Below are 57,671 nucleotides of genomic sequence, written 5' to 3'. Positions count from 1 at the left end.
GGCGGATTCTAGAGCAGTAATGTGGCGACGAATAGCCGCGGTAGTAAGCCGGAGGATTTTCGCCAGGTGGGCGGCGGTAACGGGGCCTTTTTCGACTATCAAATCTAGAACTGTTTGCCGAGTCGGTTCCGTGTCGCTCACGTTTCCCCTCCTTAAAAATAGACCTTAGCTATTTTAACGCATTTTAGAAACAGGTTACTTGCAAAAATGTCTACTAAAGGGAAGTGTGGCGGGTACAACACACAAATGAAGTTGAATTCGCCCTCAACAAACCGGTTGGTTTAACAAAAACCCCAATGGAGACGGCTAGCTGACGCGCGTTTTAACGCTCAAGCAGAAGCGGATCAGCTATGAAGGGCGCAGAGGGGCTACGCAAAGAACGCCAACCATTTCTCAAGGACTCAATACTCGCCAATACCGCAGCCAGAGCCGATGGATTATGTAGACTGCCGCTGAGTAGGGCATCTCTTGCTTGGTCTAGAGGAAACCAGGCAAGGCACATATCTCGTTCTTCTTCACGCCTATCGAAAGGCTGACCGCTCACAGCAGAGATTCCGCGCGCTAAAAATATCCGTAAATGTTCACTGCTACCACCGGGAGAAGTGAAGAAATCTACCAGCACTTTCCAATTTGCTGCCTGAAGATTAGCTTCCTCCCAAAGCTCTCGGCGGGCAGCGCTCAAACGATCTTCGCCCGGTTTATCCAATAAACCCGCCGGAATCTCCCACAGGAAAGCACGCACCGGATGACGATATTGACGGAGCAAAAGAATCTCCCAATCAGCAAGTTCCTTTGAAGATTCATCAGCTCCCTGAACCGGGCGCACCGCTGCAATCGCGACTGCTCCGGGGTGAGAAAGATAATCTCGACGCACCACAGGCTCATCTTTATGCAGACGCACTTGGTCACTTTGAAAATCAAACACCTGTCCGTGGTAAATCAGTTCTTGTTTTTCTACCGGATACTTATAGGTTTCATCACGCAGTTGCATAGTTTCACTTTCAGTTTCTATCAAGCTATTCGATTACTGTTCAGATTTATCATCTAGGTAGGGTTCGACCATTACCGCGCCCACTTCCTAACCTATCCCCCCTTGGTTATTTCTGCACCTAGCTGCCTATTTATTGCCGGAAGTAGATAAATCATTTTTACGCTCGCGCAACTGGCGCACTAGCAGCGGGCTCATAATAGCCACGGTCACAATCCCCGCAAGGGCGGCCGCAAAAAAAGTACCAAATATATTCACCCATAACTCCATCAAATAACCAGAAATAAACCAACCAGACACCCCTGCCCCTAACGCTAGAAAAAAGCCATAACCAGCAGCCGGGGCAACGCCCCTTAAGGCTGGTTTTCCCGCAATCTGCCGCAGACCGATTAGCAGTCCCAGCGCCCCCACGCTCATACCTACCGATTGCGCCAACCCCAAGGCAAGCAAAATAGCATTAGCGCGATTAGCGCAAATACTAGATAAACAGGCACTCAACCCCCAGGAAAGAGCCGCTACCGTCAGCCACCCAGCAGAGGCTGCTATCACCGCCTGTTTCGCTCCTCCTAAAGCGTAGAGAACCCGTGAAAGATGATAGACCAATCCGTAGCCCACCACGGCAGGTGCCATTGCCACCAGTGCCCATAACATTCCTGGAACGGGATTAATTCGCGCAAAAATATCAGTTACCGGACGAGCCACCGACACCAGCAGCGCCGACCCGAAAAGACCGATTCCGGTTACAAATCGCGTTGAAGATGCACATTCCAGGTTGAATGCCCCCTTATCGCCTCGATGGATAAGCCAAGATAACCTGGGAAACATCGCAGTAGCAATCGGAACCGCCAATACCGCATAGGGCAACATATATACCGATTGCGAGTACTGGTAGATAGGCAAAGAGCCTTCCACGCCATAGCTGCGGGTAACCAAAATGATTACCAGCACTGAGAACTGTTGCGCAATTAGAGACCCCACCCCTGCCCCCGCTAGCTGCATAGCTTTCCGTCCTCGCCCTTGTCCCAAACGTAAAGTGGGACGCCAACGAATCCCCAGACGGTAAATCGGAATAAATAGCGGTAGACTCATGGCCGCTACCCCAGCGGTAGTCCCCCAGCCCAAAATCAAAATAGCGTTATGAGCCACCTGCTCAGGATCAGAAACCGAGGGAGTAAGGTAACCAAAAATCGCGTAAGTGCTGATTACCACCAGGGAGTTAAGCAATGGACCTAAAGCGGGCAGTAAAAATTTTTCATGGGCTTGCAAAATACCGGTGCCGACTACACACAATCCATAAAGGGGCACTTGCAGCGCAAACATTTGCAAAAAGACGCTAATTAAATGGGCTTGCAGCTGCGGGTCAGCCCCTTGGGGACAAGGCATTACCTGACCTATCCAAGGTGCTAGAAAATAAACCATCACCCCTATCGGCGTGAGCAGTAACAACGCCCAGGAAATGAGAGCCGAAGATATACGTTGCACCTCGGCTCTTAACTCATCGGCAATCGGACCGGCAAGAATCGGAATAGTTACTCCCGCGAGCGCTCCCCCGGCGACCACCTCAAATAGAACTGTTGGCAGCTGATTAGCGGTAGCGTAGGCGTTCGCGAAGGCTCCCGTGCCTACCCAAGCAGATTGGGTCAGCCAACGCCCAAAACCAAAAAATCTCGAGAGTAAAGTGAGGACAGAAATTAGCCCGACAGCCGACGCTAATGCGGGCAGCCGGTTGCCTAATCCCGGTTTTTTCAACACCTGCGCCCTAGGTTATCTATAGCCCGCAATACCGCATTACCCGAGATTACCTGGGAAAAGGATATTTTCTCGCTGGCGGCGTTTAAGGTAACTACCGCCAGGACAGCCAATAGTTTCCCAGGTAGCTTAGTTTTTTGCGCTAACGCTACCCCCAGTAGCGCCCCGAGGGCGTTAGCACCGGTATCCCCCAGCATTTCCTTTTCTCCTAGGTCTTTAGGTAGTTCTAGGAGGCAAACCGTCAGCGCCCCGCTTCCTAAGATTTTGGCAGCACCTTTATTGCCCCTAAGTAGCAGGCTAATCAGAGTCCCTAGTTTTAAGCAACGCCCTGGACGCAGGTCAAATAGGTTAGCCAGATTCGCACTACCGGCAATTAGCACTGTATCTAGCGCCCAGGAGGGCAAACCGCTACCTCGGGAACGACCAATTCCAACCGCGCCTATACCGGCTCCGATTCCGATACCGGCAATCTTCAAAGCACCGGTAGTAACTTTTCCCTGAGCTAAGGCTCGCAAATGCCCGTGAAATCCCTTCGCAGCAGTATTAACGCCAGTTTTCTGTCCCGGATTAGCCTCAGCGTTATTGATGGTTACTTCTTGGGAATCAGCGTTTTCTGGTCGCGTATCAAAAGGCGTTTGCGCCTGGGTGTCATCAATATATCCCAGGGCTGCTCCTGCTGCCACCGGCACTATTGCCCCAAATTTTGCGGCCATATTGCCAGAAAGTGCCAGGGCGCTGGTCAAACAGCCAGTTGCAACTTTGATTCCCCCGCTAAGGTTTACGGTTTTGCCATGAAAATTCTGGCGTTCATAGCGGCGAAGTTGCTCGGGAGAAAGGTGCTGCACCAGATACTTCCTGGCTAGGAAAAACCCGGCACTTGCCAGTAATACCCCCTGGGCTGCCCGTGTCATTTATTTTCCTCCTTTTCTGCATCGGGAAAGGGCGGAATAAGCTGGCTAGCATAATGCTCATTGCCATAGGCTTGGTTATTTCCAGATTCATCTGCTAAAAGCGCAAAGGGAATCGAAGTATTACTCATAACCGAACCAATACCATCTACGGTGGTAACTTCTAGTTTTTCTGCGCGAATCTTCGTTAAATAATCTGTCTCATTCTTAGCGCTCCCAACAATCACTGTTCCTTTGGGAAGGGCTCCATCAATACCTTTAACGAAGTCTAAATCGATTTGACTGCCCCCAGCCTTTGTATCCTTTTCGCTAGAAATGGGGCTTAACACTAAAATCATCTGCGCCGGGTCAGTTACCGTTTCCTTAGAAATCAAAGGAGTATCTCCAGCCGAAAGGTTACTTACTAGCGCTTGTATCTCTTTGTCGGCGCTAGTTAGCCCCATACCCAAAGCAGTTGCCAATACCTGCTGGCTAGAAACTTTAGCATCAACTTTATCTGCGAGTTTACCGGCTAAAGTTGAGGCTAAAGTGTCCCGATAAGATAGCAATTCTTCGCTGAACCAACTGTCTTTTATGGTCACAGAGTTCACAATCGTACCGGTAGCTATTTTCAATTGCTCATTTATTCCATTAATTGCTTCGTCACTTACCCCCGGCATTCTCACTACTGCGACTTTCTTGCCCGCCAGCTGATTGGGAGTAACTTTACGTCCTAATACCCCAATATATTCGCTAGCGCTATTTGCCTGTTTCACCAAATCTTCATTGACCTGACGCAGTTCAGCTTGCTGCTTTGAAAGCGCTTCCACCCGCCCCGACAAGGTATCGGAAATTTTACCTTGTAAGGGTCCGGCTCCCAGTACCACCCCCATAGTGAGGGCTACCAGCACAGCCATGAGTGACACTAAGTGATAGCGAAAATCAATCATTTTTCTCCTACCTTGGTTAGCCCTTTAGTGAGGGAGCAATTCCGAAAAGCTGACGGAAAAAGTCAATCAAATCATTAAAATAGATAGCGACAATGCCGTAAAAAGTCTGTCCTACCGGAGTAACTGCCAAAGAAATTGCCACAGCCCCCACCCCTACTAGGGCGAGTAGCAAAGTTTGCCAAGTAGACACCCGTGGTTGATATAACTGAGATACTCCCTTGGCATCGACCAGTTTTGACTCCACCCGAAGGCGCGTTAGGAAGGTAGATGCCATTCCGGAGCGCCCCTTATCCAGGAACTCTACCAAGCTCGCATGGGTTCCCAACGCCACAATCATTTCCGCATCTTTATCATCGGCAAGCAGCATAGCTACGTCCTCGGAAGTTCCGGTAGCCGGAAAAACCACATGGGGGATTCCTTCTCTTTTTAACCGTTCCGTACCGGGAGCTTTACCATTCCGGTAGGCATGCACCACGATTTCCGCACCGCAACGTAGCGCCTGGTCAGATACAGAATCCATATCGCCAATAATCATATCGGGGGTGTATCCCTGTTCCAAGATGGCATCGGCTCCCCCATCTACCCCCACAAGCACCGGTTTATATTCACGAATATAGGGTCGCAAAGAACGCAAATCTTCTTGATAATGGTATCCCCGCACTACGATTAGGGCGTGTTTACCGGCAAACTTGGTTTTTACCTCGGGAACCCCCACCCCGTCTAGTAGTAAATCTCGTTCTCGGCGTAGATGTTCCATCGTATTAGCTGCGAACGCCTCTATCTGAGTGGATACTCCTTTTCGAGCTTCTTCTAAATCGGCGGCAATAGTGCCGGGAGTTTGTTGAACCCCCTCGGCAACTAACTGTCCGTTTTGGAATACCGAATTGCCCTCGATAGTTACCTTGGTTCCTTCCTTAAGATTCATAATTCTGGAACCTAAATCATCAATTAGGGTTATTCCTGCATCAACGATGATGGAAGGACCCATATTGGGGTAGCGCCCAGTAGTGGACTTGGCAGCATTAAGCACTGCACTAGGAGCCGCTGCTACCAGGGTTTCCGCAGCTATCCGGTCAATATCCGCATGGTCAATAACCGCGATTTCACCGGCTTGGAGTCGCTGAGTTAGATGCTTTGTTTTCTTATCAACTCGCACCCGCGAACTAGAGGCTAATGTTGCCTCTCGCAATTTGCGTCGCTTAAAAATACCCACGCAATAACACTACCCCAGGCGACAGCTACTAATCAGTTCCCGTGCATGGTCAAGGGCAGATTTAGACTGAGCTTTCCCGGCAAGCATCCTCGCAATTTCTGCTTCCCGTTCCTCGCCGGTTACTTCCCTCACCCCGGCCTGGTTGCCTGTTTTCGTAACTACCAGCTGTTTATCAGCCCAAGCTGCCACTTGCGGCAGATGAGTTACCACTATTACCTGGGTATGCTGCGCTAGGCGAGCCAGGCGTTCTCCAACAGCCAGCGCGGTTTGCCCTCCGATACCGGCATCGACCTCATCAAAAATAAAAGTTGGAGTGTCTTGGGATAGACAACGCGTAGCTAAACTTACTTCTAAGGCAAGCATAATTCGCGATAGCTCTCCCCCGGAAGCTCCTTGGGATACCGGTCTAACCGGCGCTCCTTTAGCTTGTCGAAGCCCAAATACCACCTGGTCATAGCCATTTATGCTGGGATTTGGAGAGCTTTCAACCACGATTTCAAAACCGGCATTTTGCATTTGCAATCCGCCCAGTTCCTTTGCAACTTTCTTTTGTAGCTCTTTTGCCAGTCTCTGGCGATTTCTGGTAAGTTCACTGCCTAATGTTTGCAGCTCGCTGCCAGTTTTTTCCAACTCTTCTCGCAAACGCGTGCCCTGATTATTTGGACCGGATAATTCAGTCAGTTTCTGACGCGCCATTTCAGCCCAGCTAAGCCAACTATCTAAATCTTTAGCGTAAGGACGATAGGCATTACGCAACTGAGAGAGTCGAGATTGGGAGCTATCTAATTCACTAGGATCTGCCTCTAAATCACTCAGATACGCGCCTACCTCGGCAGATATATCCATAATAATGGCGGAAACATCGCGAAGTCCTTGCGCGAACTGTAATAGTTCTTCATCGCTTTGACCGCCACGCTCTAGAGCCTGAACTGCCGCCCCTACCAGGCTGGCAGCATCTTTTCCATCGCCATCAGAGCCGGAAAGATAACTGTAGGCACGACTGGCAGCTTCTCGTAAATCCTCTATGTTGCCTAGCCGTTCAATTTTTCGTAACAGTTCATCTTCTTCACCAAGATAGGGCTGCAGCTTTTCTTGCAGACCAAGCCCCTCTCGCAGCCTAGACACTTCCATTTCTCGTGCCTGCTGCTGATTTTCCCACTGCTCAAGGTCTGCTTTCAGTTGTTGCCATGAGTGATACTTTTCCCGGAACTGTTTTAACAGTTCCCGATGACCGTCTTGACCATAAGAGTCCAGCAGAGCTAATTGCCTAGAGCCTGTCCGTAAGTTGAGCTGCTCGGCTTGCCCATGGATAGTAACCAGCTCTCCTCCGATTTTGCTCAGTATTGCGCTGGGAACCGTGCGTCCGCCTGCGTGAGAGCGAGAACGCCCTTTAGCTCGCACCGTACGCGCTAAAATAATCTCGTCCTCTTCAACGATTCCGCCCGCCTCGATTACCGTCTGTGCCGGTGCAGACGCTAGGGCTGAGGTAAAAATCCCCTCTACCGCTAACTCGGTTTCCCCATAGCGAACCAGGTTAGAGTTAGATTTTTGTCCTAACAATAGTTCAATTGAGGAAAGTACCATAGTCTTCCCCGCCCCTGTTTCTCCGGTTAGCGCCGTAAAACCAGGTGAAAACCGTAACTCGGCCTGGGATATTACCCCTAAATTAGTGATAGATAGCTGGTCAATCATGGCTTACCCCAGTGAACGCCAGCCTTTAACTGGAAGTTGGAATTTATGCACCAAACGCCCGGAAAATGGGGTATCAAGAATCCGGGCTAACAACACCGGAGCTTTGCCTTTAGTGGCGTGCACTATTGAAGCAGGAGGTACTTTGTGACAGTGGAGACCATCGAGCCACAGCTCCATGGAACTACGCTGATCGGGTAGTACCGATATTTCCAGAGTGGAATCAGGAGAAACCACCAAAGGACGAGTAAATAGACCGTGCGCCCCCAAGGGAGAAACCACCATCGCATCTACATCGGGCCAGACAATGGGACCGCCAGCAGAAAAGTTATAGGCGGTTGAACCGGTAGGGGTGGCAACAATAAGACCATCAGCCCCATAGGTGGTTATACCGCGCTGATCAATTCCTAATCCTAAGTGCGAAGGATGGGCACGGTCAGTAGACATAATCGCAGCTTCATTAAGCGCCCAATCAGTGATTTTACTGCCGTCAGGAAGAGTTACGGTTACCTCTACTGTCATCCGTGGTTGCACCGTGTAGGAGCCAGCAACTATATGGTTAATGACTTCTGAGATTTTATCCGGTTCTACTTCGGTTAAAAACCCGGTATGCCCAAGATTAATTCCAATTAGGGGTACTGCTTGAGTCCGGGCGGGGCGGGCAGCTCCCAGCAAAGTACCATCTCCGCCGAGGGCAATAACAATTTCAACGGAGCCATCATAGCCTTCATCTACCGGAGTAATCCCATGGTTGCGAAGCTCAGCTGCCACTTTATCAGCAGTTTCAGCCAACTCAGGTCGTGAAAGATGCCGAATCACCATTACGTGGCGTTCACTCATTGGTTTCCTCCTTTACCTGTTCATCTAGATTATTGCCTGGTTTAGCAGCTGGGCCCGCAGCAATCGCAGCCTTTACCATGTCTTTAATCTTTAGATTACTAGGCATGGCCACCCCGCGCCCTAAATATATAAAGTATTCAACATTCCCAGATGGACCAGGCAATGGTGAGGCAGCCACCCTTTTCAACCCTAACCCGTTTTCTGACGCTGAGAGGATTACCCCCATAACAGTCCTAAAATGATCTTCCAGGTCACGCACTACGCCCCCGGCTCCTAGTTTCTCGCGCCCTACCTCAAACTGCGGTTTTACCATCAGCAAGTATTCTGCATCAAGGGTAGAGGCACTTACCAGAGCGGGTATAACCAGTTTCAAGGAGATAAACGACAAATCCCCTACTATTAACTGGGCGGGTTCCCCAATTTCTTGCGGATCTAGGTAACGAATATTGGTACGATCATGGACTTCTACTCGCCGGTCTTGTTGCAGCTCCCAACGTAATTGACCATAGCCAACATCCACCGCCACTACCGAACTTGCACCCCGGCGTAATAGGACATCGGTAAAACCTCCGGTAGATGCCCCCGCATCGAGGCAACGTTTACCCGCTATCTCCGGGGCGTCCTTGCCCAATATATCGAGGACGCCCGCCAGCTTATAGCCGCCTCGGGAAGCATATTCCACCTGCGAGCTTTTAACCACTGTTATAGCCTGAGCCGGATCGATTTGCGAAGCCGGTTTAGAGATAACCCTGCCGTCAACACTGACTCTACCAGCAGTAATAATCTGGCTAGCGTGAGAGCGGGAAGTAGCCAAATGTCGGCGCACTAACTCTCTATCTAGCCGCCGCAATCTACCCACTGCTATTTCCTTTCTATCTGCGCACTCAGGGAATCTAAGGTGGCAGATAGTTTTGCAGCTGTTTGCTCCAAGTCGCTTAAAGTAATCTGCGGATAGATACTGTCAGGGTCTTTCGGCCAGTCAGCCATCTGCTTATCGATATCTGTTTTTCGAGCCTCCAGCTCTAAATCTTCCGATGAATCAGAAAAACTATTGATCGCACTCATCATCAGTCTCATCTGCGAGTTTTACATCTTCCGAAGAAAAAGAATCCTCTAAATCCTCTTTTTCCTCGAAAGCCTGCGAATCTTGCATTTTGTCTGACTGGGCGTTCTCTTCTGCCTCATCAGATAGCTCCTGATTGGGGTTGTCAGTTTCCCGCACGACCTCAAGATCTGGAAGGTGAACAAATATCCCCTGGTCACGAGCTTCCCAAACCGCTGCCACTAGTGCGCGGTAATCTTCAAGACTGAGCACCGCCCCATTATCAACCGGTTGCCCATCACGCAGCACCCGTCCATCTTCGGCCACCATAAAGCCGACCGATTCTCCGCTGGTCCACGCTCCGGTAGGTTGATGAACTGGACCTGGGTGCGGTCGCATCAGGTCAGTTAAATCAAGACCCAGGTAGGAGGGACGCCTATCCGGGTGAGCGAGAGCCACAGCTTTTGCATCAGAAACGCCGGTAAGCACATGCAAACTGAGCATATCGGCGGCTACTGCTCCCGCAATATCAGTATCGAGCCGGTCACCTACCGCGAGCGGTTTGGTAGCTTGCGCTCTACCGGCAGCTTTGCGATAGATTCCGGCAAAAGGCTTGCCAGCGGCGAAAGGTTTTTGCCCGGTCGCGTGCTCTACGGCTGCCACTAGAGAACCGTTTCCTAGGGCGAAGCCTTGCTCGGTAGGCAAAGTGGCATCTAGATTAGTGGCAATAAAGAGTGCACCATTATTTATTGCATAGGCAGCCTGCGACATTTGTTCCCAGCCCACATTCGGGCCATAACCTTGAATAACTGCTACTGGCTGCTCGCTAGCCTCGGTTACTACCGTAAATCCTGCCTCGGCAACCGTGTCTGCTAACGCCTGAGTGCCGACTACCAACACTTTTGATTCCGGATCGATTTTGTGGCTAAGAATATCGACCGCATCCATCGCGGCAGTCATCACTTCACTCTCTTCAGCAACAATTTGATGAGAGCGCAATTTATCCGCAACTTGTTGTGGGGTTCGCGAAGCGTTATTGGTTAGGAACTGCACTTTAAGACCGATTTTCCGCACCATCGCTAAGCCTTCGGCTGCTTTGGGAACGTCTCGACTTCCGGTGTAGCAAACTCCATCCAAATCCACTAGGAGCACATCCGCAGTCTCTACTAAAGGCTTGCGACTGCCATGTAAATCCGAAGGAACGTAGGGGTTATCCGCTTCTAAAACTTCCTCTAAATCAACAATTGCAACCGTGTCAGGTACTTCAGGAGTCTCTGCTTCTACCTGCTCGGCTTCGTCCTCGCGTCCTATTTCCCGTAATAAATCAGCTTTATAGGAAAGAATCCTAGCCAGAAGAACTGGTTCGTCAGGCTGGTATTTATCCAAGAAATTATTTAGCAACACTAGCGCGGCATCAGATTCACCTAAATCGTGGCGCGCACCTGCCTGCACAATCACGAGTTCTACCAAATCAGAAAGGTTGAACGAGGACGTGTCGGTTTCGGCAATTATCTCTAGGGCTTTCTCGGGTTTACCTAGCCCACGTTCACAGTCAGCTTCGATAGCCCGCAGACTGTCGGTTCCATTTAGACGCCGAGCCGCCCGTACCTCCCGGAGAGCTTCGCTATATTTACCACATCCGTAGGCTGCGAGGGCAGCTGCTTCTCTCACTGTCCCTATCCGTCCGGCGCGGCTAACCGCAGCGCGCGCATGAAGATAGGCTTCTTCGGCATCTACATCTAGTAGTGAACCAGCCATTACCAAATGGCGAGCCACTTTTTCCGCATTGTCGGGGTCTAGAGAAGACAAAGCTACTCTAGATTCACGATCTAAGTCAGAGGCTTTAACTGCCGGAGGAATTTTAGGTTCATTTTCATGACGCCATTCTTTAGCGCGGTAACGAGAATCACGCACTCCATAAGAATGCTTACCGGTTCGCGAATCTTGCCCCTCACGTTCGCGACGTTCGTCACGACCTCCGTCAAAACGCCGCCCACCGCGCCGGTTTCCTTGTTCAAAGCCGCGAGCATTATTCTTACCTGACCCCCAGGAGCGACCGGAGCGTTGTCCCCGATGTCCTCTCTCACCGCGTTCATCCTCGCGCCCTGCGCGGTAACGGTCGGAGCGATCGTTACGATCATAGCGGGATTTTCCACCCCGCGAATCATTCCATCTACCGTTGCCACGAGCGTTTTGACGATAGTCACCTTCGGATTTTCGGCTGCCACTGTAGCCGCGCGAATCGGAATGAGCTTGCCCTGAGTCCGAGCGCCGGGGGGAGGAATCATGCCCTGCCGATTGAGAGCGACGCTTGCGCCATTGAGGTTCGCGCCTAGAGCCATATTGATTGAAGTTTCCCAACTCTAATTCCTTTTCGCCATTTATCTGTTTCATCTATTTATTAGTTTCTATTCTAAACGCAAGCCCTAGGCAAGAGTGCCTTCAAAAAGTTGTCTATCCTCACTATTTCGTGGTTTTTGTCTCCGATACGTTCCGGTACAACCTGGCAAATACTAGCGTTCAATACCGTAACTTAGGCGAGGATTTGTTCTAGCTCATTCAGAATGGTTTCCGGGGTAAGTTTGGAACTTTCAAGCAAGCTATCGCGAGAATCAGTGGGTAAGAATGCCCTAGGAATTCCAAATGATTTAATCGGGGTGAAACAGTTCTCTTGGGCCAAGGTCGAACGCAGCAGCGCCCCTACCCCGTTGGTTACTTCCCCGTCCTCGATAGTCACGACTAAATCAGCCAGTTTTACCTGCTCGCAAAGCGTAGCAGAAATTGGAATTACCCAACCGGGATCAACGCATTTTACTGAGTACCCCTCTTGAGTAAGACCTTGGGAGACTTCCAGGGCGGTATTAGCCATAGCTCCAACGGCTACTACCAATATCTGTTTCCCCTCACCTGAGTGCTGATACAACACGTCTAGGTCACCGATATGAGCCTTTGCCGGTATCTGCGGAGGTATTGAACCTTTTGGATAACGCACGATTGTGGGAGCGTCCTCTATCGATACCGCCTGACCTAATAACTTTCGCACAGTAGCGGCATCTCTGGGAGCAGCTACGCGGATTCCGGGAACCATAGCGGCGATTGCCAAATCCCACATTCCGTTATGGCTAGCCCCGTCAGCTCCGGTAATACCCGCGCGGTCTAGAACCACAGTTATCCCCTGCTTATGCAGGGCAGCGTCCATCAAGAGCTGGTCAAAGGCGCGGTTAAGGAAGGTCGCATAGAGGGCGATAACCGGGTGACAACCGGCAAAAGACAGTCCGGCTGCCAGAGTCATAGCGTGTTGCTCAGCGATTCCCACATCAAAAACTCGGTTAGGGAACTGGGTACGGAATGGTTTCAAACCTACGGGTTCCATCATGGCAGCCGAGATACCCACAATTTTAGGATTACGCCGCGCCAAACGAACAATCTCTTCCGCAAATACCGCCGTCCAGCCAAAACGTTCTTTCTTTACCGGCAAGCCGGTTTCTGGATGAATCGGACCAACTGTATGGAAATGATCAGCATCATTTTTTTCGGCAGGAGTGTAGCCACGCCCTTTTTCTGTAATCGCGTGCACGATTATCGGACCGGAGAACTCTTTTGCACGTGCCAAAACAAACTCGGTGGCAACAATATCGTGTCCATTAACCGGACCGGTGTATTTAATACCTAAATCATTAAAAACAACCTTGGGGGGAGTAATTAAATCCGCCATTCCACGTTTAATTCCATGCAGCGCATCATAGGTGAGTTCTCCAGGTTTTCCCCGCGACTTTAGATGCTGTTTTCCCCAGCGTAACGCCCGCTCATAGGCGGGTGAAGTCCGCAAAGCATCCAGGTGATGAGCCAGTCCCCCAATGGTGGGCTCGTAGGAACGACCATTGTCATTTACTACAATGATTAGGCGCAGATTGGGATGTTCAGCGATATTATTGAGCGCCTCCCACGCCATACCTCCGGTCATAGCGCCGTCACCAATCACTGCCACTGTATAGGAGTCGTCTCCTTTTAGGGCTTTAGCTTCCGCGATACCTTGCGCCCAGGAAAGTGCAGTCGAGGCGTGTGAGTTTTCTACCACATCATGCGGGGATTCAGCCCGGCTGGGATACCCAGAAAGTCCCGTAGCGGTACGCAGGTCGGTAAAATCTTTCCGTCCAGTGAGGATTTTATGTACGTAACACTGATGCCCGGTATCAAAAATAATGGTGTCAGTGGGAGAAGAAAACATTCTATGTAGGGCAATAGTAAGCTCCACTACCCCCAGATTTGGCCCCATGTGACCACCGGTTTTTGCCACATTCTCCACTAGGAATGACCGGATTTCCCCAGCCAGATTAGTTAGCTCTAGGCTGGAGAGTTTTTTTAAGTCTGCCGGGTTGTTTATCCGATCAAGAATTCTTGCCACCCAGCTAGTCTAGTCATATTTTGGATTTTTGAGGGTGCAGATTGCTTTGAATGCCACTTTTGCGCCCCGCTTTTCCATGTTTTGCCCTTTTTTGTTCTGGGTATTTTTCAAAAATAAACGGTTCCGATTGCTTAATCAGTTTCGATTGCTGCCGATAGAAAATATCTATTTCACTACTTGCGTTTATTGAAGCTAGCGCGTCACACTAAAACTATGGCTCCAGAGCGCTCCCGGTTTTCAAGTTTTATTGCGACTTCGCTAGCTGGTCTCACTGTGCTTTCAATTGTTTTAGGTATAGCAGTGGGACTGGTTTCAGTGGCGTTTCATTATCTAATTAACGGCTGGTCTTATCTGATGACTGGCTTTAGCGATTACCCTGCTCACGCGGGGGATGCCCACGGATTTTTAGGGCTGTCACCGGTTTTTATCATTGCGGTTCCAGTAATTTCAGCGCTGCTTTATTCTCCGGTGGTAGAGCATTTTACGCCCGGTTCACGCGGTCATGCCGTCCCGGAAGTTATGTTTTTCGTCCGCCGCAAAGGCGGGAGAATTCCTGGACGCAACGCCCTAGTCAAGTTATTTGCGGCTTCTTTGACTTTGGGAGGAGGGGGAAATGCCGGGCGGGAAGGGCCGATTGTAATGATTGGGGCGGCTATTTCTTCTTGGGTAGGCACCCGGCTGGGCCTTAGCAAACAACGCCTGATGTTCCTGTGTGCCTGTGGGGCGGCTGCGGGGATTGCCGCTACTTTTAATGCTCCCCTGGCTGGTGCTTGTTTCGCCGTGGAACTAATTTTGGGGGTGCTTAGCGCCGAGTATTTTGCTTTCATTGTTTTTTCTTCGGTGTCGGCTTCACTGGTTGCGCAACAGTTTTTCCCTAATCAAGCCAGTATTCCTTTAGGTCAGTCTTTGGATCTTTTTTCCCATAGCGACTATATTTTGGTGACTATAGGGGCAGTGGTTGCTGCTTTAGCCGGGATTGCTTTTAGCAAACTGTTATACCTGGTTTGGGACGGCATCAACTTGCTTTACCACGGGAAAGACTGGTTTCGTCCGGTCGTTTGTTCTTTACTGCTCGGTATTTTCCTTTATTTTTTCCCGCTTCTTTACGGCACAGGTGAGAGTGTCCAGTTGCGAGTATTATCAGGCGATTTCCCAGTCTGGATGGTTTTGGCTCTATTGGGAGGACGGGCTTTGGGGGCTTCGTTCACGATTAGTATGGGAGGTGCTGGCGGGGTATTTGGCCCTACCCTGTTTGTGGGGGCGTGTGCGGGAGCAGCTTTCGGACAGGTGGTTCAACCTTGGTCGGCTTCTTCGACAGCCATTTATGGAGTAGTTGGGATGGGGGCGGCTTTCGCGGCTGCCTCCCGTGCACCCCTAACCGCGGTGTTCATTATTATCGAGATGACCAGGCAGTATTCTCTAATTTTACCGATGATGCTGGCGGTAGGGATTGCCACCGGGATTTCCCTATTTATGACCCGCTCAACAATTTATACCCAAAAATTACACCGCCGCGGTGACCGGCTGTCAGACCCGGTGTCGGATACTTTATTGGGGCGCTCCACCGCATCGGATCTGATGCACGAACCGCCTCAGCTTCTAAGTCAAGAGCTTACCCTCGCTCAGGCGGAAAGAGCCCTGGAAAATAGCGGAGAAACCTCCTTGGCGGTGGTAGATTCTCAGGGGGAATTCCAAGGCTCGGTGAGTGCCCTGCTGCTCGGGCATGAGATCGACAAACGCGGCGAGGATACGCCTTTGAGGGACATCTCCTTAACTGCAGCTTTCTGCACCCCCACTGAGCTCCCTAGTCAAATCCTCAAAGAGCTGGTAGAGTCCTCACTTTCGAACCTGCCGGTGGTGGGACGCTCCCAAGAAGTCTTGGGTTATGTACGAGGACGCGACCTAATCGTCAAGCTTTACCGGCAGCAAACCCGCGCGCTTAACCAACGTGAGCTAGGCGACTCCCTGGGGTGTCGCATTCGTAAGCGCTGGAGGAATCATCGCCACCACCGCTAACGATGCAACTCTCAGAAATAACTCGCACAACCAAAATCCAGGGTGGCAAAAGATGCGAGAGGGGGCTTGATTCGAGCGAAGCAAGAATCACCGGGGTCCCCCGAGCGCTTTTGCCGCCCCGGATACTACGCAATCGACTTAGATTCCTAGCGATTTGCACATTATTTGCTTTATTGAAATCCGCTATAGCAACGAAACTCTGGGCACGGTAAAAGATGCGAGAGGGGGCTTGATTCGAGCGAAGCAAGAATCACCGGGATCCCCCGAGCGCTTTTACCGTGCCCAGAACATTACATTTATTGCGTTATCAGGCAACTAGGTTGCGCAGTACGTATTGCAGGATGCCTCCGTTGCGGTAGTACTGGGCTTCACCGGGAGTATCGATTCGCACGGTGGCGTCAAACTCTACGACGGAACCATCAGTATTAGTCGCGGTCACTTTCATTACCTGCGGAGTTACCCCTTCATTGAGTTGGGTAATCCCGCTAATATCGAAGGTTTCAGTCCCGTCTAGGCCTAGGGAATCTGCGCTTTCGCCCTCGGGGAATTGCAGTGGCAGGATTCCCATGCCAATCAGGTTGGAGCGGTGAATACGTTCAAAAGAGCTAGCAATTACGGCTTTTACCCCCAGCAACAGTGTCCCTTTGGCGGCCCAGTCACGAGACGAACCAGTACCGTATTCTTTGCCGCCGAGCACTACCAAGGGCACGCCGGCCTGGGCATAGGACACCGAAGCATCATAGACCGGTACTACCGGAGCATCGGCTTTGGTGAAGTCCTTGGTGAAACCGCCCTCGACACCATCGAGGAGCTGGTTACGGATGCGGATATTAGCGAAAGTGCCGCGCATCATTACTTCGTGGTTACCGCGCCGCGAACCATAGGAGTTAAATTCGCGCCGTTCCACTCCGTGGGAGCTTAGGTATTGACCAGCCGGAGTCTTGGACGCAAAAGCACCTGCGGGAGAAATATGGTCGGTAGTTACCGAATCTCCTAGTTTCAGCAGCACCTTAGCTCCGGAAATATCTTGTACCGGATCCGGGGTTTCCGGCATTCCTTCAAAGAAAGGCGCCCGGCGTACATAGGTGGAATCATTGTCCCAGGCAAAAGTGGGTGAATCGGGCACCTCCAGCGATTGCCAACGGTGATCCCCCTCGAATACGCTTCGGTAATCTTGCAGATACATATCGCGATCGATAGCTTGACCAATCGCTTCTTCCACTTCTTCGGCAGCGGGCCAAATATCACGCAGGTAGACGGGATTCCCGCGGTTGTCCGCTCCCAGCGCCTCGGTTTCGAAATCAAAATCCATCGTTCCCGCCAGGGCGTAGGAAATCACCAGGGGCGGAGATGCTAAGTAGTTCATTTTCACATCGGGGTTAATCCGCCCCTCAAAGTTACGGTTACCAGAGAGCACCGACACCACGGTCAGGTCGGCGTCCGCTACTGTGTTGTGTACTTCCTCGGGTAGCGGCCCGGAGTTACCGATACAGGTGGTGCAACCGTAACCGACAATATCGAATCCCAGCTGTGACAGATAGGGCATCAGACCAGCTTTTTCGTAGTAGTCGCGCACTACTTGAGAGCCGGGAGCCAGCGAGGTTTTCACCCACGGCTTAGGCGTTAGTCCCCTTTCAGCGGCGTTCTTGGCGAGCAAACCGGCCGCCATCATCACCGACGGATTTGAGGTATTAGTGCAGGAAGTAATGGAGGCAATCACCACGTTGCCATGATCCATTGCTATTTCTTCCCCACTACCCAGTTTCACCTGGGTGGGGCGGGTAGGACGCATCAAAACCGGATCAATGGTGTTATCGCCCGCCACATAGTCGGGCAGAATCTTCTTGAAGGAATCTTTGGCCATTGCCAGTTCAATGCGGTCTTGGGGACGCTTCGGACCGGCGATAGAGGGCACTACCGTGGATAAATCTAGTTCCAGATATTCACTGTAACGTGCCTCGCGTGAGGGGTCCTGCCACAGTCCTTGCCGCTTTGCGTATTCGCGCACGAGGGCGCAGGATTCTTCACTGCGACCGGTCAGGTGCAGATAGTCAATAGTGACTTCATCAATGGGGAAGATAGCGGCAGTAGAACCGAACTCGGGAGACATATTGCCGATAGTGGCGCGGTTAGCTAGCGGAACCGCCCCTACGCCCTCGCCATAGAACTCTACGAACTTGCCGACTACCCCATGGTCACGCAGCATTTGAGTGATGGTGAGCACCACATCGGTGGCGGTAGCGCCAGGCGCGATTTCGCCGGTCAGTTTAAAGCCCACTACCCGCGGAATCAGCATTGACACTGGTTGGCCGAGCATGGCGGCCTCGGCCTCTATCCCGCCAACACCCCAGCCGAGGACGCCCAGACCATTAACCATAGTGGTGTGGGAGTCGGTACCTACCAAAGTATCGGGGTAAGCCAGCGCGCCGTCCTCGTCCTTATCGGCGAATACTACCCGCGCCAGGTATTCGATATTTACCTGGTGCACAATCCCGGTTCCCGGAGGTACTACCCGGAAGTTTTCAAACGCGCCCTGTCCCCAGCGCAGAAATTGGTAGCGTTCCTGGTTGCGTTGATATTCGATGTCCATGTTTTTTTCCACGGCATCTTTAGAGCCGAATACATCGATTTGCACCGAATGGTCAATTACCATTTCTGCTGGTACTTGCGGGTTAATCAGGTCAGGATCTTTACCTAGTTTCACGACTGCATCCCGCATTGTTGCCAAATCGACAACGCAGGGAACACCGGTGAAGTCTTGCATTAAGACGCGTGCCGGGCTGTACTGGATTTCTTGACTGGGCTGGGCATCTGGATTCCAGTTTGCAATCTGCGCGATCTGCTCTTTGGTGATATTTTCCCCGTCCTCGTTACGCAGTAGGTTCTCTGCCAGGATTTTTAGGGAGTAGGGTAGTTTTTCAATGCCGGACACCGCTTTTAGGTCATAGATTTTATAGCTCTTATCACCGACTTTTAGCTGGGTTGCCGCGCCAAAGCTATTTAAACTCATTACTTCCTCCCGCCCGGAATCAAAATATTTTCTCTTGACATCAAGATACTTTGCGCAGCTATCGAAAGCTAGTGCGCCCTACAACAAGCACCGTCCTTGAGAACCAATGAGGGACGCCCTTTGACCGTCACCCCACTTTAAAGTGCAAGAACATGAACGGGGGTCGGGCAATAGCTACCGCCATTACCCGACCCCCGTCCTGGTAATCATTCCCCAAAAGTAAGGGATTTATAAAAGAAAATACTTATCTAATTTTTACCGCCTTTGTAGTAGGCAGAGCCAAAATCTCTCTTTTAGGATTCAATATCGGCAGCGCTCCCCCACCCGTTTTCTCCCTTGGGACGAGCCTCAGGGTGCATAATCAAATACTTCAAGGTAGCAACCACCTGCCGGGCGCTATACCCATGGAACATATTGTCTTTACCACCTTTGGCGAACTGAATAATCGTATCCAAAGTCATGTAGTGGTAGTGATCGTAATGAGGAATCACAAAGCGCTGTTTTTCATGGTCATACCGGGTGGCATGGATGACATTTCCGTAAGTAATGTACTTTAAGGGCACAATCAGTTTCGCTTCTACCTCGTCATAGGTGAAACGTTCATCTTCATCAATCGGCGAAGTATCTTTCGGTTTTTCTTCCTGATATTCCGTAATTTTAATATCGGGATATAACGCGGAGGGATCCGTATAACTAATCCCCTCGTGTCCATCGGCGAAGTGCAGATGCCAATGGTCACCGTGGCGTTCAATTCTTACGACCCGTTCCGGATCATTGGGGTCTTGTTTTCCACTTCCCGGTTTAGGCTTTGGCTTTGGCTCTGCTTCCGGCTTTGGGGTCTGCTCCTTATCGGGCTTGCTTGCATTTGCGCTACCGGAGTGCGATCCGCTGTATTGCCCTATCTTGATTCGCGGGAACACCTTGGCGGGATTATCGTAAGTAATAAATTCCTGCCCGTCCTTGGTGTAGGCATGATAGTGATCTCCATGTTGCAAAATCTTCACGATTGGCAGTTTCGCCAGCTGCTGCAAGGAAACGACCGACACAAAAGGCAGTTTGCCTCCCGGAGCCGGTTTAGTATGGCTACCGGTCGTTCCTTTGTTTCCTTTTGAGCTAACTGCTGGGTTAAAGGGGGAGGACGGGCCTGCTGGACGCGGTGACCAGACGCTAGGTACGGTTACTCTCCCGCTCCCATGGCTGCCGTTATAAGTTCCGACTGCAACCCCAGGATATAAAGAGCGCGGATCACTATAGGTAATGAACTCTCGACCATCAGCAGTGTAAACATGGTAGTGATCGCCGTGTTTCAATATCTTTACTACCGCATTTGACGCGAGAGAGGACAGTTGAGAAGTGGAAACTACTTTGGCAGCTCCTTTTAAGTGACCAGCATTCTTTGCTTTTGAAGGGTCAGTGTAGGTAATGATTTCCCGACCGTCCTTAGTGTAGACGTGCCAGTGATCTCCATGCTTCCTGACTCTTACGATCTCATTGTTAGCAACTTCCGCATCTACTAACACTTCCGTGGTTTCATCTTGCTTATATTTGGGCTCTTTTGGTTGCGCAGTCGTTCTTCCCGCAGCAGAGATAGCGCTCCCTCGGGATTGAAGTTCATTGCCACCTCTAAAAGCCAGCCCCAGCGCAAATGCGCTTGAGGTAAGCACCAGGGTTAATGCCACTGCAACCCCAATTATTACTTTATTAATTTTCATTTTTCTCCTTACTTTTTGCGAAACACCAAGGCTGCTAACAGCCCGAATACGGATATGAGGACGATTACCGCGCCGGGGCGCAGGTTTTGGTAGTACGAGATAATTAGCCCCGCGTACACGAACACGAGGGAGGCTCCTATCGAAACTAGGAGCGTACCGCGATAGGTTTTAGCCAATTGCATGGCGCAAATTGAGGGGATGACCAGGATAGAGGAGACTATTAGCGAGCCAATGGTTTTGGCAGCTACCGAGACTGACAGTGCCACCAGCAGGGAGAACACAAAGTTCAGCTTTCGAGAGTTAATCCCCAGCAATCTGGCAACTTCAGTATCAAATAGCGTGAGATAAAGGTGGCGGTACAGGAGTTTGTAAATAACTAAAACTACCACTCCCACCCCCAGTACCAGATATAACTCGAGGTCACCGAGGGTTACTATCGACCCAAATAGATAGGTGGTGATAGCGCTAGAGCCACCGGAGAAACTGGTGAAAATCCCCGCCAGACCGATTGAGGCAGCCAAAATAATGACGGTAGATATTTCTTGATAGGCACGCAAACGAGCCCTAAGCGCCTCCACCCCTAAAGCAGCAATTACGCAGGCTACAACCGAGCCTACTAGGGGATTAAATCCGAAGGCTAACCCAGCGGCCACTCCCGCGAGGGAGGAATGAGAGAGCGTATCGCCCATCATTGACAGGCGTTTGAGCACAATCGGTAATCCGATTAGGGGTAAAAGTACTGCCAGGATGGTTCCTACCAGAAAAGCGCGCTGCATGAAGTCATAGGCAAGCAGATTCACCGGCACTCCTTTTATATTCTTCCAGCTGGAGGCGAGTTAGGACTCCTCTTTCAAGGCGGTAGGCTTCATCTAGGAAAGAGACGGCTTCCGTTAGATGATGGGTAATCATTAGGACGGAGTTGCCGGCTAGGCATTGCCGGCGCAATATCTGATACAACTCTAGGGAGAACTGCTGGTCTACCCCACCGGTTGGCTCGTCAAGAAGAATTAGGCGCGCCTGTTTCAGCAGTGCCACTAGCAGACCTACCCGCTGCAATTGCCCGCCAGATAGTTCACTTAGCCGATGATTTTGCACCGCCGTTAGCCCCACGTTTTCCAGTAATGCTTCCGGGGCTGTTTTCTGTTTGAGCTGCGCTAAATACATCTTGAGTAGTTCTTTAACCGTGGTGGGAAAATTTCGGTATCTGCTGACAGCTTCTTGGGATAGGTAGGCGAGGTCGCGATAGTGATTATCGGCGCTGAGCGAATCTTCAAACAGCCGGATTTGTCCTGTTTCTGCTTTGAGTTTTCCGAGGATTAGGTTCATCAAGGTGGTTTTTCCGGCGCCGTTTCCCCCTACTATCGCTGCAAATTTTCCGGCTGCCAGCGAGAGATTAACTCCTTGTAAGAGCGGATATTCTCCGTAGGTAAAGTGGAGTTTTTCTATTTCCAGTACGTTACTCATCGGAAGGATTCCATCAGGTTAGTGAGGTTTTTTTGCATTAGCCCGAGGTATCCCAGGTTTTCTTCCTCTTTAGTTAGGTGCTCCATGGTGTAGAGGGTTCCGGTTTTCGCTCCGGTAGTGCGCGCTAGAGTTTCTGCGACTTTCGGAGTGGCTTTCCCTTCAAAGAAAATGGTGCTGATTTGATGCTTTTTAACGAATTCAGCAATCGTAGCCAATTGGTTAGCTGAGGGTTCGTCCTCGGGAGAGATTCCGGTGACCGCTACCTGTTTTAGTCCATAGTCGTCCGCCAGATAGTTAAAGGCGGCATGGGAGGCAACAAAGTAGCGTTTTTCGGCAGGGATTTTAGCTATTTCCTGTTGGAACTTTTTATCTAGCGCCTGGAACTTTTCTTGAGCTTTCTTTAGATTATCCCGGTAGTAGCGGGCATTGTCCGGGTCGATAGCACTTACTTTTTCGCAAATAGTTTGCAACTCGATTTGCGCATTTTTTACGCTCAGCCAAGTATGAGGGTTGATTGCGGTGTTGTCAGTGCGCGCGGCATCTTTGTTTTTTAGCAGCGTTAGCCCTTGCGATAAATCAAGGAATTTTTCGTCTTTCCCTATCGCTTCGCGTAAATCTGAAATAAAGCTTTCCATGCCGGCTCCGTTGTAAACAATCAAGTCGGCTTTAGATAGTTCTGCCCGCTGGGCAGTTTGCAGTTCAAAATCGTGAGGTTCCTGAGAACCCGAAATCACGGATTTTACCTCCATTTTGTCACCCACGATTTGTTTACTCAGGTCGGCCACTGGGAAAAACGTGGCATACAGGAGGGGTTTTTTCGACTCAGATTTGTTGCCCACATTCGCGCTTTGAGAGTTGGTTGCACATCCGGCCGTAGACAGCAGAAAAACGGCGGCAATGACGGAAGACACCAGCGCCTTTAGTCTATTTTTTTGCACGATATTCCTAACGGTTCTCTAGTTTGATTTTCACTGACTTTTACTTACCCACTAATCTTAACGGTAATGAGAATGGTTATCAATTTAGGAGAGTTGAGGATACTCACAAACCCGAGAACGAGATTGCGCCACTTCCTCACTACCGCCAATCGTCGGCACAGAATACCGCCAATCGTCGGTGTGAATTACGGCCAATCGTCGGAACGGATCACCGCCAATCGTCGGAAAGCAATGGTAGAATCAATAATTAGATAGGCAGTGAAAGTAGAAATGGGGCGACTGAATTGAGGAAGTACAGAGAGAGAATTGCTGACGATATTTTAAAGAGGAAGCTGGAGGGCAAAGGTGCGGTAGTGATTGAAGGTCCAAAGTGGAGCGGGAAGACCACCACCGCAGAACAGATTGCTGCAAGCGTTCTATATATGGACGACCCGGAACGCAAAGAACAAAATATTGCCATGTCAGAGCTAAATGCGAAGAGATTACTACAGGGAAATACCCCTAGATTGATTGACGAATGGCAACTTGCTCCAAAACTTTGGGACACAATCCGTTTCGAGGTTGACCACCGTAACGAACTTGGACAGTTCATTCTCACTGGTTCTGCTGTTCCAGCGGACACCCAGGAAATTACCCATTCCGGTACTGGACGCTTTACTTGGCTAACAATGAGACCTATGAGCTTGTATGAATCAGGGGATTCCACAGGTGAAGTCAGCTTGGGAGACTTATTTGCGGGAATGTCAGAAATTGATGGCGGCACTACTCTAAGTATTGACCGTCTGGCTTTCCTTGCGTGCCGTGGAGGATGGCCACAAGCGGCTGATATGCGCGATGAGATAGCTTTAGATCAAGCTATTGATTACTACGACGCTGTTGTTCACTCCGACATTAACCGCGCTGATAACGTACAAAAGGATGCCGAGAGAGTTAAACGCCTTATGCGTTCCTATGCAAGAAATCAAGGAGGTCAAGTACCAAATACCGTACTTGCACAGGATATTTCTATAAACGAAGCAGCTGCTATCAACGAGGAAACTGTTGCCTCTTATGTTAATGCACTTCGCAAAATCTTTGTCGTAGAGGATTTACCTGCTTGGAATCCTAATTTGAGATCAAAAACCGCTATTCGTTCTGCCGACACGCGCTACTTTGTAGACCCTTCTATTGCGACAGCAGCTTTGGGAATAGGGCCAAACGACTTATTAAATGATTTAAAGACTTTCGGATTTGTATTTGAGACACTCTGCATCAGAGACTTGCGCGTTTTTGCTGATAGCCTCGGAGGGAAGGCTTATCACTACCGAGATAAAAATGAACAGGAATGCGACGTAGTTATTCACTTAAGGAACGGCAAATACGGTCTCATTGAAATTAAACTTGGTGGCGACAAGCTAATTGAATACGGTGCAGAGACTTTAAAGTCAATGGAAGCAAAAATCGATACCGGGAAAATGAATACTCCATCTTTTCTTATGGTTTTGACAGGAACCGGCGACTGGGCTTATCGGCGCAAAGATGGCGTTTATGTAGTTCCTATTGGTTGCCTAAAAAACTGAGAACAAAATATGAATCCTGTTTTTAGCCTTTTTCGTTTCCTGGGATTAAATATATTTTTTATCAAAACATAGCTATTACGTTTGCAAACTACACTCACCCGTAAGATTAAAAGCCAAATCGCACTCAAAAATCGCAGGAAACAGCTTAATCCTTCTAACCATAGAACCGCGCCCCCTGCTATACAAAGACAAAAATACCCATATCTAATAAACCCTTGACAGCAAAGCAACACACTCGAAATGGTGGGTGTGGGGGAAGAGGTCGTAGGACTGTAAGGACGTAATCTGGTAGCCGTGGGATACGGCGACTTTTAGGTCGCGGGCTAACGATGCCGGATCGCAGGCTACGTAGATAATCCGCTCTGGCTCTAGGTTTGTCAGCGCCGCCATCACTTTTTGTCCCGCACCGTTGCGCGGCGGATCCATTACCACCAGGGGCGGCGTCCTCATATTGCCCGCATAATCCGCGAGCGCCCGGGCATCTACCCGCCCAGCTCGAACATCAATACGTCCAGGAACTCCCGAAAGATTCTTGCGCGCCATTTTCACTGCCGTCTTTGAACCCTCCAAAGTAGAAAGCCGTCCTCCCCTGTCCAAAATTTTAGCCAGAGGACGCGAAAACAGCCCCGCGCCCGAATATAGTTCCAGGATTTCTTTCCACTGCCGGTTTCCGGGCGTCAGCAGAGGCTCACTATTCTCGCTCGCCGCGGCGCTCCCACTCTCCTGGGCGGTGTCGGCACCCTCGCCGCTTACCGCATTTCCTCTCCCCTCTCCTGGAGCAGAAAGCGCCGCGCTACCTGGCTCGCAGTCACTACTAGCCGCCGCGATTACCTGTTCACACAAAACCCGTGCTGCTTCGCGGTGTGCTTGCCAAAACCCATCTGGGGCAACCTGATATTCCCCGAAGCCAGAAACTGTTAAACGGATACTTTTCTCATTAAGGGCGTACCCGTCCTCGTCAAATAGAGTACGCCCATCCCATACCCGCAGCCCTCTCGCACTCGCCCAAGCCCGGATGCGCCCGGAGGGCACAAGCACCTTGCCCCATAAATCCGGGTGTCTAAATAGGGACGAGTCACTAATAACTGAATCGGCTAGGGGGAAACTGGTAATCTCTTGTAGCTCTTCCCCGCGGAATTTAGTCATCGCCAACCGCCCGGCACCACTAACCTCAAAATCGGCGCGCAAACGGTATCTCAGACCGTCTTCGCCACTAGCCTCCTTGTCGCCGCTAGCGTTATCCACTCTCTCACCGCCCGCGGCTTCTGCTACTGAATCACCGGCCTGAGTACCCGCGCCCACGCAGCCACTACTCACGCCTTGGCAGCTCAGCTCTCCCCCACTGGCAGCCGCCGCTTGCGCGTAAACTTCCTCGCCCCCTAAGCGCCGCAAGCAATCCGCCAGCACCTCAGCCTTCCAGGTGCGTTGGTAAGACAGTTTTACGTGACATAAATCTGCCCCTCCAACCCCGCCAGGGCCTGCCGATGCCCAAATAGGTTCACGGCGGTGCGGGGAACTTTCCAGTACCGCGCCCACCTCAGCAAAAATAACTTTGCCTTTTTTAGCGACCGGAACGGCTTTTACCTGCTCGCCCGGCAGTCCGAAACGCACCATATAGGTTTGACCGTCCTGGTATGCCAGGCAGTAACCGCCATGCACGGGGCGTAATAACCGCAGAGTAAGTTCATTCATAGTTAAAGCTCAGCAGAAAAATCGGGTTGAGTGTTCTGGTGATAGCGATCTTTTCGGTCATTGCGACTCTGTTCTATCCCCCAACCCCCGTGGACACTATCGAGCCAGGGCAAATGCCCATCGTCGCCCATGAAAGCTCCTTTAGTTAAATCTTGCGGACGACCTCTAAACACCGGGGATGAGTGACGGTATTCTTCGGGAGGACGCAAAGGCTCAACTCCAGCCCGCAGCGCTGCCCGTTCTAAGCTATCAGACAGGTTCCAAGGAACCAGCACCACCAGCACCCCTGGTATATCCCGTAGCTGGCGGCGAATATGCTTGGCAGAGCGATTATGTAAATACTTTTGCCAAGGATATTTCACCAAGTAGAAGGGGATATAAACCGTCACTAGGTCGCGCGGACAGCGCCGACGCAGCGATCGGATATGTTGCACTAAAGGACCATTTATGTCGCGGAAAGGCGAGGCCAAAACGGTAAGCGGGATTTCCAGCCCACTGGCAAGCCAGTTTTCTTTAAGGCTGTTGAACTCTGCGGAATCAATATCTACGTGTACTAACGATAATGAGGACGGGTGTGCGGCACGGGCATACGCAATCGCACGCATCGTGGGTTTATCCAGTTTAGAAACCAGTACCAGGCTTTGAACCCGCGAGGGCATCGCCCGACCGGCTTCGTAATCAGTAACGGTTATTTGCTTACCGGAGTGCCGATAGTAGCTACCAATCGACCATAACAGCAAAAACACCACTGCCATCAGCGCTAACGCCACCCAGGAGCCGTAGGTAAAACGAGAAAGAGTTACCACCGCAAGTACGGTTGCGGTGCAGATAAACCCAATTGCGTTTACTATCCAACGGCGACGCAAAACTTTTCTACTCTCCTTAAAGGTGCGAATCCTGAGTTTAACTTTCCAATATCTAAGCATTCCCAGCTGCGAAACAGTCAAAGAAATAAACACACCCACTATATACATGTGGATTAACTTGGTGGCGTGGGCATTGGTTACACAAATCAATACTGCTGCCAACAGGGCAGGTAGGAAAACCGAAAGCGAGATGGAACGCCTATCTCCCCGTCGAAAAAACTGCGGAGGCAAGAATCTGTCGCGTGAAAGTACCTGAGTCAGCTGGGAGAACCAGTTAAAAGCACTGTGAGCCGCAAAAGCTAATATCAAGGCGGTAGTGGCAGTAACCAAAAAAGCGATGAGCGGGACAGAAGTAAATACTGTGTCGGCTAACTGTGAAATTACCGGGGGAATCTCCCTGGTAGTTAGGTGATTATCAGGGGGAAGAATCTGAGAATCAAAAGCAGGAACCTTAACTCCCGTAACTTTCGCTAGGTGCAGGACGCAAAGCATCATAGTGGCACTAATCAGCCCGAACAGCACCAGGGTGATTCGCGCGTTTTTAGGACGCGGTCGATTAAAAGCCGGAACTGCGTTACTAATCCCTTCAACTCCGCTCAAGGCGACGCACCCTCCGGAAAATGCGCGCAGGAACAGCAGCACTCCTCCTAATCCCGTAAGTCCTGCCTGATAAGGCTCAAGTGGCATGATCTTTAGTGACGCGCTGGCAGCTTGCCCTAGCGTTCCCATCCCCTCTTGCACTAGCCCGAAAACCGCGAGCAGACCGATAGCCCCCATAAACAGATAGGCGGGGATAGCGAATAGCCGCCCAGACTCGCGCACCCCCAACAGGTTAAGTACAGTCAATAGCGCGACCATGCTTAAAGCTACCCCTATTTGATGGTCGCTAAACGCGGGAACCAACGCCGAAAGATAGTGCGCACCTACCGTTGTTGAAACCGCGATAGTTAAACAGTAATCAACGAGCAAGGCGCTAACCGTAACCAAGGCAGCTGAAAGTCCCAAATTTTCCCGCGAGACTTCATAGTCTCCCCCTCCGCTAGGGTAGGCACGTACCACTTGCCGATAAGAAATAATTATTATCGCCATCACCGCAAATACCGCTAACCCCACCCATAGCGAAATACCGGATGCAAAGATTCCTCCCAACCCTAAGGTGAGAAGAATCTGGTCGGGGGCATAGGAGACAGAAGAAAGCGCGTTAGTAGTGAAAACCGGCAGCGCGTAGCGTTTTGGTAATCCGCTATCAGCAGCGGACTGCCCAGTATCTGCCTGAGATTTGAAACGGTTTTGCATACCTTTCACCTCCCGATCATCCCACTATCTACAGAAATCTTACAGTTGCTAACCAGGTGGAAGCTGAAAATACTGGAAAAAAGGTTTACGCTACTTCCATGCACTTCGTTGTTTTAGGTTCGGGCAGAGTAGGAGCCCGGATTGCACAGACCCTGGACGAACAGGGGCACTCGGTAGCTATTATCGACTCCAACACCGAGGCTTTCCGTAAACTTCCCACCGATTTTTCGGGTCAAAAAGTTAGCGGAATCGGTTTCGATCGGGAAGTGCTAGAAAGAGCCAATATCGAGGAAGCCTACGCTTTTGCGGCTATCTCGAACGGGGACAACACCAATATTTTGGCGGCCCGTATTGCCCGTGAGACCTTTGGGATAGACCGCGTGGTTGCCCGGATTTACGATATTCGCCGCGCCGAGATTTATCGCAAACTTGGAATCAACACTACTTCTCCGGTGTCGTGGACAGCCTCGGAAATGTTGCGACAAATGCTGCCCGATGATTCCCAAGTTGTCTATTGCGACTCGGTTTACCAGGTGAAAATCCTGCGAGTTATCCCCAGTAACCACTGGCTAGGGCTTAGTTTGCAGCAAATCCAGAAACTACTAGATATTAAAATCGCCTATATAGGGCGAGACGGCGAAGCCTATTTCAACCTATCTACCCTGGTTGTTCAACAAGGTGACGAACTGATTTGTACCGTCCCCGCCGAAAGGGCAGCCGAAATCGAGCGGGCTTTCAAACGTCCCCCACAGCAGGAGGATTAAAATGCGGATTGTGATTGCCGGAGCCGGCTCTGTGGGACGTTCCATAGCTAGAGAACTGGTAGCTAACGGCTATGAAGTTACTATGTTGGACAACCATCCTTCCCGGATGGAGGTTGCCTCGATTCCGCAAGCGGATTGGGTTTTAGGGGACGCCTGCTCCCTGGATGCTCTCTCGAAAGCCGAAATCAGGCAAGCCGATGTAGTGGTGTGCGCTACCGGGAACGACAAAGTGAATCTGGTTGCCTGTCTGCTAGCTAAAACTGAGTTTGGGGTGCCGAAAACGGTGGCGCGGGTAAACAACCCGAAAAACGAGTGGCTTTTTGATGACGCCTGGGGCGTAGATGTTGCCGTCTCCACCCCGCGAGTTATGACTTCCCTGGTAGAGGAAGTGGTGTCGGTGGGGATTCCGGTACATTTGTTCCGTTTCCACACTTCCGACACGAATATGTATTCATTGACGGTTCCGGAAGATTCACCGCTAATCGGCAGTCCTCTATCTACCTTAGATTTACCTCCCTCGGTGGTGTTAGCAGCGGTTTTGCGGGATTCTCGTCCTCTGTCACCTCGCCCGGATACGCTACTGCAAGGTCTAGATGAGTTGTTGATTCTTTTCAGTTCCGAAACCGAAGCTGATTTAGAGCAGATTAGTACCCTATTTGCTCCCCCTCCCGAAGAAATCACCGACCCCGCACAAGAGGATTAGTTAGTTTCTAAGTTAGCTAATCGCTAGCCCGTAATTTAGCGGTTTCCTCGCGCAGTAGGGCCCAGTTAAAATAACCGACGAGGACGAATGCGGGCAGACCTAGAATAAGGCGGGCTACTCCCAGCGGAACCAACAAATTCGCGTAATACAGGGGTAGTTCTACCGCTAATCTCACCGTGAACAGTGCCACCCACATCCAGGTGCAAGTCCGGGCAAGGTTATAGAACCTACGGGAACTGGGTTTGCGCCAACTGCTCAGTTTTCCGCTTATCCCCGCAACTAGCCATCCAATAGCTGGTCGCCGACAAAGAATAGTGACGACTAATACCGCTGCGTAAACCCCGTTTATCCAAAAACCGAAAGCGAAAAAATTCTCGACTTGCCCGCTACGCCAGGCCCAAAACACACTGATTAAAGTACCGGCAAGACCGGCAAATACTTGCCTTAAGCTTTGACGGCGTAGCAGACGAATAGACGCAAAAATAAACGTGGCAGCCAGCGCTAAGATTACCGGCAGACGCAGGGAATGCACGAAAAGATAGACTGCTACCACCAAGAGGGTGGGCAGGGTGGCTTCTAAAGCTCCCCAAGGACCTCCGATTGCTGCACTCACCGAGAACTGATTAGCCCCCAGTTGCGCCCCAATTCCCCCTATCTGTCCCCTGAGCGGTTTTTCTGCAGTTTCCTTTCGTGAAGAGGACGAATCAAGGGGACAGTCCTCCTGCCCTCTAGATGGGTAGGAAGGTTCATTGACTTTATCGTTCATTGTCTACCATTGGGGATATTTGGAAACTGGGGTTTATTACGCATAACCCGTTAGCACGAGAAATCACCATTCCCTGTACGGCCAGCCGAATGCCCGGTTTGATTCCCGGAACATTTTTCCGACCAAGCCAAACCACTTCTATCGAACCGGTACCGTCAAACAAGGTGGCTGCAAAAGAGCCGGATGCGGCAGAGGCAGGGTAGGTAACTGACCGCAACACTCCATACAGGCAGGCCTGTTGGCGTTCGCGAACATCACTAACTTTAGAGGAGACCTCCCAGTCAGCGTTTTCCCGAGCGTTTTCCATTTCCCCCACACTCACTGTTGCTCTGCTTCCTCACCGGAATTTAACTGGTCAGCTACTTCCGGAGGGAGTTCAATTGGCAACAGTTCGCCGGGTACTTTGGCCTGGTCACCCCTTACTACTTCCATGCCGTGCAGGACTTCTAGGAGGCCTGCACGAGCATTTTCGTCCTCCGCCGCCTGTCCGCGCACAATCACCCGCAAAAACCAGCGCTCGCCCTCAATCCCCCACAGCAGCAGTGGGAATGCGCCCTCGCCGCTAGATTTTCCACCCGGGATTGGCCGAGCCAATATCGCTTCCCCGAAAGGACCGGGCAGCGGAAAAATCTGGTATTCCTGCGTTTTCAGCTGCTCGGCAAGCTCTTCACGAATCTCTTCCCAAAGACCCCCGGAGCGTTGCATCGCGAATGGAGAAAGCTGCATTTGGGCGGCAGCGGACACTATCTCTATCGCCAAGATATTGCCGTGCGCATCTTGCACCGGAAATACTTGCAATCCCGTAATTAGCGGAATTCTGAGAGCTCCCAAGTCTAGGAACTGGCTTCCTTTGGGAGATTCACCGTCAGAATAAGGACCTAAAGCCTGGGTAGCCTCCGGCGCTAAGTCGCCGGACGTTTCTAAGCTAGGAGCCCCTCCCTCAGCTGCGAGAGTTTCCGGCAACTGTTCCTCAGCTATCGTCTGATTGGCGCTGTCTATGGTAGCAGCGCCCTCAGTACCCTCAGTTTCCTGAGTGACCCGCTGGCGGCGAGAAGAAAAGAATCTCATCAGCACAGTTTATTCGGCGCAGTCACGGCAAACCGGTTTGCCATCTTCAGCCCCCGCCAGGCGGGAACGGTGCTGAACTAGGAAGCAGACCGAGCAGGTGAACTCGTCATCTTGTGCCGGAATAACCTGGACAGATAACTCTTCACCAGACAAATCCGCGCCGGGCAGCTCAAAATCTTCTGCCGCCGCATTTTCGTCCTCATCAACCTCAGAAGAACCAGAGGCTTCCGCGCGGCGAGCCTTCAGTTCTTCCAGGGAATCTTGTTCCTCTTCTTCTTCATTTTTACGGGGGGCGTCATAATCTGTTGCCATGGCTCTTCCCTTCTAAAAGCAGTATTTAAATCTAGAGTTAAGAAAACAATAGACGCGGGGATATTAACACTTCAAATCATAAAATGCTAGATACGACAGACACACCGCGTGTAATAGGCAATTTTTCCCGCATACATGGCAATCTCTAAGCAGGGGAATGGGAGGAACATGAAAGACCTAGAGCTGCTCGGGCTACACCCAGACGGGAACCAGCTAATTCTTAATGATGGTGACGGTGAGCGTTATGCCATTGCGATTACCCAACAGCTACGTGACGCGGTACGAGTCACGAGACCCAATTTAGAGGCGGTGCCCCAAAACCCACAAAAAGCGGTTTCACCTCGAAAAATCCAGTCTTTAATCCGGGCGGGAAGCACCATTAACGAAGTAGCAGCCAAGTTTGATATTCCCGAAGAAAAAGTTCGTCGCTACGCCACCGCGATTTTAGCCGAGCGTTCTCACGCGGCGAGCCTAGCTCGCTCCTGTCAGGTAGGTGGGGAATCAGATTCCCCACAGCTAGGAGAACTGGTGATTGATCGCCTAGCTGCCCGCGGGGTAGCTGCAGATTCTTTACGCTGGGACGCGGTACGGGACGGGAAAGGGCCTTGGGAAATTATTTTAACTTTCACCCAAGAAGCGAGAGAGCTGTCTGCACGCTGGCATATGGAAGCTGGTTCTTCTAGCGTTAATGCTATCGACCAGGAAGCAATTTGGCTCACTGAGACTTCCCGACCGGCATCGAAAGTTTCCAGTTTTGAAGAATTCTTCCCGGTTTCATCCCCCCAACCCGCTCCCCCTAGCGAACCTGACACCGGCACAGACGCCCTCTTAGATGCGCTTTCGGCCGCGCGAGGAAAACGAGACGCTTCCCCTAACCTCCCGATAGAGGACGAGGACGATTTTGAAGATGTTTCTATCGCAGAACCAACCGGGGCAGATGGTAGCGCCGACCCTAAAGAAGCCGCAGAAATAGTCTCCTTACATGGAATGCGACCCGGCAGCGGGCAAATCGACAAACAGAATCCTCAAACCGGAACAAACAGCTCCCGCAGTATTTTCAGCCCGCCAGATTCTTCGGAAGCAGCCCCAGAGCCACTAAAGGGGCAAGGCTCCCCTGCCTCTACCCCCAACCCTATAGACCGCCGTGAACAGGTATGGGATCGAGAAGAACCAACCTTTGTAGGCACGCTTTCCGAAACGGAAGCTTTGAACCTGGATTTGACCAGACGTAGCCCGGCAGGTTTATCCGGGGGCGAAAGCGGCACGCCCTCCCGCCCGGCTCCCCCTCCCCCCAGCCTCGGAGAGGTCGCGCCGGTTTTGCCCGGAATGGAAAATGTAGAGGAAAACGACAAAACTATCCTTGCCAGCACCGAAAAAAGCGCTAAAAGCAAACATCGGCGCTCTCATCGAAAGTCTATCCCCAGCTGGGACGACATAGTTTTTGGTACGAAACCACGTTAAAGACCGATTCGCTTTGTCAGGAAGCTCTGATTGCATAATCTTTTACCTAAGATGCTCAAGTAGGGCAAACTAGGCGATAATCAGGGGAATCTCCATTTCTTGTGGGGTGAGCGCCCCATGTACCCCCACCATTTGTAATACTGACGGATTATGGAAACGGGTATCTACAAATTGATAGTTTCCCTTGGCGAAAATAGTAAAGTCCCCAATCCGCTCCGGAAGCAAAATATCGCCATAAACGGGTCGATAGTCACTTACAACTTGACCGCGCTTGCCCACATATTCCTGCCACTTAGCGGTTACCGATGTTCTAGGGGCGCTGCGAGTATGATTGCCTTTGGTTTGAGCCTCTAGATATTCTTCTCTAAGGCGAATATGGAGGGCGCGTGGCTCCCCCGAAACTGCCTCCACCTGGGAAGCAAGTCCAGATTCCGCTATATCCACCGTGGTATCTGCACTAACATTTACCATGCCGTGATCTGCGGTGACCACTAGGGCAACATCACTGGGTAAGCAAGAATACAAATCGGACAAAAATCGGTCAATGCTCTCGAGTTCTTGAATCCATCTAGGATGTGACCACCCCAAATTATGTCCCCAATGATCTAATCCTGACCAGTACAAATAAACATAATCAACCCCTTGTTTAAACGCCTGAAGCGCATCGCTAGCCCGCTTTGAAAGCTCGGTCGAGACCTTAAAATCTGCGTCCCGCAAAGTAATTTCACTCAAAGTTGAGCCCACAAAATCGGGGGGAACTAACGCCCGCGATTGCAGCCCAGCTTCGGTGGCGTAAGTGAAAAAAGTAGGGTAATCACACCAAGATTGAGCGGGGCGCTTAAAGCCTTCAAAAGTAATCAGATTCAGGACACGCCCAGCGTCCTCGTCCCAACACTGATACCCCAACATACCGGTTTTTGCTGGTGAAAGCCCGGTATGCAAGCTGGTTAGCGCCGCCACGGTAGTTGAAGGTACACAGGTTTTTAACGCTTGCCCCAGCACCTCGGGAAGTTGAGAAAGATAGGGACGCATAAAGGGGATATGTCCGCGCCGAGCTGAAAGTAGCTGCTGCCCCATACCATCTATTACCACTAAACATAGGCGACGTTTACCCATCCCTAACAACTGTTTTAACGCAGGAGAATAGCAAGTTTCCTCTCGCCAGTTAAACGCCCCAAAAAGTCCGGGTAATATATCCCATATTCGCATTCCAACTGACTTTTCCTCACGGTGACCCATACCTCTTATGCTCTCATATCCGCGAGCCTAAGCTGACTACTAAGCAGTTTTTTGCTTTGATAGAACGGTGAGTGAAAAGTCGAATGATTCCCTTCAGCCTGACCTGTTTTCTGCAGCCATGTCTGGGAGCAGTTCTCTCGACCAATCCTCCCCTCAGCCAGAAAAACCGGCAGCGCCCGCAACCCCGGCGGTAACCAGCAAGCCCAAAAGCCAAACTAACAAAAAGCCCGGCGCGTCCTTTCTAACTGAAACCTCTGAGGAACACATCACTCATATTGACGTCTCCGAGGAAATGCGCACTTCTTTCCTGGAATACGCCTATTCAGTGATTTATGCGCGCGCCCTGCCAGATGCGCGGGACGGTCTAAAACCGGTGCAGCGGCGTATCGTCTATATGCTTAGCGAAATGGGTCTCTGGCCCAGTAAAGGGCACGTGAAGAGCTCGCGCGTAGTAGGTGAAGTCATGGGTAAACTCCACCCGCATGGCGATAGCGCTATCTATGATGCCCTGGTACGTCTGGCGCAAGACTTTAACCTGCGGATGCCGCTAGTGGATGGGCACGGAAACTTTGGCTCCTTAGATGATGGTCCGGCGGCGGCGCGCTATACGGAAGTTCGGATGGCTCCCGCTACGCAAGATATGGTGGGCAATCTCGACGAGGATGTCGTCGATTTTGTACCCAACTACGATAACCAGTTCCTGCAACCAGCGGTTTTGCCCGCAGCATTCCCGAATTTATTAGTTAATGGGGCTAACGGAATTGCGGTGGGGATGGCCACCTATATTCCTCCTCATAACTTGGGGGAAACCGTGGCAGGAGCGATTCATCTGCTAGAAAATCCCGATGCCTCCACCGAAGATTTGATGCGTTTTATTCCCGGCCCCGATTTGCCAGGCGGGGGCATTATTGTGGGGCTGGACGGGATTCGCCAAGCCTATGAAACCGGCAGGGGGATTTTCCGCACCCGCGCCAAGACCACTATTGAGCGGGTTAGCGCCCGAAAGATGGGAATAGTGGTGAGCGAACTACCCTATATGATTGGTCCGGAAAAAGTAATTGAAAAAATCAAAGATGGGGTACAAAAAGGCAGGATAAAAGGGATTTCGGCGGTCACTAACCTAACTGATCGCGAACACGATATGCGGTTGGTAATAGAGGTTAAATCCGGTTTTAACCCCGAGGCAGTGCGCGCTAGCCTATTCAAACACACCCCTATGGAGGATTCTTTCGGGGTAAATGCGGTGGCTCTGGTAGATGGACAACCGCGCACCCTGGGGCTAAAAGAAATGCTACAGGTGTTCTTAAATCACCGTATGGAAATCGTGATGCGTCGCTGCCAGTATCGCCTGCGTAAACGGCAAGAGCGCCTACATTTGGTACGCGGGTTGTTAATTGCCGTCCTCGACATTGATGATGTTATCCAGATTATTCGCGCCTCCGAGGACTCTGCCCAGGCAAAAACCCGTTTGATGGAGGCATTTGATTTAGATGAGGTGCAGTCGGAACATATTTTATCCCTGCAACTGCGCCGTTTAACTAAGTTTTCTCGCTTGGAACTAGAGGCGGAACGTGACCGCTTAACCACCGAAATCGCCGAGCTAGAAGCGCTTATTGCTTCGCGGGAGAAACGCCAGGAACTGGTGGCCAGCGAGCTGCGGGAAGTGGCAGAAAAACGCGCAGACCCCAGGCGTACGGTCTTACTAGCCGAAGAGGGCGCAGCGCAGCTAGAAGCAGAAAAAGATACCCCCTTAGAGATTCCCGATGAACCCGCCACGGTAGTGTTGGGAGCTGGGGGAATGGTGGCACGTTTCCCCGGTCATGAAGCTTTATCCAATGCTGAGGGACGCGAACCTTGGGACGCGATTATTTCCGCGGCAAAAACTACTGCCCGCGGTCAGGTGGGGGCAATTACTTCCCGCGGGATTTTATATAAGCTCGCGGCGCTGGAAGTTCCGGCATTGGTACGCTCGGCCACGGCGCCCTCTCTGCGGGGCACTCCCCCAATCTCTCGGCTACTGAGCCTAGAGGACGGCGAGGAAGTAGTAGGGTTGGTTCCCCTCGATGAGGACGGACCTACCTGGTGGGCTGCCACCAGTGGCGGCACTATTAAACGGATACGTCCCGAAGTGCTATCTACTCAGGATTCTTATTCGGTAATTGGTCTTGATGATGCCGATCAGGTGGTAGCTGCTGGTTTTGGGGGCGACGATGGTACTTTCGTACTGATTTCTTCGGCTGCGCAATTGCTGCGTACCCCAGCCAATAAAGTACGTCCTCAGGGACGCTCGGGTCAAGGTATTTCCGGGATGAAACTTTCCGAGGGCGATCAAGTAATCACCGCCGCTTTGGTTAGCGCCGATGCCCTAGAGTCTTCCCTGGTGGTAACGGTAGCGGGGATTGCTACTTCTACGCCTGGTAGCGGACAAACCAGCGCTAAAGTCACTGCCTTATTGCAGTATCCGCAAAAAGGACGCGCCGGACAAGGGGTACGCTGTCAGCGTTTCCTAAAGGGAGAGAGTCGCTTGTCGCTGGCAGCGGTTACCGCTACCCCGCCACGCGCCCTCACAAAAGATGGTTCCCCCGTACCTTTGCCAGAAGCAACTGAAAAACGAGACGCTTCCGGTAGCGCCTTAAAACGCCAAATCTATTACCTCGGGTAAATAGAAAGGCAATAATCACTGATGCCCTAACCTGAGTAGCAGGGAAAACAATCTCGGCAGGTTAAAGGGTTAAGAATCGCTAGTGGCGGCAGTATCAATTGCATATTGGGTTGAAGTTCCGACAGTCCTAAAACCAGCCTCTACAAAAAGCTTCCGGGTTAATGCATCAACGGTAGCCGGTAACAGCGCCCCCGCAGTGGCGAATCCGCGTTCCCTAAATGCTTGGAGTACGCCAGCGATTAAAGCCCGCAAAATCGCTGCATTTTCCCAGCCCGGTAGCAAACCCAGCAAATCAATATATCCTTGACGATTCCCAACCGCCGTCCAATCTTGGCGATAAACAGAAGAAAGCGCGAATCCTGCAATCTGGGAACGGTCAGTAGTTTTATCAAGTGCCACAAAAGAACAATCGGGAGTAAAAGCTGCTCGCCGGGTAGCCCAATCTTCAACACTATAGCCAGATTCAGGATTATTATCATTCAAAACCCGATTCAAAGCGTGACGCAGCATTTCATCAAGTTCCTCATCCCAGGGAACTACCTCGAAAGGGTAAGGAACTGGCGCTGGCTTAATCGGATTCGTCAAGTCCCGGCAGACATCCACGAAAGAATCGGTTTGCGTATAACCGGCATCTAGCAGCAAACTAGACAAATCGGGGGAAACGTCTTCTACATAGAAAAGGACACGACCGGGGCGAGAAGCATCTAAGAGGATACTTGCCTGGTCACGTTGCCAAGTAATCGCGGCTCTGCCCAAACCTTGACCGCGGTAGCGCGGATCTACTCCCCCATCACAAACCACTTCATTTACCAATAAACGCGGACGTACCTGTGCATAGGCAACCAGGTTATTATCTGCACCGAAAGCCCCAATCGTGCGCCATTTAGTAGGGGCTGAAAAGAATGCTTCTATCTCGCAGACAGCGGTGCGGAAAGGAGGGTTGTCAAAATCTTCAATTCGGCGAATCAGGTTACCCATTTCTGGCACGTTTTTAGGACCTAAACGACGCCAACAGTATTTATCTTCCCCTTCGGGCAGCTGCCATTCTTGCTGATCCATTACAGTTCCACCGTGTAAATCATGCGTGCTCCGGCAAGCTGAAAACCACAGGCAGCACACACCCGGGACAAATCACCAAGGGTTGGATAGTTATCTTCAGCGAACACCTGTTTATACCCTAAGCGCTGACAGGCGGTTAGAACCTGACTAAGCACCTGTTTTAGCACCGAAAAATCTGTGCCATGACTATCGGCATTTTGGCGGTCATCACCGAAAATATCGACCGCCACGGTCGGAATAATTTGTTCAGATGTACCCTCGCTGTCCAGGCAGCTACTTTGGCAAATATCGCGATAAACCACCAGGCAATAGGCAAGCACTCGCCCCGAATTCATTGATACAGCCGCAAATGACAAATCGGGAGCGAGATTACCTAAAACCCGACCCCACCAGCGAGAAGCATCTCCTTTATCGGCATACAGGCGGGCAGAGTTAGTTACGTGGAGAGCTTTGATTTCTTCCCACTGATCAGGCGAGAGACGGCGGGCAGAGACTATCCGTACATCTTTAGTAGGGAATTGTCCCGATAAATCAGCGAGAACGTCTGGAGCTAGATGGTGGGAAAAAACTTTAATCGTGCGTTGGGCTGAAAAACCGGCAGCCGCATAGAGCATCCGTCTGTCCCCGGCTCGTTCATCTACTACGTTACGGATTTGCGCGGGACGGTCATAGTCGCTTCCGTAATATCCCAGCATTAGTTCCCGGGCGCGCACATCTTGCCAAGCCAGCAGGGCTTTACCTATTCCGCGTCCTCGCCAATGCTCGGCAGTGACCGCGAATAAATCGGCGCGAGCGTAACTTTTTTCATCTGGCTGCAAGGTGACTGACCCAAAAGCCGCCAGGTTACCGCGCGAATCCAGACCAATCAGGCAGTCTTGCAGTTCCGGGTGGGTTAGAGCTCGGGTTAGGCGTGAGATTTCCCCCTCGGAAGTTGGGCGTGCCGGATTAGAGTTCTGTTCCGTCAAATGGATTAATTCCCGGATTCGCCAAGAATCGGTCTCACGCGAAGGACGCCAATATAACCCCAGGTGTGCGGGAGGTACTGGGGCTGAGGGGAGGCAACCTAACCTTTCGCGCAGACTTCGTGACATACCTCTATTCTATGTGGGGTGGACGAGCAAACTAAAAAAGCCTTTAAGCATCAATCTGTTCTGCCGCTAACTGGTCTGCTCCAGCCACGATGAACTCCCGCCGGGGAGCTACTGTGGAGCCCATGAGTAGTTCAAAAACATTTTCTGCCTCTGCCAGGGCTTCCTCGTCTGCGAAAGTTATTTGTCTCAAGGTTCGTTTTTCGCGCTGCATCGTGGTTTCCGCTAGCTGGGAAGCATCCATCTCACCCAGACCTTTATAGCGCTGGATGGGTTCTTTATATTTGCGTCCGCTTTTGGCGAGGGCGCGCAGCCGCTGATGCAGCTCGTCCTCGGAATAGGTGTAAATGATTTCTTTCTTTTTCCGCCCTTGAGCTGGCACTTCGATCCGGTGCAAGGGAGGGACTGCCGCATAGACTCTCCCGGCGGCAATCAGGGGGCGCATATAACGGAAGAATAGGGTGAGCAAGAGGGTGCGAATATGTGCGCCATCCACATCGGCATCGGTCATCATAATGACTTTGCCGTATCTGGCCGAGTCTAGGTCGAAACTGCGTCCCGAACCTGCTCCGATTACTTGAATAATCGCTGCACATTCCGCATTGGAAAGCATATCGGAGGTAGAGGCTTTTTGCGTATTGAGAATTTTTCCACGTATGGGCAGCAATGCTTGAAAATCGGAGGAGCGCGCCTGTTTCGCAGTTCCTAGCGCCGAGTCGCCCTCCACAATAAACAGTTCGCAATCTTCCACTTTATTAGAGCGACAATCCGCGAGTTTTGCGGGCAGAGAGGAAGTTTCCAGAGCATTTTTACGCCGGGAAATCTCTTTTTGATGCCGCGCGCTCACTCGCGCCCGCATCTCCCCCACTACCTTTTCCATCAGGGAAAATACTTGCTGTTTATCGTCGCGCTTTGAGGAAGTAAACTTCTTTTCCAGCCAGGAACTAACCGCACTTAAGACCGCCTGGCGCACCTGGGGAGTACCGAGGACTTCCTTGGTTTGCCCCTCGAACTGGGGTTCGGGTAGCCGCACGGTCACCACCGCAGTCAGCCCCGCCATCACGTCCTCTTTTTCGATTCGGATCTTGGCTTCTTTTTGGGTCAGTTTCAGGCGTTTCGATTTCTTATTTTTCTCAATCTGGCTACGAAGTACCCGCAACAGGGCGTTTTCAAATCCCATCACATGAGTGCCCCCCATGGGGGTGGCTACGATATTTACAAAGGAGCGCTCTACCGTGTCATAGCCGTTTCCCCAGCGCAGGGCAATATCAATATCGCAGGTGCGTTCTACTTCTACCGGGCGTAAATGCCCACTTTCTTGGTCTAACTGTTGCACAGTTTCGCTGTATTTACGCTGGTCACGAATACACCAGGTGTCTACAATCGCCTGATCGGGGGCAAGGAATTCGACAAAATCTTTGGTTCCCCCCTCGGCTTTGAAAGATTCTTCTAAGGGTTCTTCCGGGCGTTCATCTCGACAGTTAATAGTTAGTCCCGGCACTAAAAACGCGGTTTGTCGCGCCCTCTCTAACAGGTGTTCCCAGGAGAAACCGGTGGAGGCGCTTTTCGGGAAGATTTGGAAATCTGCCCAGAAACGTACCCGGGTTCCAGTCTTTTTCTTGGGGGTTTTCCCTACTATTTTCAGTTTAGATTCGTCGGTAAAGGCTTTGAACGGCGAGGTAGGCGTGCGGGATTTAGTGTCATCGAACTCTCCGGGTTCTCCGCGCAGGAAAGACATTTGATAGGTTTTCCCGTCCCTATCTACCTGCACATCTAGGCGAGCCGAGAGGGCGTTTACAACTGATGCCCCTACCCCGTGCAGACCGCCGGCTGCCCCATAAGAGCCGGTTCCGAACTTTCCGCCGGCATGTAGCTTGGTATAGACCACCTCTACCCCGGATAGTCCCACCCCCGGCACTTCATCTACCGGGATGCCGCGGCCATTGTCTGAAACCGAAACTGAATGATCATCGCCGATAGTCACGTCAATCTGCGTACAGTAGCCTTCCAGGGCTTCGTCTACCGAGTTGTCGATGATTTCCCAAAGGCAATGCATTAGCCCGCGGTGATCGGTGGAGCCGATATACATACCGGGACGCTTGCGAACTGCGTCCAGTCCTTCTAGTACCGACAGGTGCCGGGCGGTGTAATCCGATTTCGTATTGAGTGCCACCCCCCTAGTTTAAGGGTTGGCGCTTTTAGGATGGCGATTGGCTTTCCGAGGACGAGTGATTGTGAGACACTCCCTGCCGGATTCAGCGAGGTTGATTGCAATATTGGCACTATCAACAATCTGAAACCGAATTTTAGGTGTACGTTCATATTTGCGACCGGACGCAATAAAACGGATTTATGGAAGACATATGAATACTACCGAGATTTTAGCTATAAAACCTGCTGATACCAGATGAGAGGAATTATAATCGGGGATAATTCTTCTCTGAATCCAGCTCTGTACTTATGGTAAGGAATCCTGATGAAACGCATCAATGCTGTCCAACGGTTACCTCGGGTTTTATTTGGTATTACGCTAGCTAGCCTGGTAGCGCTTTCCTGGTTAGTTTTGCCGGTCTCTTCGGCTCAAGCAGCAACTAGATACCATTTTGATTGGTCATTGTCCGAAAATTTACATTTTAATAACACAAGCTACCAAGGTGAAAACTAGAACTCACCAAGAAATATAACACTGAGGATTCCCAGGAGATTTGCGAAGCACTGACAGCTGAGCGAAAACAGGAAATTAAAAATCTGCACCCCGAGGAGGACGGCTATAACTTACAACTGGATGGCTGCCACTTTGAGGGAAATCGGTTCTTCCTCAGACATAGCGGTTATTACGATGAAGAAACCCTAAAGCAATCCAGCTCCGATAAGTCTTTAAAACTAACCGGAGACGATACATTAGTCTTAACTATTGACAATCCGACCTGGGACTCTCACAACTTAGACACCTCGTTAGGGATTGCCCACTACACTTTTCCCAGGAAAATAAAAAGCGTTACCCCAGATATTGGGGAAATATCCGGAAACACCTGGATCTTAGAAAAACCTTTAACCGCTGACCAGAAAAAACAAATAAAAGATAACAAAGGAGTGGTTTTCACCGCTGCTCGCCATCCCTTAGAACCGGGAGTAAGTCTGGGATTCGCGATTCCGGCAGTGCTGTTTATTGTGGCATCAGTCGGGATACTCGTATTGGCGACTGCCCCCAAGAAGAAACTGCAGAATCCCGGAAACTATCTGCCTGGCTATGGCGGGTACTACCCGCAAGCAGCTATGCCTGGGTATTTCCCGCAAACCCCGTCGGGAGGCTATATGTCACCAAGCCCCTACTCGCCCTATAGCCCCCAACAGGTATATCCCGTCCCCAATGCAACCCAATCAGTATTCCCCTTAAATGGAGGCAACCCGCAAATGGGACAGCAATTCGGCGGTTTTACCTCCCCGCAAGCCCCCTCATTACCTCAAATCAATAATGGGCAGCCTTTGGGATACGCTTTCCCTAATACTCAACCGAGCTTCAACTCTGCCCCCGCCGAGGTCGAATCCGATTTCTCCCCTAGCGCACCCTCGTCTCAAGAACCTAGGTAGCTATGAACAACAATAATAGGCAAAAAAGAAAAAATAGCCGAAATAGGAAACCATAAAGCAGTTCCCTAATCCCGGGAGCTTAAAACTGGAAATAGACCAGATACTACCAACAGATACCGAGCATAATAGCACGATATCCTCATGCTAATAGCTTCCCCGTTTTGGTGGGTTACCTTAGCCCAATTACCTAGATAATTATTAAATCTGTTTTCCTAAAACTGCCGATACCGGGTTTTCCGGGCGTTAGTCTAACTTTTCAGAATAGCAGTTCCAGTCCCCACGAAACGAAAATATGAGTTAATAAAGGCAAATAAACTGCCGATAATAATTAGGGAAGAGGAATCGCTTTGAAACGCCTATCAATGATACTTCTTGGCACCGCATTAACTGTTTTTAGTTTACTTGTACCCGTCGCACCGGCGAACGCTGAAAGCGGCAATATCCATATCACCATAGATGAAGATCTAAGAGTAGAGGCATCTATTAGAATTGCTTTTCCTCTTGAAGATGGAATACCTTCGGCAAGTTTAACCTGTGGAATGGTGGCATCAAATAATTATCTTCCTGAAATACTCACAAGTCTTAGTGACTTCAAAATAGAAAGCTGTAGTCCAGTTGTTGTAGATTACCTCGAGATCGACGTATCTGGTCAGCTTAAAGAGGATTACCGCAGTGCTAGTGGCTGGTTAGTCACCGAAAACGAAATAATCTTGAACATTTCCCCTAGCATAGCTCAGACACTTTACGCAGCTGGTCTTGGCAGGGATAACAATAACGATAGCGATACTGGTCTCGATTACGATAGCGATAGCGATACTGAATCTGACCCCGATATGGACACTGCCACTAATGAAGGTACTGAAAGCGTCGGTGGGCTGCGAGTTACTTTCCCAGGAAATATTCAAACTGTAGAGTCAGCTGAATCAGCAGAATCCGAAGACTCGGAAGGATCCACTATTGGGGAGAGCTCAGGAGATACTTGGTCGGTAAACAGCGTTAATGAAATAGACAGAACGGTTACCATTACTGCTCAACGTAATCACCATAAGCCTCGTAGTTTTTTCGCACTTCTAGGAACTATCATCCTGATTGGGTTGATTGCTACTGCAGTTATCGTGGCGGTAGCAGCAGTGGTAGGCAAGCTAAAGAATAGACCGAGAAAATCCCGTCAATCTGCAGCTAACAACTACTATCCTTACCCCTATCCGTATCCGCCGAACAATCTGCAAAATCCAACCGGCGGGTGCTACCCCCCGAAAAAGCAAGGATATGGTTTCCCCACCCCAGGATTCCCAGTGTCGGAAGCCTTCCCCCAGCCACAACCCGCAACCGAACCCGATTCTAAAGTAAAGGCAACGCAAACTTCGGGTCTTGATTCTTCCCCTAGCGCGCCCTCGTCTCAAGAGCCTATGACCGGCATGAGTAGCGATAATAGCCAGGGATTAGAAAAAAACTCCAGTCAGCAAGAAGGTCAAGAAGAAAGACCGGGAAACTAAAGTCAGGAGAATACAGTTAGTCTGCCCCTAGCGGGTGCGAGATAGTGAGGTTAGCGGGGCGTTTTCGGCTTCCTCTAAATGCAGCTGCGCGATGTTATCAATAATTTCCGCTCCCGCCTGACGCAATGCGGGAACTAGAATATTTGCGTGATGAGCACAGAAAAACAGGTTGCCGCTGTTTAGACTGGCAAGTACCCAAGCCTGCGCTCCGCAGGTGTCGCAACGGTCAGCACTGGTAAAAACATAGTTCTTCTGGCTCATGTTTTCTATCTTTACTTGCGGGCGTGCTGAAGTCACGCTCACTTGCCTTGCTTTCGCGTCCGGCAAAAATTAACTCGGCGTCCTAGCTTTTCGCTAGGACGCCGAAACGATAAAAGCGTGGTGATACGCTAGTCTAGATAGTCGCGCAGCACTTGACTGCGGGAGGGATGTCGCAGCTTAGACATGGTTTTCGACTCAATCTGGCGGATGCGTTCGCGAGTTACCCCGTAAACTTTGCCAATCTCATCCAAAGTCTTTGCCTGTCCATCACCTAAACCGAAACGCATCGACACTACCCCAGCTTCGCGCTCGGAAAGCGTGTCCAGGACGTGTCGCAGCTGCTCCTGTAACAAGGTGAAGCTGACTGCATCGGCAGGTACTACTGCCTCGGAGTCCTCAATCAAATCCCCGAATTCGCTGTCGCCGTCCTCGCCCAGCGGAGTATGCAAAGAAATTGGTTCGCGACCATACTTTTGCACCTCTACCACTTTTTCAGGAGTCATATCTAGCTCTTTAGCCAGTTCCTCCGGAGTAGGTTCGCGCCCTAAATCCTGCAACATTTGTCGCTGCACCCTGGCCAACTTGTTGATAACTTCCACCATGTGAACAGGAATACGAATAGTGCGCGCCTGGTCAGCCATAGCGCGAGTAATCGCCTGCCGAATCCACCAAGTAGCGTAGGTAGAAAACTTATATCCCTTGGTGTAATCGAACTTTTCTACTGCTCGAATCAGACCCAGATTACCCTCTTGGATTAGATCCAAGAACAACATTCCCCGACCGGTGTAACGTTTCGCCAGCGAAACCACCAGCCGCAGATTAGCTTCTAACAGATGATTCTTGGCGTGTTGCCCATCTATTGACAAGGAATGCAAATCGCGACGCATCTTGGAAGTCAGGTTATCTGATTCCGTCTCTAGCTTGTGGTCAGCGTAAAGACCGGCTTCAATCCGGCGAGCCAAATCGACTTCTTCGGCAGCGTTAAGCAAGGCTACTTTGCCAATCTGTTTTAGGTAGTCCTTGACCGGATCGGCGGTAGCCCCCGCCACCGTGACCCGCTGTGCCGGTTCATCGGTTTCATCAGAATCAGAAACCGTGAACGAATTGCCTTTCTTTTGCCCCTTGGCATTAGCTTTTGCCTGGGCAATCGCCTTGTTCAATCCGTCGAGAGCATTGCCGGGAGCAGTGTCGGCTTCTTCTTCCTCGTCGTCCTCCGGTTCGCGATCTTCACCGTGCAGGTCATCATCATCGTCATTATCGTCCTCATCGAGGTCGAATTCGACATCAATGTCAATGTCCTCGTCTTCTTCAGCGGTTAAATCGTGTTCTTCAGGTTCACCCGCCCCCTCGTCCTCAGCGAGTGGCGCTTCTAGCAGCTCTTTTTCTTCCTCGGCTGGCAAGACCGCTGCTTCTTTTTTCTTGGCACTGGTTTGCTTGCTATTGGTTTTCTTTGAAGCTGCCTTCTTCGTTACCGGTTTCTTCGCAGTTGTTTTCTTCGCTGAGGTAGTTTTTTTGGAAGTAGTTTTCTTTTGCGACTTGGTTGCGGTTTCTTTCCCCTCGGTCTTTTCTACCTTTGCATTGGCGGAGCTGGCTTTCTTAGCGGTAGTTTTCTTGGAGGCAGTTTTCTTTGCAGCTGTGGAACTCTTAGAAGCGCTTGCCGTAGTCTTAGCAGTACTTTTAGCAGCTGTTTTTTTCTGCGCAGTAGTTTTCTTCCCCGAACTTGCTTTCTTTGCGGCTGGCTTTACAGCAGTAGACTTAGCTTTAGTCTTGCTGGCGGCTACAGAGGCAGAGGTAGCTTTTGTCTTTGCCGCTGCCTTAGTGCCAGTTACTTTTTTCTTGGTAGCAGTTTTACTGGCTGTCTTTGTAGACTTGTCTGCCGATTTTACTGCACTTTTAGCGCTCTTTGTAGCAGTAGTTTCCTTGGTAGCGCCCTTGGTAGCGTTCGCTTTAGCGGAACTATTAGCGCTAGATTCAGATTGAGCAGGTTTAGGAGTCACAGCGACCTTTCCTGATTTCTAAACGATTTCACAGAGAATGCTCAATAATTATAATTCAATACCACACTTTCTAGCACAAATCTAGAGATTATTTCGCGGCTAGAGGAGAGAAAAACGGGAACGGAGTAGCAACTAATGCCAAACAACCAGGATTTTTCCACCCAGATAGAGGAATTATTGCCCAAAGCCTGGAAAGAAGGAATCCAGCCTTGGCGTAACTTAGAGGGAATAGAAGAACTATTCGAAGTGGGTCTAGCCTCTCTTCGTGGCGGAAAACGTACCCGCGCGCGACTCGCCCAAACTGGATTCGCTGCTATCAGCGGCGGCCAAGCCACTCCCCCTAGGGGGGTCTACGACCTGGCGATAGCGTTAGAAATTTACCAGGCTAGCGCCCTCGTACATGACGACATTATTGACAATGCGCCACTCAGGCGGGGAAAAGACGCTACCCATATTAGTTTCACTAAAAATCACCAGGCGGGAAACCGGCAGGGAAACAGCACAGAATACGGAAAAATGGCAGGAATTCTCCTCGGGGATGTACTGCTAGCAGTAGCCGATTACTACGCTTTTAACGTAGCGAGCACCCTGGAAACCGGATATGAATTCTTCACAAACTGGACCGAAATGACCCGGGAAGTTGGGGTCGGTCAATACCTAGATTTACGCCTAGAAACCGATAACCTTGACCCCGCCACCGCGCTAGAGCAGATTCTAACCGTTATTCGTCACAAGTCAGGGCGCTACTCGGTGGCTCACCCTTTAACCTTGGGGGCTCGCCTAGCAAATGCCAGCGATAGCCAGTTGAAAACCCTATTTGCAATTGGAGAATACTGGGGCATTGCTTTCCAACTATGTGACGATGAACTGGGAGTATTCGGCAACCCCAGACAAACAGGTAAACCGGCAGGGGGCGATTTAACCGAGGGGAAGAAAACCGTTCTGTGGTCACTAGCTAGACAGATGCTATCTGAAAACGCCCTCGAAAAACTCCAACAAGTCTTTGCCAATCGCGCCGCCACTAGCGAACAGATTCAAGAACTCACCCAAGCCTTAAACGAACAGGGGGTACGTGATAAGCATCGTGAGTTGATTAATGAATATGCGATGCGCGGAAATGCTCTGGTAGAAAACGGAAATTTCAATCAGAGCGGACGCGAGGCGCTATTAGAACTTGGACGTTTGCTGGTAGAACGCAAATCTTAGCCCTATAGAGCCTGCATGGCTGCTACTGCGTTCACGGTGCTGTGAGTGCCGACCCGCAATAAATCAAGCGGTCGCTGCCCATCTAACAATGGCTGCGGTGACAGTACCCACTCGGTTGCCTCTTGGGTAGAAAAACCTCCATCCAGCAAGGTGAGCATAGTTCCCGGTAAACGCTCCACTAAGGTCCACCCCTCGGGAGTATCCAGTAAACAATCAGCTACGATTTGCAGTTTCCCCTGCGAATCGGGCAAAGCTAATAGGCGATGCTCATTTAATAGGCGATGGGCACGAGTAACCTTTATGCCCAGCCGCTCAGCTGCTTCCTTAAAACTAATCATATCCATACTCCCACCCTATCTGAGGGGGGCAAGCCGCGTCCTATCCGCGCCGTTTACCGCCAATCCTCTTTTCTCCCTTTAAGATGAAAATATGAGAATCGAAACGGACGATACCGGGCACTCTCGCTCCAACCCGCAGGATTCGCATAGCGCAAATATGCCGTCAAAAAGTACAGATAATGCCGCTCAAGCGAATCCTCAGGTTTCACCGCCCGCACCCCAGCCAACTGAGCTGGGACAGATTCCTTCCGAAAACCAAAGTGCCCCAGATAACGACCAAATGCTAAAACGGCTGATTGATGGAAGATACCGGATAGTAAAAGTTATCGACACCGGGGGCATGGCCAGTGTTTACCGTGCTCACGATGAACGTTTAGGGCGAGATGTGGCGTTAAAAATAATGCACCCTCACCTGGCTAACACCACTTCCCTAGTTGAACGTTTCGAGGCAGAAGCGCGCTCAGCTGCCCGCCTAATGCACCCAGAAATTGTGCAAATTTTTGATCAGGGGATTTGGCGACGACGCCCCTACCTAGTGATGGAATTTGTAAACGGCCCTAACTTGCGGCAGGTGCTCACGCGGGAAGGAACATTATCTTTAGGACGAGCTTTAGAGATTACCGCCCAAGTTCTGGCAGCGTTGCAAGCCGCCCACAGTATGCAGATTATTCACCGGGACATTAAACCCGAAAACATTCTGCTTACCCCTAGCGGGCAGGTCAAGGTGGCAGACTTTGGTTTAGCACACGCCGTTAATCAAGCAACTGGCAACACTACCGGCTCGGTTATGGGGACTGTGAACTATCTGGCTCCCGAACTGATTTCACAAACCAGTTCCGATGCGCGCTGCGACGTATATTCTGCTGGAATTATGCTTTATGAGCTCATCAGCGGGATAGCTCCTTTTCAAAGCGATACCGCGATTCGGACTGCTTGGCGGCATGTAAGCGAGGACGTACCACCTCTTTCCGATTTACTTCCCTGGATTCCTAGCGAAGTAGACGACCTAATCGCGGCGCTTACCGCCCGGAACGTCAGTGAGCGTCCCGCCGATGCCTCACTCGCGTTAGAGCTGGTGCAAGCAGTATCTAGCTGCCTTAGCCCTCAGCTTAAAGAACGTAAAGCAAAGCGTCCTGAAAACCCGAGCACAGAGAGCGAAACAGAACACACTCCCCTAGGAAAGGGCGGTACCGCACTTCTCCCGGTTTTCCATCTGTCAGAGCCCGAAATACCCGCCGCCCCTACCCGTCCTTCTAACCCCGCCTCTAACGGGGAAACCGGTTCTTCCGCGCAGCCGGTTCAACCGACATCACGACCAGCTAAGTCAAGCGGGAACCATAACCCCGCCCAGGCTATTACTAAAGCAAAGGCGAACGGACAGAGTTTTAATAAAGCCGCTACCACAGAGCAACCGCGCCGTTCTAAAGGTAAAAAACGCTGGATATGGGCACTGGTTATCTCCCTACTTTTAGTGAGCAGCGGGGCAATAGCTGGCTGGTATTTCACTTTCGGACCAGGCGGAACAGTAACCGTGCCTAACATACAGGGCAAAACCGCTACTCAAGCCGAATCGCTGCTAACTAAGGCGCAGTTAAAAGTAAAAACGGTGCGCGAATATTCCGATACTGTAAGCCAGGATAAGGCAACCCGAACTAACCCCAAAGCAGGATCCAAAGCCCGGAAGAACTCGCTAGTAACTCTATATATTTCTCGCGGGATTGAATATGTAAAAGTTCCTGAACTGGCAGGTAAAGACCATGAACAGGCGGTAGACTTACTGAAAGAAGCGAAGTTAAAGCTAGCGGAAAAGGTTGAAGAATACTCGGACGAGGTAGAAAAAGGGACAATAATTTCTACCGACCCCACTGCTGGCACTTCCTTACGGCACGATTCACCGGTGAAACTGACAGTTTCAAAAGGTAAAGAACCAATCAAATTGCCGGATTTATCCGGTAAGAACGAGGCAGAAGCCACCAAGATTCTCGCTGATTTGAAAGTACAGATGGAAAAGAGCACCGAGTATTCCGATTCCGTGGCGCGAGGAAAGGTTATCGCCCAAGAACCGGCAGCAGAAAGCACCGTTTACCATGGGGATAAAGTCAAAGTACGGATTTCTTTAGGACCAGAAATGGTGACAGTACCTAATGTGTCGTCACTGAGTATGAGTGAAGCGAAACAAAAGCTAGAATCACTAGGTTTCCAGGTAAAAATCCGAAAGGAACTGTTAGGGATATCCCCTAATCGTGTCTATTCCCAATCCCCATCCGGGGGAACGAAACTAAAATCAGGCTCTACAGTTACTTTAACTTACGTATAGCCACGATTATTTTAGAGGACGCAAAACGGCTAAGGACGCAGCTTAGCTTGCGCGGTAACGCCTATTTTGGGAAACCCAACTGGGGGTGGCGAGTACTCTAAGGCGAATCCCTTAGACTGAATATCCCCACGGCTCTAGCGGGCGGCGTAAAGGATTACCTAAAGTGTCGTGGCGTTCCTGCAACATTTCCGCCACTTGGAAAGCCAATTCCAGGGACTGCTGATGATTAAGCCGAGGATCTACCCGGGTCTCGTATCGGGTTTTCAAAGATTCCTCAGTTACCTGTTCACTGCCCCCAATTACCTCGGTAACATCATCCCCGGTCAGCTCGACGTGTATGCCTCCCGGGATAGTGTTAGCCGCCGCATGAGCAGCAAAAAAGCTCGCGACTTCCTCTAATATGCGTTCAAAACTGCGGGTCTTGTACCCGGAAGATGATTGCATAGTATTGCCATGCATCGGGTCACACATCCAGGTTACCGGACGTCCGTCCCGTTTCTGTGCCTCTAATAGCGCGGGTAGAGAGGTTTGAAGTTCGCGCGCCCCCATGCGGGTAATGAAAGATAAACGCCCCGGCTCCGCTTTAGGGTTAAGCTTGTCTTGCAGGCGCGCCAAATCATCTGGGTTGGCATCTGGACCGACTTTCACCCCCAAAGGATTGGAAACCTGCGATAGTTGTTCAACGTGAGCCCCATCTAACTGGCGGGTACGCTCCCCTATCCAAAGGAAATGTGCCGATGTATCATATAGATTCCCTGTACGGGAATCTACCCTGGTCATGGCTTGTTCATATTCGAGAAGTAGCGACTCGTGGGCACTGTAAAAATCTACGGTACGTAGCTCCGCTGAGCTGACTCCCGCCGCATCCATAAAAGAAATCGCGCGGTCAATATCGCAGGCTAAAGCATCGAAACGTTTATAGGCCGGGTTGGAAGTAAAACCTCGATTCCATTCGTGTACTCGATGCAAATCGGCATAACCACCTTGGGTAAAGGCACGGATCAGGTTCAGGGTAGTCCCCGAACGGGTGTAGGTATCTAGCAGTCTAGATGGATTGGGGGTGCGGGATTCCAAAGTAAACTCGAAAGAATTAACTGCATCTCCCCGGTAAGAAGGCAAAGTTACCCCATCGCGGGTTTCGGTATCGCTAGAGCGAGGCTTAGCGTATTGACCAGCCATTCTACCCATTTTTATAATCGGTAGGGACGCTCCGTAGGTTAGGACAATCGCCATCTGCAAAATGGTTTGGATTTTGAGCCGCACCCGATTAGCAGTTGATTCCGCGAAAGTTTCAGCACAGTCCCCGCCGGTCAAAGCAAAGGCTCGTCCTTGGCTAGCTTCCCCTAACAGTTTCTTTAGGGAGTCCACTTCCCCGGCGAACACTAAGGGAGGACGAGTACGCAAATCTGCCAGCTTATCTTGCAGTTCTCCCTGGTCAGGATAAGTGGGCTGTTGTTGCGCCGGGCATTTACGCCAAGAATTTAAGGCTTTAAGGGTTTTATCGTCCACAAAACCAACCATACTGAGTTTTATTTCTAAGGACGGAAAAGTCCGCCGAATGAAATGCGCAGCAAGGAGCTATACATCATCCCATTTTATAAATCTGCTGATAAATGCGAATATCCCTGATTGAGGGGCGCTAAAAAGTTTTTGGGGCTCGCCGCTGTTGCGGCGAGCCCCAAAATAGCAATGCTTCCTGACTTATGCCGGACGAACTTCCTGTCCGATTTCAGACATCATTTCTTTGAACCAGTCGGTTTCAATATCAAAGGCTTTTCCACCTTTAACCCGAGCAAAATCAATAGAGGAGAGCAAATCCCCATTTTCTTCATCATGCCCAATCAAACCGGCTTTACCGGCAAAAGCGCATTCCACTGCATAATCGGTCATAGATTTAATCAAACGCAGATCTTCTTCACCAGCCGCTGAAGCCCGAGAGAAGTATCCAGACTTTTGTACCATAACTTTCTCAGCACCGATACGTGCCGCAAACTGTTTGGCAAACCACTGTCCGGGGTTGATTTTATCTAGCTGCACATGACCAAAGGGATCCCGCGGAACTGTTTCTCCAGCTTCCTCCAGTTGCTCGACAATCTCGCTGACCCCAGCTCCTTCGGAGAGGAAAATATTAACATTACCCACCTCATCCATAACTTTCTTGAGCCGGTCAGCTTCGACCTCGATATCAATATGTGCCTCAGGAACAAAAATGGCGTGAATTTCACGGGATTCGCGAGACAAACCCAAAGAAGGAACCCATTGTTTTTGATCAAGCAGTTTCCGGTAAGAACGAGCGGTAGCAGCCGTTAAATAGCCACAGTTACGTCCCATAACCTCATGGATAATCAGTTCTCGAGGATTAGACTGACATTCGCCAATTATGTGTTCAGCATAAAGAGCGCCACTATCGGCCGCGGTCCATGCCCCCAGGGATTGACGAACCGGAACAATATCATTATCAATAGTCTTGGGCAGCCCAACTACAGTTAGCTCATAGTCGTGTTCATGCAGATAATGGGCAAGATCAGCGGCGGTCGTGTTAGTGTCATCTCCACCGATAGTGTGCAGGACATCAACCCCGTCCTCTACCAGGCGATTAGCCGCAACCTGTAGAGGATCATCTGATTCTTTAACTAATCCCCTTGCTACCAAGTCCTTTTTATTGGTTAGTTTCACCCGCGAGTTACCAATCGAGGATCCGCCAAATTTATGCAGCAAACCAGCATTTTCACGTGCCTGTTGATCTACAACGTAATAGTTCTTTGACAATAGCCCATGATAACCATGCTTGTAGGCAATAATTTCAACTTCAGGAGCCAGTTCGGTATAACGTTCAATCAACCCGCCAACCGCAGATGATAGACAGGGCGCAAATCCGCCAGCAGTAAGCAGTGCCACACGTTTAATGGTCATAAGTCCTCCAAAAGAATTGTTTGGCCAGTTTTGGCCCCGACGAGTATTAGTCTAATCGATAAGGCGCAGCTGACTCCACGAAGCTAAAATCCGTCCTTGTAGAGAAAGAACGATAAGCCCATTATCAGTGGTACTCCTAGTTTCGCCCCAGAAATCACCGCCAAAGATTTACTACCTAGGTGACCAACTCGCTAGATTTTCTCGAAGATTCTCCCGAGACAAACAGCTAGATTTGCAAATTCTTCGCTCTATTCATCTACCTGTGTATTTTTGGGGTTTTCTGTAGGCTCGCTTTCAGCAGCATTCTCTGCTGGAGGTTCGGGAATCTCTACTTCAGGGGCTTTTCGTCCTCCGGGAGCCACTACTTTCCTTTCGGAAGTCACGGGTGCGTCCTCGTCCGCATCCTCCTTGCTAGCCAGCGCTTTTTTCACGTCAGCCGCATACAAATCTACATATTCTTGCCCCGACAGGCTCATTAAGGAATACATGATTTCGTCGGTTATTGCGCGTAAAACGTAGCGGTCATCTTCCATCCCCTGATAGCGAGAGAAATCCAAGGGATCGCCAATAACCACTCCAATGCGGTGCAGACGCGGAATCTTGGTCCCTATCGGCTGAGCAATGTTCGTACCAATCATCGCCACCGGAATAACTGGCGCTCCGGAGCGGAGAGCCAGCCGCGCAACCCCGGTTTTACCACGGTACAGCCGCCCGTCCGGGCTGCGAGTTCCCTCGGGGTAGATACCAAACAGTTCGCCAGATTGCAGACGCGCTAGACCTTTTTGCAGAGCTGCCTGGGATTTCTTCCCCCCAGAACGATCAATCGGAATCGTGCCCACGCGGGTCATAAACCATTTCACAAAAGCACCTTTAAAGCCTTTTCCGGTGAAATAGTCGGCTTTCCCTACGAAAACAACTTCCCGCTCTATCATCAGCGGTAAGAAGAATGAGTCAATCACCGCTAGATGATTGGAAGCTAAAATCGCCGGTCCAGTACCGGGAATCTTTTCCGCCCCCTTAATCCAGGGACGGTAAAGGACTTTCAGGACTGGCCCTAGAAATATTTTCAGCATCCGATATAACACGTAAGCTTCCTTCCCGACCAGGTTATGACCAATCAAAAAAGACCGGCTAAACTAGCGACTATGAAACTCCCCAAGATGTGGGGGGCGCATCGCCGCCGCAACCCAAGTCAACGTCGCGTAGATGATGAATTTTTGGATATTACCTCTAGATTAGATGATAGCGACATTTTCGCGCTCGGGCCGCGAGATTACGAATTAGCGGAGCCAAATGATGGTTTTGAACCCCCTATCCTTCCCCCTAATCCCCGCCCGCGCATTGCAGTGCGGACCCTGGTAATCACAATAGCCCTGCTTATCGCCTGGATTGCCACCTATATCGCCGGTTTTAATCTGCCTGGGTGGGTGCATATTCTGGGTTTTGTCGATTTGATGCTTTTTTGTGGTCTATTGCTTTATCTGCGCCCTAGAGGACGCAGCGCCCTTACCAATAAATGGAGCGATGACGATGGAGCGCGGGTTTAGTCAGCAAAGCGAGATTTCAGTAAGGTGTTATTCTCGCTGAGGTCATTACTGACTATGGTCTTTGCTGACTATCGCAGCAGTTCGTAGAGGGCGGTTTGTAATTTTATCGGGGTCAGAGGGCGCTCCACAGCTTTAGCGGCTCCCGACCAGCCAACTAGCCACTCATCTTGGGGGCGAGCAGTGAGGATTACGATGGGGGGAAGATTTTCTTCTTCTCTGGTTAGAGATTTTGCCAGAGAAGTACCGGAAATTTTTGTGGCCTCCCCATCTAGAATCAGCAGGTCATAGTGATGATGATGTACTTTATCTTGCGTGATAGTAGCAGTGGCAGCCTCATCCCAGGTTATTTCCGGCATATCTGATGCCACTTTGATTCCGACCGAGTTGATTACCTGCTGCCGTATTTCCCGATCATCACTGTAGATTAGGATTTCTAAGCTCTTTTCGTCTTCCGCCATTTTCTTCCTCAGCTCATTTTTTCAAGGACTTTTGGCTCTCATTGTAACTGACTATTGTCTACATTCGATGTCTGCAAGCTAGATTTTTAGTCTTCTTAGGAAGTTGTTAGTTTTATTCTCACAGCAAACACATCTCTGCCTGCCCTGATAGCGTTTTGTCCTGCGAGAGTGGGACTTTTCGCCTACAGTAGATAGAAAGCGCCTCTGCCTTGAGGGAGGTTCAGGCGATTGAAACCACTATTGGAGGATATTTAGATGCAAAAGTACACGCTCCCAGAACTGCCCTATGATTACAGCGCGCTAGAGCCACATATTTCTGGCAAAATAATGGAGCTTCATCACGATAAGCACCATAACACCTATGTTAATGGCGCAAATACTGCTCTAGAAAAACTAGAGGCGGCTCGGGAAGCTGACGATTTGGCAGCCATCAACCAGTTCTCGAAAGATTTGGCGTTTAATCTTGGCGGACACACTAACCACTCGGTTTTCTGGACCAATATGGGACCTGACGGTGGCGGGGAGCCAGAGGGCGAATTGGCAGCGGCTATAGCCGAAAACTTTGGATCATTTGCGGCATTTAAGAAGCATTTCTCTACCGCCGCCACCGGACTTCAAGGTTCGGGTTGGGCGGTTCTGGCTTGGGATTCTATTTCTTCACGCCTAGTTATTTTCCAGCTCTTCGACCAGCAAGGTAATGTTCCGGTGGGGATTACTCCACTGCTCATGCTGGATATGTGGGAACACGCTTTTTATCTGGATTACCTAAATGTTAAAGCCGACTATGTGAAGGCCTGGTGGAATGTGGTGAATTGGGAAAACGTTGCTGCCCGGTTCGCCAACGCGGAAAAGAACTTCAATTCCCTAATCAATCTGCCCTAACAGCCGTTTCACTAACTAATAAAAGACACGCCTGACTGAGCGTGTGGACGAATTTTACCTCGCGCCCCGAAATCCGGAAAACGCTCTGGCATTTTCACGGATTTAGTGCCTTAAGAATTACAGATTTTTAGATTTGTTACCGGGTATCCGATTTTAGGGAGTCTTGGTGGCTAGGGTGTCTACCCTTCGGCATAAATTCGTCCACACGCTCTATCTGTATTGTTGCACCTTTCTAGCAAGCGTGAGGGAGCGATTTCCCCTCCCACCCAAGAATTCGGGAAGAGCGAGGGCGCTTCCCGAATTCTTATGCCTACCACACCCACTCGGGAAAAACCGCTCCCCCAGGTGTTTATCTGTTCCCGGATAAGTGAAAAGCGGGGGAAAAGATTTATCCGAGTCGGCTAGGCGGGCATAAATCTAAAAAGGCAACGCCTTTTTAGATTTTGGGCAGGAGGAAAAACTTTTTCCCGCGCCGCAGCCTAGACAAGGAAAACCCTTTCCCCAGGTATTTATCCGTTCCCCCACCAGGGTAAAGCGGGGAAACGACAGGATTATTTTCTAAGTCGTTAAACTGCCCTTAGGGCATTATTTCCATGCAATAGTCTGTGCAAACAACTTAGAAGGAAATGAAATTAGCTGAACATCAAATTTTAAGGAAGGTTCGATTCTAGAGCTAGCATTATGCAAGCGCATAGATATTTCCCACCCCTCATCACAAACAACATGAATGGTGTTGTTTGATTCTTTACCATTAGTTTCCTTAAAACCTATATGGTAAAAGCGTTTCGGTAACTTCAAAACCGGAACTCTGGTAATCGGTTTCTGTTCTTTAGAAGCCTTATTTAAAGTTCCCGCTATATTGATAGCCTCAACGCGAGTTACTCGCCTTGGGTCATCGGTGATCACCTTATAAAAGTCATGACGCCCGATAAGATACCTGATTAGCATTTCCGGCACGTCACCATGCGAATTGTTCAACCTGGAAAGTTCATCCATAAAGGACTGCAAGATAGGTCGGTAATAATCTCCGGCTTTATCTGGAAGATTAGCCCATTTGGCAGGAGTGCCTATTTCCTTACCGCTGTCACGCATTTCTCTAAGCTCTTGAAACTTAGGCGTAACCTCAGAGAAATATATTTGCGAACACGGATGATTGAACCATTCAGAACCGAAATCAATACTATCTGACAGGCGGCTATGCTTAACGGCATGATGATTATGCTTGCA

The 57,671-nt window shown here is 50.5% G+C and carries 48 protein-coding genes (2 of these 48 only partly in view); 13 read left to right on the top strand and 35 right to left on the bottom strand.

The features are described from left to right. The 12 genes from PG728_RS02555 to dxs all read right to left on the bottom strand — a co-directional run. Nucleotides 1-141, bottom strand: partial view of a helix-turn-helix transcriptional regulator gene (locus PG728_RS02555; RefSeq protein WP_072509427.1) — the 5' portion only. 537 nt of this gene lie to the left of the window's left edge; the window shows 141 of its 678 coding nt (coding positions 1-141); the start codon lies at nucleotides 139-141; its stop codon lies off the left edge, out of view. Nucleotides 142-322: 181 nt separating this feature from the next. After that, on the bottom strand, nucleotides 323-991 hold the full coding sequence (locus tag PG728_RS02550; protein ID WP_270625610.1) for an NUDIX domain-containing protein: 669 nt from the start codon (nucleotides 989-991) through the stop codon (nucleotides 323-325). Between the two features lie 126 nt (nucleotides 992-1,117). Further along, the gene (murJ, locus tag PG728_RS02545; RefSeq protein ID WP_270625609.1) at nucleotides 1,118-2,740 is read right to left on the bottom strand and encodes a murein biosynthesis integral membrane protein MurJ; all 1,623 of its coding nucleotides are present in this window, start codon (nucleotides 2,738-2,740) and stop codon (nucleotides 1,118-1,120) included. Next, complete coding sequence (locus tag PG728_RS02540; protein ID WP_270625608.1) at nucleotides 2,734-3,648, bottom strand: hypothetical protein; 915 nt, start codon at nucleotides 3,646-3,648, stop codon at nucleotides 2,734-2,736. The genes murJ and PG728_RS02540 overlap by 7 nt, the downstream gene beginning before the upstream one ends. Continuing rightward, nucleotides 3,645-4,574 (bottom strand): copper transporter, encoded by a 930-nt coding sequence (locus tag PG728_RS02535; RefSeq protein ID WP_270625607.1) that lies wholly within the window; start codon nucleotides 4,572-4,574, stop codon nucleotides 3,645-3,647. The genes PG728_RS02540 and PG728_RS02535 overlap by 4 nt, the downstream gene beginning before the upstream one ends. A 16-nt stretch (nucleotides 4,575-4,590) precedes the next feature. Further along, a complete protein-coding gene (gene steA, locus PG728_RS02530) occupies nucleotides 4,591-5,787 on the bottom strand; it encodes a putative cytokinetic ring protein SteA (RefSeq protein ID WP_270625605.1) in 1,197 nt (398 codons plus the stop codon). Nucleotides 5,788-5,796: 9 nt separating this feature from the next. Further along, complete coding sequence (recN, locus tag PG728_RS02525) at nucleotides 5,797-7,479, bottom strand: DNA repair protein RecN (RefSeq protein WP_270625603.1); 1,683 nt, start codon at nucleotides 7,477-7,479, stop codon at nucleotides 5,797-5,799. Between the two features lie 3 nt (nucleotides 7,480-7,482). Next, complete coding sequence (locus PG728_RS02520; protein WP_270625601.1) at nucleotides 7,483-8,316, bottom strand: NAD kinase; 834 nt, start codon at nucleotides 8,314-8,316, stop codon at nucleotides 7,483-7,485. Beyond that, on the bottom strand, nucleotides 8,309-9,175 hold the full coding sequence (locus PG728_RS02515) for a TlyA family RNA methyltransferase (RefSeq protein WP_270625599.1): 867 nt from the start codon (nucleotides 9,173-9,175) through the stop codon (nucleotides 8,309-8,311). Before PG728_RS02515 ends, PG728_RS02520 begins: the two co-directional genes overlap by 8 nt. Before the next feature lie 2 nt (nucleotides 9,176-9,177). Beyond that, nucleotides 9,178-9,384 carry a hypothetical protein gene (locus tag PG728_RS02510; protein ID WP_072509419.1) on the bottom strand — a complete coding sequence of 69 codons (207 nt, stop codon included), beginning with the start codon at nucleotides 9,382-9,384 and terminating at the stop codon, nucleotides 9,178-9,180. Continuing rightward, complete coding sequence (locus PG728_RS02505; protein ID WP_270625596.1) at nucleotides 9,365-11,752, bottom strand: HAD-IIA family hydrolase; 2,388 nt, start codon at nucleotides 11,750-11,752, stop codon at nucleotides 9,365-9,367. Before PG728_RS02505 ends, PG728_RS02510 begins: the two co-directional genes overlap by 20 nt. A 139-nt stretch (nucleotides 11,753-11,891) precedes the next feature. Then, the gene (dxs, locus tag PG728_RS02500) at nucleotides 11,892-13,763 is read right to left on the bottom strand and encodes a 1-deoxy-D-xylulose-5-phosphate synthase (RefSeq protein ID WP_270625595.1); all 1,872 of its coding nucleotides are present in this window, start codon (nucleotides 13,761-13,763) and stop codon (nucleotides 11,892-11,894) included. Between the two features lie 213 nt (nucleotides 13,764-13,976). On the opposite strand from dxs, the gene PG728_RS02495 reads away from it, so the two are divergent. Continuing rightward, nucleotides 13,977-15,779, top strand: a complete 1,803-nt coding sequence (locus PG728_RS02495; RefSeq protein WP_270625593.1) for a chloride channel protein — start codon at nucleotides 13,977-13,979, stop codon at nucleotides 15,777-15,779. A 307-nt stretch (nucleotides 15,780-16,086) separates the two neighbouring features. On the opposite strand, the gene acnA is transcribed toward PG728_RS02495, so the two are convergent. From acnA to PG728_RS02470, 5 genes are all read right to left on the bottom strand, one after another. Continuing rightward, a complete protein-coding gene (gene acnA, locus PG728_RS02490) occupies nucleotides 16,087-18,789 on the bottom strand; it encodes an aconitate hydratase AcnA (protein WP_270625590.1) in 2,703 nt (900 codons plus the stop codon). 293 nt (nucleotides 18,790-19,082) lie between these two features. After that, a complete protein-coding gene (locus PG728_RS02485) occupies nucleotides 19,083-20,501 on the bottom strand; it encodes a hypothetical protein (RefSeq protein WP_270625589.1) in 1,419 nt (472 codons plus the stop codon). An 8-nt stretch (nucleotides 20,502-20,509) separates the two neighbouring features. Then, nucleotides 20,510-21,307, bottom strand: a complete 798-nt coding sequence (locus PG728_RS02480; protein WP_270625588.1) for a metal ABC transporter permease — start codon at nucleotides 21,305-21,307, stop codon at nucleotides 20,510-20,512. Further along, the gene (locus tag PG728_RS02475) at nucleotides 21,282-21,965 is read right to left on the bottom strand and encodes a metal ABC transporter ATP-binding protein (protein ID WP_024059114.1); all 684 of its coding nucleotides are present in this window, start codon (nucleotides 21,963-21,965) and stop codon (nucleotides 21,282-21,284) included. The genes PG728_RS02480 and PG728_RS02475 overlap by 26 nt, the downstream gene beginning before the upstream one ends. Next, nucleotides 21,962-22,903 carry a metal ABC transporter solute-binding protein, Zn/Mn family gene (locus PG728_RS02470; protein ID WP_072509414.1) on the bottom strand — a complete coding sequence of 314 codons (942 nt, stop codon included), beginning with the start codon at nucleotides 22,901-22,903 and terminating at the stop codon, nucleotides 21,962-21,964. Before PG728_RS02470 ends, PG728_RS02475 begins: the two co-directional genes overlap by 4 nt. Nucleotides 22,904-23,187: 284 nt before the next feature. Between PG728_RS02470 and PG728_RS02465 the strand changes: the two genes are divergently transcribed. Continuing rightward, the gene (locus PG728_RS02465) at nucleotides 23,188-24,462 is read left to right on the top strand and encodes an ATP-binding protein (RefSeq protein WP_270625586.1); all 1,275 of its coding nucleotides are present in this window, start codon (nucleotides 23,188-23,190) and stop codon (nucleotides 24,460-24,462) included. A gap of 204 nt (nucleotides 24,463-24,666) precedes the next feature. Here PG728_RS02465 and PG728_RS02460 read toward each other — a convergent pair whose 3' ends face one another. Both PG728_RS02460 and PG728_RS02455 read right to left on the bottom strand, forming a co-directional pair. Beyond that, on the bottom strand, nucleotides 24,667-26,154 hold the full coding sequence (locus PG728_RS02460) for a class I SAM-dependent RNA methyltransferase (RefSeq protein ID WP_270625585.1): 1,488 nt from the start codon (nucleotides 26,152-26,154) through the stop codon (nucleotides 24,667-24,669). Nucleotides 26,155-26,156: 2 nt separating this feature from the next. After that, nucleotides 26,157-28,316, bottom strand: coding sequence for an APC family permease (locus PG728_RS02455; RefSeq protein ID WP_270625584.1), 2,160 nt, complete (start codon nucleotides 28,314-28,316; stop codon nucleotides 26,157-26,159). Nucleotides 28,317-28,372: 56 nt separating this feature from the next. Here PG728_RS02455 and PG728_RS02450 point away from each other — a divergent pair, with 56 nt between their 5' ends. Continuing rightward, complete coding sequence (locus PG728_RS02450) at nucleotides 28,373-29,080, top strand: potassium channel family protein (protein WP_270625583.1); 708 nt, start codon at nucleotides 28,373-28,375, stop codon at nucleotides 29,078-29,080. A 1-nt stretch (nucleotide 29,081) separates the two neighbouring features. Beyond that, on the top strand, nucleotides 29,082-29,783 hold the full coding sequence (locus PG728_RS02445) for a potassium channel family protein (RefSeq protein WP_072509409.1): 702 nt from the start codon (nucleotides 29,082-29,084) through the stop codon (nucleotides 29,781-29,783). Between the two features lie 16 nt (nucleotides 29,784-29,799). Here the strand turns inward: PG728_RS02445 and PG728_RS02440 are convergent, their stop codons facing one another. Genes PG728_RS02440 through PG728_RS02425 form a run of 4 tightly spaced genes read right to left on the bottom strand, consistent with a single transcriptional unit; the run spans nucleotide 29,800 to nucleotide 31,929 of the window. Next, on the bottom strand, nucleotides 29,800-30,549 hold the full coding sequence (locus tag PG728_RS02440) for a DUF3159 domain-containing protein (RefSeq protein WP_270625581.1): 750 nt from the start codon (nucleotides 30,547-30,549) through the stop codon (nucleotides 29,800-29,802). Further along, nucleotides 30,539-30,871 (bottom strand): single stranded DNA-binding domain-containing protein, encoded by a 333-nt coding sequence (locus PG728_RS02435; RefSeq protein ID WP_270625580.1) that lies wholly within the window; start codon nucleotides 30,869-30,871, stop codon nucleotides 30,539-30,541. The genes PG728_RS02440 and PG728_RS02435 overlap by 11 nt, the downstream gene beginning before the upstream one ends. After that, the gene (locus PG728_RS02430; protein WP_270625579.1) at nucleotides 30,868-31,617 is read right to left on the bottom strand and encodes a DUF3710 domain-containing protein; all 750 of its coding nucleotides are present in this window, start codon (nucleotides 31,615-31,617) and stop codon (nucleotides 30,868-30,870) included. Before PG728_RS02430 ends, PG728_RS02435 begins: the two co-directional genes overlap by 4 nt. A 9-nt stretch (nucleotides 31,618-31,626) precedes the next feature. Beyond that, nucleotides 31,627-31,929, bottom strand: coding sequence for a DUF4193 domain-containing protein (locus PG728_RS02425; RefSeq protein WP_072509405.1), 303 nt, complete (start codon nucleotides 31,927-31,929; stop codon nucleotides 31,627-31,629). A gap of 168 nt (nucleotides 31,930-32,097) precedes the next feature. On the opposite strand from PG728_RS02425, the gene sepH reads away from it, so the two are divergent. Further along, the gene (gene sepH / locus PG728_RS02420) at nucleotides 32,098-33,390 is read left to right on the top strand and encodes a septation protein SepH (RefSeq protein ID WP_270625577.1); all 1,293 of its coding nucleotides are present in this window, start codon (nucleotides 32,098-32,100) and stop codon (nucleotides 33,388-33,390) included. 69 nt (nucleotides 33,391-33,459) lie between these two features. Here the strand turns inward: sepH and PG728_RS02415 are convergent, their stop codons facing one another. Further along, nucleotides 33,460-34,599 carry an alkaline phosphatase family protein gene (locus PG728_RS02415; protein WP_072509403.1) on the bottom strand — a complete coding sequence of 380 codons (1,140 nt, stop codon included), beginning with the start codon at nucleotides 34,597-34,599 and terminating at the stop codon, nucleotides 33,460-33,462. Nucleotides 34,600-34,921: 322 nt separating this feature from the next. Between PG728_RS02415 and PG728_RS02410 the strand changes: the two genes are divergently transcribed. Beyond that, entirely contained in the window at nucleotides 34,922-37,291 is a 2,370-nt protein-coding gene (locus PG728_RS02410; RefSeq protein WP_270625673.1) for a DNA gyrase/topoisomerase IV subunit A, read from the top strand. Between the two features lie 69 nt (nucleotides 37,292-37,360). On the opposite strand, the gene PG728_RS02405 is transcribed toward PG728_RS02410, so the two are convergent. From PG728_RS02405 to PG728_RS02395, 3 genes are read right to left on the bottom strand one after another with little or no spacing between them, the layout of a single operon-like run. Then, nucleotides 37,361-38,350: a GNAT family N-acetyltransferase gene (locus PG728_RS02405; protein ID WP_270625576.1), complete on the bottom strand. Its 990-nt coding sequence runs from the start codon at nucleotides 38,348-38,350 to the stop codon at nucleotides 37,361-37,363. Next, nucleotides 38,350-39,441: a GNAT family N-acetyltransferase gene (locus PG728_RS02400; RefSeq protein WP_270625574.1), complete on the bottom strand. Its 1,092-nt coding sequence runs from the start codon at nucleotides 39,439-39,441 to the stop codon at nucleotides 38,350-38,352. The genes PG728_RS02405 and PG728_RS02400 overlap by 1 nt, the downstream gene beginning before the upstream one ends. A gap of 43 nt (nucleotides 39,442-39,484) precedes the next feature. After that, nucleotides 39,485-41,611, bottom strand: a complete 2,127-nt coding sequence (locus tag PG728_RS02395) for a DNA gyrase/topoisomerase IV subunit B (protein WP_270625573.1) — start codon at nucleotides 41,609-41,611, stop codon at nucleotides 39,485-39,487. 303 nt (nucleotides 41,612-41,914) lie between these two features. Here PG728_RS02395 and PG728_RS02390 point away from each other — a divergent pair, with 303 nt between their 5' ends. The 3 genes from PG728_RS02390 to PG728_RS02380 all read left to right on the top strand — a co-directional run bounded on the left by PG728_RS02390 (nucleotide 41,915) and on the right by PG728_RS02380 (nucleotide 44,525). Beyond that, entirely contained in the window at nucleotides 41,915-42,103 is a 189-nt protein-coding gene (locus PG728_RS02390) for a hypothetical protein (RefSeq protein ID WP_072509399.1), read from the top strand. Nucleotides 42,104-42,531: 428 nt separating this feature from the next. Then, on the top strand, nucleotides 42,532-43,029 hold the full coding sequence (locus PG728_RS02385) for a hypothetical protein (protein WP_072509398.1): 498 nt from the start codon (nucleotides 42,532-42,534) through the stop codon (nucleotides 43,027-43,029). 347 nt (nucleotides 43,030-43,376) lie between these two features. Beyond that, entirely contained in the window at nucleotides 43,377-44,525 is a 1,149-nt protein-coding gene (locus PG728_RS02380) for a hypothetical protein (RefSeq protein WP_270625571.1), read from the top strand. A 27-nt stretch (nucleotides 44,526-44,552) separates the two neighbouring features. Here the strand turns inward: PG728_RS02380 and PG728_RS02375 are convergent, their stop codons facing one another. Both PG728_RS02375 and PG728_RS02370 read right to left on the bottom strand, forming a co-directional pair. Further along, nucleotides 44,553-44,828, bottom strand: coding sequence for a DUF7455 domain-containing protein (locus PG728_RS02375; RefSeq protein ID WP_333558161.1), 276 nt, complete (start codon nucleotides 44,826-44,828; stop codon nucleotides 44,553-44,555). 86 nt (nucleotides 44,829-44,914) lie between these two features. Further along, nucleotides 44,915-46,783: an RNA polymerase sigma factor gene (locus PG728_RS02370; RefSeq protein ID WP_270625569.1), complete on the bottom strand. Its 1,869-nt coding sequence runs from the start codon at nucleotides 46,781-46,783 to the stop codon at nucleotides 44,915-44,917. Between the two features lie 135 nt (nucleotides 46,784-46,918). Between PG728_RS02370 and PG728_RS02365 the strand changes: the two genes are divergently transcribed. Next, nucleotides 46,919-47,989: a polyprenyl synthetase family protein gene (locus PG728_RS02365; protein WP_072509395.1), complete on the top strand. Its 1,071-nt coding sequence runs from the start codon at nucleotides 46,919-46,921 to the stop codon at nucleotides 47,987-47,989. Between the two features lie 2 nt (nucleotides 47,990-47,991). Here the strand turns inward: PG728_RS02365 and PG728_RS02360 are convergent, their stop codons facing one another. Then, nucleotides 47,992-48,333: an Rv2175c family DNA-binding protein gene (locus PG728_RS02360; protein ID WP_072509394.1), complete on the bottom strand. Its 342-nt coding sequence runs from the start codon at nucleotides 48,331-48,333 to the stop codon at nucleotides 47,992-47,994. Between the two features lie 85 nt (nucleotides 48,334-48,418). On the opposite strand from PG728_RS02360, the gene PG728_RS02355 reads away from it, so the two are divergent. After that, complete coding sequence (locus PG728_RS02355) at nucleotides 48,419-50,644, top strand: Stk1 family PASTA domain-containing Ser/Thr kinase (protein WP_270625566.1); 2,226 nt, start codon at nucleotides 48,419-48,421, stop codon at nucleotides 50,642-50,644. Between the two features lie 111 nt (nucleotides 50,645-50,755). Here the strand turns inward: PG728_RS02355 and PG728_RS02350 are convergent, their stop codons facing one another. From PG728_RS02350 to PG728_RS02340, 3 genes are all read right to left on the bottom strand, one after another. Next, nucleotides 50,756-52,165: a class II 3-deoxy-7-phosphoheptulonate synthase gene (locus tag PG728_RS02350; protein WP_270625564.1), complete on the bottom strand. Its 1,410-nt coding sequence runs from the start codon at nucleotides 52,163-52,165 to the stop codon at nucleotides 50,756-50,758. Nucleotides 52,166-52,345: 180 nt separating this feature from the next. Next, entirely contained in the window at nucleotides 52,346-53,557 is a 1,212-nt protein-coding gene (locus PG728_RS02345; RefSeq protein WP_270625563.1) for a pyrophosphate--fructose-6-phosphate 1-phosphotransferase, read from the bottom strand. A 248-nt stretch (nucleotides 53,558-53,805) separates the two neighbouring features. Beyond that, nucleotides 53,806-54,642 (bottom strand): lysophospholipid acyltransferase family protein, encoded by an 837-nt coding sequence (locus tag PG728_RS02340; RefSeq protein ID WP_270625562.1) that lies wholly within the window; start codon nucleotides 54,640-54,642, stop codon nucleotides 53,806-53,808. Nucleotides 54,643-54,702: 60 nt separating this feature from the next. On the opposite strand from PG728_RS02340, the gene PG728_RS02335 reads away from it, so the two are divergent. Then, complete coding sequence (locus PG728_RS02335) at nucleotides 54,703-55,104, top strand: hypothetical protein (RefSeq protein WP_270625561.1); 402 nt, start codon at nucleotides 54,703-54,705, stop codon at nucleotides 55,102-55,104. A gap of 68 nt (nucleotides 55,105-55,172) precedes the next feature. On the opposite strand, the gene PG728_RS02330 is transcribed toward PG728_RS02335, so the two are convergent. Then, nucleotides 55,173-55,562, bottom strand: coding sequence for a response regulator (locus tag PG728_RS02330; RefSeq protein ID WP_270625560.1), 390 nt, complete (start codon nucleotides 55,560-55,562; stop codon nucleotides 55,173-55,175). A gap of 255 nt (nucleotides 55,563-55,817) precedes the next feature. Here PG728_RS02330 and PG728_RS02325 point away from each other — a divergent pair, with 255 nt between their 5' ends. Next, complete coding sequence (locus PG728_RS02325) at nucleotides 55,818-56,444, top strand: superoxide dismutase (RefSeq protein WP_270625559.1); 627 nt, start codon at nucleotides 55,818-55,820, stop codon at nucleotides 56,442-56,444. Between the two features lie 585 nt (nucleotides 56,445-57,029). On the opposite strand, the gene PG728_RS02320 is transcribed toward PG728_RS02325, so the two are convergent. Next, nucleotides 57,030-57,671: the 3' portion of a HaeIII family restriction endonuclease gene (locus PG728_RS02320; protein ID WP_270625558.1), read on the bottom strand. It continues 348 nt past the right edge of the window; only the last 642 of its 990 coding nucleotides appear in the window; the start codon falls outside the window, past its right edge — the gene reads right to left on this strand; its stop codon occupies nucleotides 57,030-57,032.

Source organism: Varibaculum timonense (assembly GCF_027694345.1).
GTDB classification, from domain to species: Bacteria; Actinomycetota; Actinomycetes; order Actinomycetales; family Actinomycetaceae; genus Varibaculum; species Varibaculum timonense_A.
Note: the sequence above shows the minus strand (reverse complement) of the source record. Positions and strands in the feature narration are given on the sequence as shown.

Bases quoted from the DNA above. Each gene is read 5' to 3' on its own strand.
- PG728_RS02550 (WP_270625610.1), bottom strand. From the start codon at position 991: ATGCAACTGCGTGATGAAACCTATAAGTATCCGGTAGAAAAACAAGAA.
- PG728_RS02540 (WP_270625608.1), bottom strand. From the start codon at position 3,648: ATGACACGGGCAGCCCAGGGGGTATTACTGGCAAGTGCCGGGTTTTTC.
- PG728_RS02535 (WP_270625607.1), bottom strand. From the start codon at position 4,574: ATGATTGATTTTCGCTATCACTTAGTGTCACTCATGGCTGTGCTGGTA.
- recN (WP_270625603.1), bottom strand. From the start codon at position 7,479: ATGATTGACCAGCTATCTATCACTAATTTAGGGGTAATATCCCAGGCC.
- PG728_RS02520 (WP_270625601.1), bottom strand. From the start codon at position 8,316: ATGAGTGAACGCCACGTAATGGTGATTCGGCATCTTTCACGACCTGAG.
- PG728_RS02510 (WP_072509419.1), bottom strand. From the start codon at position 9,384: ATGATGAGTGCGATCAATAGTTTTTCTGATTCATCGGAAGATTTAGAG.
- PG728_RS02505 (WP_270625596.1), bottom strand. From the start codon at position 11,752: ATGAAACAGATAAATGGCGAAAAGGAATTAGAGTTGGGAAACTTCAAT.
- PG728_RS02495 (WP_270625593.1), top strand. From the start codon at position 13,977: ATGGCTCCAGAGCGCTCCCGGTTTTCAAGTTTTATTGCGACTTCGCTA.
- acnA (WP_270625590.1), bottom strand. From the start codon at position 18,789: ATGAGTTTAAATAGCTTTGGCGCGGCAACCCAGCTAAAAGTCGGTGAT.
- PG728_RS02485 (WP_270625589.1), bottom strand. From the start codon at position 20,501: ATGAAAATTAATAAAGTAATAATTGGGGTTGCAGTGGCATTAACCCTG.
- PG728_RS02475 (WP_024059114.1), bottom strand. From the start codon at position 21,965: ATGAGTAACGTACTGGAAATAGAAAAACTCCACTTTACCTACGGAGAA.
- PG728_RS02460 (WP_270625585.1), bottom strand. From the start codon at position 26,154: ATGAATGAACTTACTCTGCGGTTATTACGCCCCGTGCATGGCGGTTAC.
- PG728_RS02455 (WP_270625584.1), bottom strand. From the start codon at position 28,316: ATGCAAAACCGTTTCAAATCTCAGGCAGATACTGGGCAGTCCGCTGCT.
- PG728_RS02445 (WP_072509409.1), top strand. From the start codon at position 29,082: ATGCGGATTGTGATTGCCGGAGCCGGCTCTGTGGGACGTTCCATAGCT.
- PG728_RS02440 (WP_270625581.1), bottom strand. From the start codon at position 30,549: ATGAACGATAAAGTCAATGAACCTTCCTACCCATCTAGAGGGCAGGAG.
- PG728_RS02430 (WP_270625579.1), bottom strand. From the start codon at position 31,617: ATGAGATTCTTTTCTTCTCGCCGCCAGCGGGTCACTCAGGAAACTGAG.
- PG728_RS02425 (WP_072509405.1), bottom strand. From the start codon at position 31,929: ATGGCAACAGATTATGACGCCCCCCGTAAAAATGAAGAAGAAGAGGAA.
- sepH (WP_270625577.1), top strand. From the start codon at position 32,098: ATGAAAGACCTAGAGCTGCTCGGGCTACACCCAGACGGGAACCAGCTA.
- PG728_RS02415 (WP_072509403.1), bottom strand. From the start codon at position 34,599: ATGCGAATATGGGATATATTACCCGGACTTTTTGGGGCGTTTAACTGG.
- PG728_RS02410 (WP_270625673.1), top strand. From the start codon at position 34,922: ATGCGCACTTCTTTCCTGGAATACGCCTATTCAGTGATTTATGCGCGC.
- PG728_RS02405 (WP_270625576.1), bottom strand. From the start codon at position 38,350: ATGGATCAGCAAGAATGGCAGCTGCCCGAAGGGGAAGATAAATACTGT.
- PG728_RS02400 (WP_270625574.1), bottom strand. From the start codon at position 39,441: ATGTCACGAAGTCTGCGCGAAAGGTTAGGTTGCCTCCCCTCAGCCCCA.
- PG728_RS02390 (WP_072509399.1), top strand. From the start codon at position 41,915: ATGAAACGCATCAATGCTGTCCAACGGTTACCTCGGGTTTTATTTGGT.
- PG728_RS02365 (WP_072509395.1), top strand. From the start codon at position 46,919: ATGCCAAACAACCAGGATTTTTCCACCCAGATAGAGGAATTATTGCCC.
- PG728_RS02360 (WP_072509394.1), bottom strand. From the start codon at position 48,333: ATGGATATGATTAGTTTTAAGGAAGCAGCTGAGCGGCTGGGCATAAAG.
- PG728_RS02355 (WP_270625566.1), top strand. From the start codon at position 48,419: ATGAGAATCGAAACGGACGATACCGGGCACTCTCGCTCCAACCCGCAG.
- PG728_RS02350 (WP_270625564.1), bottom strand. From the start codon at position 52,165: ATGGTTGGTTTTGTGGACGATAAAACCCTTAAAGCCTTAAATTCTTGG.
- PG728_RS02345 (WP_270625563.1), bottom strand. From the start codon at position 53,557: ATGACCATTAAACGTGTGGCACTGCTTACTGCTGGCGGATTTGCGCCC.
- PG728_RS02335 (WP_270625561.1), top strand. From the start codon at position 54,703: ATGAAACTCCCCAAGATGTGGGGGGCGCATCGCCGCCGCAACCCAAGT.
- PG728_RS02330 (WP_270625560.1), bottom strand. From the start codon at position 55,562: ATGGCGGAAGACGAAAAGAGCTTAGAAATCCTAATCTACAGTGATGAT.
- PG728_RS02325 (WP_270625559.1), top strand. From the start codon at position 55,818: ATGCAAAAGTACACGCTCCCAGAACTGCCCTATGATTACAGCGCGCTA.